This window comes from Streptomyces sp. NPDC002784 (genome assembly GCF_053592135.1).
The window spans coordinates 1-57,457 of the sequence record NZ_JBSFVD010000012.1; the positions used below are offsets into that span (position 1 = coordinate 1).

At 71.0% G+C, this 57,457-nt stretch carries 50 protein-coding genes and 1 tRNA gene; 16 read left to right on the forward strand and 35 right to left on the reverse strand.

The features are described from left to right. Positions 1–148: 148 nt before the first annotated feature. The 12 genes from ACWD1Z_RS21140 to ACWD1Z_RS21195 form a co-directional block, all read right to left on the reverse strand. Positions 149–3,001: a DEAD/DEAH box helicase gene (locus ACWD1Z_RS21140; RefSeq protein ID WP_451120689.1), complete on the reverse strand. Its 2,853-nt coding sequence runs from the start codon at positions 2,999–3,001 to the stop codon at positions 149–151. A 40-nt stretch (positions 3,002–3,041) separates the two neighbouring features. Beyond that, positions 3,042–3,932, reverse strand: a complete 891-nt coding sequence (locus ACWD1Z_RS21145) for a diacylglycerol kinase (protein ID WP_451120691.1) — start codon at positions 3,930–3,932, stop codon at positions 3,042–3,044. 31 nt (positions 3,933–3,963) lie between these two features. Next, positions 3,964–4,911, reverse strand: a complete 948-nt coding sequence (gene tatC / locus ACWD1Z_RS21150; protein WP_451120693.1) for a twin-arginine translocase subunit TatC — start codon at positions 4,909–4,911, stop codon at positions 3,964–3,966. 47 nt (positions 4,912–4,958) lie between these two features. Beyond that, positions 4,959–5,243, reverse strand: a complete 285-nt coding sequence (tatA, locus tag ACWD1Z_RS21155; protein WP_250077621.1) for a Sec-independent protein translocase subunit TatA — start codon at positions 5,241–5,243, stop codon at positions 4,959–4,961. Between the two features lie 262 nt (positions 5,244–5,505). Beyond that, on the reverse strand, positions 5,506–5,700 hold the full coding sequence (locus ACWD1Z_RS21160; protein ID WP_451120695.1) for a hypothetical protein: 195 nt from the start codon (positions 5,698–5,700) through the stop codon (positions 5,506–5,508). A 10-nt stretch (positions 5,701–5,710) separates the two neighbouring features. Then, positions 5,711–5,944, reverse strand: a complete 234-nt coding sequence (locus ACWD1Z_RS21165) for a hypothetical protein (protein WP_451120991.1) — start codon at positions 5,942–5,944, stop codon at positions 5,711–5,713. A 124-nt stretch (positions 5,945–6,068) separates the two neighbouring features. Next, positions 6,069–7,076: a helix-turn-helix transcriptional regulator gene (locus tag ACWD1Z_RS21170; protein WP_451120697.1), complete on the reverse strand. Its 1,008-nt coding sequence runs from the start codon at positions 7,074–7,076 to the stop codon at positions 6,069–6,071. A 19-nt stretch (positions 7,077–7,095) separates the two neighbouring features. Then, positions 7,096–8,049, reverse strand: coding sequence for a helix-turn-helix transcriptional regulator (locus ACWD1Z_RS21175; protein ID WP_451120699.1), 954 nt, complete (start codon positions 8,047–8,049; stop codon positions 7,096–7,098). Positions 8,050–8,209: 160 nt separating this feature from the next. After that, positions 8,210–8,581 carry an FKBP-type peptidyl-prolyl cis-trans isomerase gene (locus ACWD1Z_RS21180; protein WP_030835713.1) on the reverse strand — a complete coding sequence of 124 codons (372 nt, stop codon included), beginning with the start codon at positions 8,579–8,581 and terminating at the stop codon, positions 8,210–8,212. Between the two features lie 61 nt (positions 8,582–8,642). Next, the gene (locus ACWD1Z_RS21185; RefSeq protein ID WP_451120701.1) at positions 8,643–9,644 is read right to left on the reverse strand and encodes an FKBP-type peptidyl-prolyl cis-trans isomerase; all 1,002 of its coding nucleotides are present in this window, start codon (positions 9,642–9,644) and stop codon (positions 8,643–8,645) included. 128 nt (positions 9,645–9,772) lie between these two features. Continuing rightward, positions 9,773–11,134: a Pup--protein ligase gene (pafA, locus tag ACWD1Z_RS21190; protein WP_389419359.1), complete on the reverse strand. Its 1,362-nt coding sequence runs from the start codon at positions 11,132–11,134 to the stop codon at positions 9,773–9,775. Between the two features lie 9 nt (positions 11,135–11,143). Next, on the reverse strand, positions 11,144–12,403 hold the full coding sequence (locus ACWD1Z_RS21195) for an MFS transporter (protein ID WP_451120703.1): 1,260 nt from the start codon (positions 12,401–12,403) through the stop codon (positions 11,144–11,146). A gap of 63 nt (positions 12,404–12,466) precedes the next feature. Between ACWD1Z_RS21195 and ACWD1Z_RS21200 the strand changes: the two genes are divergently transcribed. Then, positions 12,467–13,525: a LacI family DNA-binding transcriptional regulator gene (locus ACWD1Z_RS21200; RefSeq protein WP_451120705.1), complete on the forward strand. Its 1,059-nt coding sequence runs from the start codon at positions 12,467–12,469 to the stop codon at positions 13,523–13,525. Between the two features lie 76 nt (positions 13,526–13,601). On the opposite strand, the gene prcA is transcribed toward ACWD1Z_RS21200, so the two are convergent. From prcA to arc, 5 genes are all read right to left on the reverse strand, one after another. Further along, positions 13,602–14,357, reverse strand: a complete 756-nt coding sequence (gene prcA, locus ACWD1Z_RS21205) for a proteasome subunit alpha (protein WP_451120707.1) — start codon at positions 14,355–14,357, stop codon at positions 13,602–13,604. A 60-nt stretch (positions 14,358–14,417) separates the two neighbouring features. Then, the gene (gene prcB, locus ACWD1Z_RS21210) at positions 14,418–15,263 is read right to left on the reverse strand and encodes a proteasome subunit beta (protein WP_451120709.1); all 846 of its coding nucleotides are present in this window, start codon (positions 15,261–15,263) and stop codon (positions 14,418–14,420) included. A gap of 226 nt (positions 15,264–15,489) precedes the next feature. Beyond that, the gene (locus tag ACWD1Z_RS21215; protein ID WP_062722796.1) at positions 15,490–15,708 is read right to left on the reverse strand and encodes a ubiquitin-like protein Pup; all 219 of its coding nucleotides are present in this window, start codon (positions 15,706–15,708) and stop codon (positions 15,490–15,492) included. A gap of 189 nt (positions 15,709–15,897) precedes the next feature. Continuing rightward, entirely contained in the window at positions 15,898–17,409 is a 1,512-nt protein-coding gene (gene dop / locus ACWD1Z_RS21220) for a depupylase/deamidase Dop (RefSeq protein WP_451120711.1), read from the reverse strand. A 233-nt stretch (positions 17,410–17,642) separates the two neighbouring features. Continuing rightward, positions 17,643–19,409 (reverse strand): proteasome ATPase, encoded by a 1,767-nt coding sequence (gene arc, locus ACWD1Z_RS21225; RefSeq protein ID WP_389419366.1) that lies wholly within the window; start codon positions 19,407–19,409, stop codon positions 17,643–17,645. 446 nt (positions 19,410–19,855) lie between these two features. On the opposite strand from arc, the gene ACWD1Z_RS21230 reads away from it, so the two are divergent. Next, positions 19,856–20,158, forward strand: coding sequence for a ferredoxin (locus ACWD1Z_RS21230; RefSeq protein ID WP_389419367.1), 303 nt, complete (start codon positions 19,856–19,858; stop codon positions 20,156–20,158). A 21-nt stretch (positions 20,159–20,179) separates the two neighbouring features. Here ACWD1Z_RS21230 and ACWD1Z_RS21235 read toward each other — a convergent pair whose 3' ends face one another. The 3 genes from ACWD1Z_RS21235 to ACWD1Z_RS21245 all read right to left on the reverse strand — a co-directional run bounded on the left by ACWD1Z_RS21235 (position 20,180) and on the right by ACWD1Z_RS21245 (position 23,335). After that, complete coding sequence (locus tag ACWD1Z_RS21235) at positions 20,180–20,758, reverse strand: hypothetical protein (RefSeq protein ID WP_451120714.1); 579 nt, start codon at positions 20,756–20,758, stop codon at positions 20,180–20,182. 217 nt (positions 20,759–20,975) lie between these two features. After that, positions 20,976–21,878: a tRNA (adenine-N1)-methyltransferase gene (locus tag ACWD1Z_RS21240; protein ID WP_451120716.1), complete on the reverse strand. Its 903-nt coding sequence runs from the start codon at positions 21,876–21,878 to the stop codon at positions 20,976–20,978. A 38-nt stretch (positions 21,879–21,916) separates the two neighbouring features. After that, the gene (locus ACWD1Z_RS21245) at positions 21,917–23,335 is read right to left on the reverse strand and encodes a site-2 protease family protein (protein WP_451120718.1); all 1,419 of its coding nucleotides are present in this window, start codon (positions 23,333–23,335) and stop codon (positions 21,917–21,919) included. A gap of 157 nt (positions 23,336–23,492) precedes the next feature. On the opposite strand from ACWD1Z_RS21245, the gene ACWD1Z_RS21250 reads away from it, so the two are divergent. Continuing rightward, the gene (locus tag ACWD1Z_RS21250; protein WP_451120720.1) at positions 23,493–24,476 is read left to right on the forward strand and encodes a RecB family exonuclease; all 984 of its coding nucleotides are present in this window, start codon (positions 23,493–23,495) and stop codon (positions 24,474–24,476) included. Positions 24,477–24,734: 258 nt separating this feature from the next. Next, complete coding sequence (locus ACWD1Z_RS21255) at positions 24,735–25,406, forward strand: response regulator (protein ID WP_250077638.1); 672 nt, start codon at positions 24,735–24,737, stop codon at positions 25,404–25,406. A gap of 62 nt (positions 25,407–25,468) precedes the next feature. On the opposite strand, the gene ACWD1Z_RS21260 is transcribed toward ACWD1Z_RS21255, so the two are convergent. The 4 genes from ACWD1Z_RS21260 to metH form a co-directional block, all read right to left on the reverse strand. After that, positions 25,469–27,055, reverse strand: coding sequence for an ABC transporter substrate-binding protein (locus ACWD1Z_RS21260; protein WP_451120993.1), 1,587 nt, complete (start codon positions 27,053–27,055; stop codon positions 25,469–25,471). A 67-nt stretch (positions 27,056–27,122) separates the two neighbouring features. Beyond that, on the reverse strand, positions 27,123–28,727 hold the full coding sequence (locus ACWD1Z_RS21265; protein WP_451120722.1) for an ABC transporter substrate-binding protein: 1,605 nt from the start codon (positions 28,725–28,727) through the stop codon (positions 27,123–27,125). Between the two features lie 444 nt (positions 28,728–29,171). Beyond that, entirely contained in the window at positions 29,172–29,873 is a 702-nt protein-coding gene (locus tag ACWD1Z_RS21270; protein WP_451120724.1) for an HAD family hydrolase, read from the reverse strand. A gap of 173 nt (positions 29,874–30,046) precedes the next feature. Next, positions 30,047–33,562, reverse strand: a complete 3,516-nt coding sequence (gene metH / locus ACWD1Z_RS21275) for a methionine synthase (RefSeq protein WP_451120726.1) — start codon at positions 33,560–33,562, stop codon at positions 30,047–30,049. A 277-nt stretch (positions 33,563–33,839) separates the two neighbouring features. On the opposite strand from metH, the gene ACWD1Z_RS21280 reads away from it, so the two are divergent. The 6 genes from ACWD1Z_RS21280 (at position 33,840) to ACWD1Z_RS21305 (ending at position 40,927) form a co-directional block, all read left to right on the forward strand. Then, positions 33,840–34,604 carry an IclR family transcriptional regulator gene (locus ACWD1Z_RS21280; RefSeq protein ID WP_451120728.1) on the forward strand — a complete coding sequence of 255 codons (765 nt, stop codon included), beginning with the start codon at positions 33,840–33,842 and terminating at the stop codon, positions 34,602–34,604. A gap of 355 nt (positions 34,605–34,959) precedes the next feature. Beyond that, complete coding sequence (locus tag ACWD1Z_RS21285; RefSeq protein WP_451120730.1) at positions 34,960–35,760, forward strand: MIP/aquaporin family protein; 801 nt, start codon at positions 34,960–34,962, stop codon at positions 35,758–35,760. Positions 35,761–35,830: 70 nt separating this feature from the next. Next, positions 35,831–37,372, forward strand: a complete 1,542-nt coding sequence (glpK, locus tag ACWD1Z_RS21290) for a glycerol kinase GlpK (protein WP_451120732.1) — start codon at positions 35,831–35,833, stop codon at positions 37,370–37,372. A gap of 77 nt (positions 37,373–37,449) precedes the next feature. After that, the gene (locus ACWD1Z_RS21295; RefSeq protein WP_451120734.1) at positions 37,450–39,066 is read left to right on the forward strand and encodes an FAD-dependent oxidoreductase; all 1,617 of its coding nucleotides are present in this window, start codon (positions 37,450–37,452) and stop codon (positions 39,064–39,066) included. Between the two features lie 75 nt (positions 39,067–39,141). Beyond that, complete coding sequence (locus tag ACWD1Z_RS21300) at positions 39,142–39,813, forward strand: FadR/GntR family transcriptional regulator (protein ID WP_451120736.1); 672 nt, start codon at positions 39,142–39,144, stop codon at positions 39,811–39,813. A gap of 142 nt (positions 39,814–39,955) precedes the next feature. Continuing rightward, positions 39,956–40,927, forward strand: a complete 972-nt coding sequence (locus tag ACWD1Z_RS21305) for a PAC2 family protein (RefSeq protein WP_451120738.1) — start codon at positions 39,956–39,958, stop codon at positions 40,925–40,927. Positions 40,928–40,982: 55 nt separating this feature from the next. On the opposite strand, the gene ACWD1Z_RS21310 is transcribed toward ACWD1Z_RS21305, so the two are convergent. The 5 genes from ACWD1Z_RS21310 to ACWD1Z_RS21330 all read right to left on the reverse strand — a co-directional run bounded on the left by ACWD1Z_RS21310 (position 40,983) and on the right by ACWD1Z_RS21330 (position 45,601). Continuing rightward, the gene (locus ACWD1Z_RS21310; protein WP_451120740.1) at positions 40,983–41,942 is read right to left on the reverse strand and encodes an SMP-30/gluconolactonase/LRE family protein; all 960 of its coding nucleotides are present in this window, start codon (positions 41,940–41,942) and stop codon (positions 40,983–40,985) included. 191 nt (positions 41,943–42,133) lie between these two features. After that, the gene (gene mshC / locus ACWD1Z_RS21315; RefSeq protein WP_451120742.1) at positions 42,134–43,363 is read right to left on the reverse strand and encodes a cysteine--1-D-myo-inosityl 2-amino-2-deoxy-alpha-D-glucopyranoside ligase; all 1,230 of its coding nucleotides are present in this window, start codon (positions 43,361–43,363) and stop codon (positions 42,134–42,136) included. 99 nt (positions 43,364–43,462) lie between these two features. Then, positions 43,463–44,281, reverse strand: a complete 819-nt coding sequence (locus ACWD1Z_RS21320) for an SCO1664 family protein (protein WP_451120744.1) — start codon at positions 44,279–44,281, stop codon at positions 43,463–43,465. Beyond that, entirely contained in the window at positions 44,245–44,835 is a 591-nt protein-coding gene (locus ACWD1Z_RS21325) for a DUF3090 domain-containing protein (RefSeq protein WP_389419386.1), read from the reverse strand. The genes ACWD1Z_RS21320 and ACWD1Z_RS21325 overlap by 37 nt, the downstream gene beginning before the upstream one ends. Before the next feature lie 79 nt (positions 44,836–44,914). Continuing rightward, positions 44,915–45,601, reverse strand: a complete 687-nt coding sequence (locus tag ACWD1Z_RS21330) for a histidine phosphatase family protein (RefSeq protein ID WP_389419387.1) — start codon at positions 45,599–45,601, stop codon at positions 44,915–44,917. Positions 45,602–45,663: 62 nt separating this feature from the next. On the opposite strand from ACWD1Z_RS21330, the gene ACWD1Z_RS21335 reads away from it, so the two are divergent. After that, complete coding sequence (locus ACWD1Z_RS21335; protein ID WP_451120746.1) at positions 45,664–46,662, forward strand: magnesium and cobalt transport protein CorA; 999 nt, start codon at positions 45,664–45,666, stop codon at positions 46,660–46,662. 6 nt (positions 46,663–46,668) lie between these two features. Here ACWD1Z_RS21335 and ACWD1Z_RS21340 read toward each other — a convergent pair whose 3' ends face one another. Together ACWD1Z_RS21340 and ACWD1Z_RS21345 are read right to left on the reverse strand one after the other, a co-directional pair. Next, the gene (locus ACWD1Z_RS21340; RefSeq protein WP_451120748.1) at positions 46,669–47,457 is read right to left on the reverse strand and encodes a ferritin-like domain-containing protein; all 789 of its coding nucleotides are present in this window, start codon (positions 47,455–47,457) and stop codon (positions 46,669–46,671) included. Positions 47,458–47,684: 227 nt separating this feature from the next. After that, entirely contained in the window at positions 47,685–48,740 is a 1,056-nt protein-coding gene (locus ACWD1Z_RS21345) for an LLM class F420-dependent oxidoreductase (protein ID WP_451120750.1), read from the reverse strand. A gap of 170 nt (positions 48,741–48,910) precedes the next feature. Here ACWD1Z_RS21345 and ACWD1Z_RS21350 point away from each other — a divergent pair, with 170 nt between their 5' ends. Together ACWD1Z_RS21350 and ACWD1Z_RS21355 are read left to right on the forward strand one after the other, a co-directional pair. Next, positions 48,911–49,894 (forward strand): aldo/keto reductase, encoded by a 984-nt coding sequence (locus tag ACWD1Z_RS21350; RefSeq protein ID WP_451120752.1) that lies wholly within the window; start codon positions 48,911–48,913, stop codon positions 49,892–49,894. Further along, on the forward strand, positions 49,891–52,023 hold the full coding sequence (locus tag ACWD1Z_RS21355; protein WP_451120754.1) for a helix-hairpin-helix domain-containing protein: 2,133 nt from the start codon (positions 49,891–49,893) through the stop codon (positions 52,021–52,023). The genes ACWD1Z_RS21350 and ACWD1Z_RS21355 overlap by 4 nt, the downstream gene beginning before the upstream one ends. Before the next feature lie 532 nt (positions 52,024–52,555). On the opposite strand, the gene ACWD1Z_RS21360 is transcribed toward ACWD1Z_RS21355, so the two are convergent. Then, positions 52,556–53,260 carry a hypothetical protein gene (locus tag ACWD1Z_RS21360; RefSeq protein ID WP_451120756.1) on the reverse strand — a complete coding sequence of 235 codons (705 nt, stop codon included), beginning with the start codon at positions 53,258–53,260 and terminating at the stop codon, positions 52,556–52,558. A gap of 47 nt (positions 53,261–53,307) precedes the next feature. Here ACWD1Z_RS21360 and ACWD1Z_RS21365 point away from each other — a divergent pair, with 47 nt between their 5' ends. Further along, complete coding sequence (locus ACWD1Z_RS21365) at positions 53,308–53,496, forward strand: DUF5703 family protein (RefSeq protein WP_005485166.1); 189 nt, start codon at positions 53,308–53,310, stop codon at positions 53,494–53,496. A 64-nt stretch (positions 53,497–53,560) separates the two neighbouring features. Here the strand turns inward: ACWD1Z_RS21365 and ACWD1Z_RS21370 are convergent, their stop codons facing one another. From ACWD1Z_RS21370 to ACWD1Z_RS21380, 3 genes are all read right to left on the reverse strand, one after another. Next, positions 53,561–54,388: a chaplin family protein gene (locus ACWD1Z_RS21370; protein ID WP_451120758.1), complete on the reverse strand. Its 828-nt coding sequence runs from the start codon at positions 54,386–54,388 to the stop codon at positions 53,561–53,563. A gap of 186 nt (positions 54,389–54,574) precedes the next feature. Then, the gene (gene chpH / locus ACWD1Z_RS21375; RefSeq protein WP_389419395.1) at positions 54,575–54,808 is read right to left on the reverse strand and encodes a chaplin ChpH; all 234 of its coding nucleotides are present in this window, start codon (positions 54,806–54,808) and stop codon (positions 54,575–54,577) included. 130 nt (positions 54,809–54,938) lie between these two features. Next, a complete protein-coding gene (locus ACWD1Z_RS21380; protein WP_451120760.1) occupies positions 54,939–56,264 on the reverse strand; it encodes a M20/M25/M40 family metallo-hydrolase in 1,326 nt (441 codons plus the stop codon). A gap of 187 nt (positions 56,265–56,451) precedes the next feature. Here ACWD1Z_RS21380 and ACWD1Z_RS21385 point away from each other — a divergent pair. Next, positions 56,452–56,539: transfer RNA gene (locus ACWD1Z_RS21385), tRNA-Leu, on the forward strand. A gap of 98 nt (positions 56,540–56,637) precedes the next feature. Continuing rightward, entirely contained in the window at positions 56,638–57,387 is a 750-nt protein-coding gene (locus tag ACWD1Z_RS21390; RefSeq protein ID WP_451120762.1) for an alpha/beta fold hydrolase, read from the forward strand. The last annotated feature ends 70 nt before the right edge of the window (positions 57,388–57,457 follow it).

The window sequence follows — 57,457 nt, forward strand, 5'->3', positions numbered from 1 at the left end:
ACCCCCACCCGCCGTTACAGGCCTTCCCCCGGTCCAAAAACCAACCCGGGTCGTGTTCACCCCGCTCCCGTGCACCGCCCGGGGGGGGGGGGGACACGGGATCCCGTGTCCCGCCCCGCCCTTCGCTCAGCCCGGTACGGCCGGGCCGTCACCCCACCGAGGAGTAGGCCACGACTCCCCGCAGCAACTGGTCGACCGCCTTGCGCGCGGCCTTCGCCACGGTCGACCCCTCCCCCGGCGCCGCCGCCGAGATCTGGCCCAGCACGTCGATCACCTGCTTGCACCAGCGCACGAAGTCACCCGCGGGCATCTCCGCCTCGCGCAGCACCTCGTCCAGGCCCTTGCCGCCGGCCCACATGTACGCGGCCCAGGCGAACCCGAGATCCGGCTCCCGCTGTCCGACACCCTCGGTCTGGCTGATCCGGAAGTCCTCCTCCAGGGCGTCCAGACGGCCCCAGATCCGGACCATCTCGCCCAGCGCGGCCTTCGCCTTCCCGGACGGCACCTTCGGCGCCATCGCGTCGTCGCCGACCCGGGACTCGTAGACCAGGGCGGAGACACACGCGGCGAGTTCGGCGGGCCCCAGCCCCTCCCAGACGCCCGCCCGCAGGCACTCGCTGGCCAGCAGATCGAGCTCGCCGTACAGCCGCGCGAGCCGCTTGCCGTGCTCGGTGACCTCGTCGCCGCGCAGATAGTCCAGCTCGGTCAGCAGCGCGACGATCCGGTCGAAGGTCCGCGCGATGGTGTTGGTGCGTCCCTCGATCCGCCGCTCCAGCTGCGAGGTGTCCCGCAGCAGCCGCTGGTAGCGCTCGGCCCAGCGGGCGTGGTCCTCCCGGTCGTCGCACCCATGGCAGGGATGGGCGCGCAGCGCGGTGCGCAGCCGGGCGATCTCCCGGTCGTCGGCGGCCTGCGAGCGCTTCTTGCGGGCCCGCTCGGGCGGGATGTGCCCGGCCTTGGTGCGCAGCGCGGACGCCAGGTCCCGGCGGGACTGCGGGGAGCGCGGGTTGAAGGACTTCGGGATCCGCATCCGCTCCAGCGCCTCGACCGGCACCGGGAAGTCCATCGACGCCAGCCGCTTGACCTGCCGCTCGGCGGTGAGCACCAGCGGGCGCGGCCCGTCGTGGTGCTCGAAGCCCCGGTGGCCGTTGGACCGCCCGGCGGGCAGCCCGGGGTCCAGCACCAGCGCGAGGCCGGCGTACTTGCCGGTCGGGACATGGATGACATCGCCCGGCTTGAGCTTCTCCAGCGCCACCGCGGCCTCGGCGCGTCGCTCGGCCACGCCCTGGCGGGCCAGCTCGGTCTCCCGGTCCTTCAGGTCGCGGCGCAGCCGCGCGTACTCCTCGAAGTCGCCGAGGTGGCAGGTCATGGAGGCCTTGTAGCCCTCGAGCCCTTCCTCGTTGCGCTGCACCTGCCGGGAGATCCCGACGACCGACTTGTCGGCCTGGAACTGCGCGAACGACGTCTCCAGCAGCTCGCGGGAGCGATGCCGCCCGAACTGCTCGACGAGGTTGACCGCCATGTTGTACGACGGCTTGAAGCTGGAGCGCAGCGGATACGTGCGCGTGCCGGCGAGCCCCGCGAGGTGCTCCGGGCTCATCCCCCGCTGCCACAGCACGACCGCGTGGCCCTCGATGTCGATGCCACGGCGTCCCGCACGCCCGGTGAGCTGGGTGTACTCACCCGGGGTGATGTCGGCGTGCTGCTCGCCGTTCCACTTGACGAGCTTCTCCAACACCACCGAGCGGGCGGGCATGTTGATGCCGAGCGCGAGGGTCTCGGTGGCGAAGACGGCCTTCACCAGACCGCGGACGAACAGCTCCTCCACGACCTCCTTGAAGGTCGGCAGCATGCCCGCGTGGTGGGCGGCGATCCCGCGCTCCAGGCCCTCCAGCCATTCGTAGTAGCCGAGGACATGCAGGTCCTCGGTGGGAATGGACGCGGTGCGCTCCTCGACCAGGGCGCGCACCTTCTCCCGCGCCTCGTCGTCGTTGAGCCGGAGTCCGGCGTACAGGCACTGCTGCACGGCGGCCTCGCAGGCGGCGCGGCTGAAGATGAAGGTGATGGCGGGCAGCAGCCCCTCGGCGTCGAGGCGTTCGATGACCTCGGGCCGGCCGGGTGTCCACACCCGTGAGCGCTGTCTGCGCTCCCGCTCCCGGTCGGCCTCGCGCATCGCGCGCCCGCGCCTGCGGTCCTGGTACGACGGCCGGGTCGCCTCCATGCGGGCCAGCCGCGCCAGATCGGGGTTGACGGCCTTCTTGTGCCCCTCGCCCTCCTCGAACAGGTCGTACATCCGGCGGCCGGCCAGCACATGCTGGAACAGCGGCACGGGCCGGTGCTCGGAGACGATCACCTCGGTGTCACCGCGGACGGTGTCCAGCCAGTCGCCGAACTCCTCGGCGTTGGACACGGTCGCCGAGAGGGACACCAGGGTCACCGACTCGGGCAGGTGGATGATCACCTCTTCCCATACGGCGCCGCGGAAGCGGTCGGAGAGGTAGTGCACCTCGTCCATGACCACATACCCGAGGCCGATGAGGGTCTGCGAGCCCGCGTACAGCATGTTCCGCAGCACCTCGGTGGTCATCACGACCACGGGGGCACCGGAGTTGACGCTGTTGTCGCCGGTGAGCAGGCCGACCTTGTCGGCGCCGTAACGGCGGGACAGGTCGGCGTACTTCTGGTTCGACAGCGCCTTGATGGGTGTCGTGTAGAAGCACTTCTTGCCCTGCTGCAGGGCGAGGTGGACGGCGAACTCGCCCACGATCGTCTTGCCGGAGCCGGTGGGGGCGGCCACCAGCACGCCCTTCCCCGCTTCGAGCGCCTGGCAGGCCTCGATCTGGAAGGGGTCGAGGCCGAAGTCGTACATCTCGCGGAAGGAGGCGAGCGCGGTGGCCTGCTCGGCGGCCCGCAGACGGGCAGCCGCGTACCGCTCGGCCGGTGAGAGGTCCTCTGTCATCGTGCTTTCGAGCGTACCGGGCCCCACTGACAACAGGACGATCATTATCCGGATCCGGGTTCCGTAAACTCCGGATCCGCGCAGCTCACGGCCCTACGACCCGCACCGCCCCGGGTATGCAGCGCGCGATCAGCGGCAGCGGACCGAGCGGCTCCCCGTCCGCGTACCCGGTGATGTCGTGGGCGGCGATCTCGACCTGAGCGGCCCGCACCACGGTGACCTTGGGATGGCCGACGTGCCCGCCCCGGTAGACGCTCGGGAAGACCCTCAGCAGGGTGGCGCGGGAGCAGTCCCCGACGATGGTGATGTCGAACAGCCCGTCGGTGAGGTCGGCGCCGGGACAGATCCGCATGCCGCCGCCGTACGACGGGCCGTTCCCGACGGCGACCAGCGTGGCCTCGAACTCGCGGACCTCGCCGCCGTCGAGGGTGACCCGGTAGGGGAAGGGCCGGAAGGCGGCCAGCTCGGCGAGCATCGCGAGGTCGTACTTCAGGCGGCCGGAAGGGCGGCGCATCCGGTTGCCGCGGTCGTTGACCCGGGAGTCGAAGCCGGAGGCGAGGACGGTGCCGAACCAGCGGTCGCCGACCCGTCCGAGGTCGATGTCGCGCAGCCGGGCGCCCTTGAGCCCCTGGGCGATCACCCGGCCCGCGGCGGCCGGGTCCCGTACGGGCAGGCCGAGCGCGCGGGCGAGATCGTTGCCGGTGCCTACGGCGACCAGGCCGAGCGGGGTGCGGGTGCCGGCGACGGCTTGCAGCGCGAGGTTGGCCATTCCGTCGCCGCCGACCGCGACCAGCGCCCCGGTGCCGTCCGCGACGGCCGCACGCGCGCGTGCCAGGGCGTCCTCGGCGTCCGTCCCGAGGACCGTCCGTACGGTGAATCCCGCGTCCCGGAAAGCGGTGGCGGCCGGCTGCGCCGCACGGGCGCCCCGGCCGCGGCCCGCGGTGGGATTGACGAAGAGAGTGATCTCGCTGCTCACGGATCAGACCCTATGAGCTGCCCCACGGTCCTCAGGTCACGTCGTCATAACCGTTGACGCGCTCCGTGGTCGCCTGCTCGGGCAGCGCCCGGCTGGCGGAGACGGTCTCGACCTCGCCGATCTCCTCGGGCGTGAGATCGAGCTCGGACGCCTCGTCGTCGGCGGGGCCCAGTGCGTCACGGCGGCGCCTGCGGCGGTCGTTGAGCAGGGAGACGGCGACGGCGGCGAAGTACAGGATCCAGATGGGCCCGGCGAGCGCCAGCATGGTCAGCGGGTCGGTGCTCGGGGTCGCGATGGCGGCGAACACGGTGATGCCCATGATCATGCCGCGCCACCAGCCGAGCATGCGCTTGCCGGTGATCGCGCCGCTGAAGTTGAGCATGACCAGCAGCAGCGGCAGCTCGAAGGAGAGGCCGAAGACGACCACCATGCGCGTGACGAGGTCGAGCAGATCGTCGAGCGGCAGCAGGTTGTCGACGCCGAACGGGGTGAACTCGATCAGCACCTTCGCGGTGGTGGGCAGCACCTTGTACGCGAAGAGGGCGCCCAGCAGGAAGAGCGGGAAGCCGGTGGCGACGAAGGCGTACGCGTACTTCTTCTCGTGCCGGTGCAGGCCCGGGGCGACGAAGGCCCAGAGCTGGTAGAGCCAGATCGGCGAGGCCAGGACCACGCCGGCCATCAGCGACACCTTCAGCGCCAGCGTGAAGGGGGTGAGCAGACCGTTGATGGTGATCTGCGCGCACTGCTCGTCGGAGCTGGTCTTGGCCAGTTCCTCGAAGCTCTTCGCACAGCCGACCGACTCGAGGATCGGCTTGGTGAAGAAGCTGATGATGTCCATGTAGAAGAAGGCGGCGACGATCGTCACGGCGACGATGGCCAGCAGTGCCTTCGCGAGCCGGTTGCGGAGCTCACGAAGGTGCTCCGCGAGGGGCATCCGCCCCTCGGGATCCCTCTCCTTGTTGCGGGCAGGCTTCAGCAACCCACGTTCCCATCTCGTGCGGCGGGCCGGAGGTCACCGGCCCTGCGTCAGCGCTTGGTCGTGTCCGTCGGCTCGGTGACCGGGCGCGAGCTGGTCACGTCGCCGGGCGAGGCCTGGATGACGCGCTGGGCCGGGGGCTGCTCGTCGTTGTTCGGCGGGTCGGCCGGGGCGGGGGTCTTGCCCTCGTCCTTCATCGCCTTGGCCTCGCTCTTGAGGATGCGGGCGGACTTGCCGAGCGACCGAGCCATGTCCGGAAGCTTCTTCGCGCCGAACAGCAGGATGATGACGACGAGGATGAGAATGATCTCGGGAGCGCCGAGCCTTCCGAACATAAGTCTTTACCTTCTCACCGAGGCGGCTTTGGGTGGGATGCTGTCCGATCGGTCGGACACACGTCCGAAGGATCGTGCTGACAGCGATCGTAACGCTCAGGGGTGAACGTGAGGCAATCCCCGTGCGTACTCCCGGTCCGCGGTCCGGGCCTCGTTCTCCGGGCCGCGACCAGCAGCGTACCTGGCGCTGGTGGCAAGTTGACAGGGCGAAGCGGCCCAAAACGCATGCGGCGCAGGACTCACACCCGGTTCTCAGCCGGACTCACAGGGAGTCCACAGCCCGCGCGGTGCTGACCGCGGCCCGTTCCAGATCCTCCGCCGCCCTGTTGATGCGCCGCGTGGAGTCGGCGACCTGCCTGCCGAGGCGCTGGGCCTCCAGGAAGACCCGCACCGCGAGCACACCGAGAACGGCGAGACCCAGGAAACCCACAGCGATCGCGAACATCGGCCAGAACATGACGCCGAGCCTAGAGGGTCGAGTGCAGCCGCAGGGTACGGACCCCGCCGCCGGTGAGCAGCTCGACGATCCGCTCCCCGGCCGGCTTGCGCACGGACGCGCCGCACTCCGGGCAGGTGAAGGAGTAGAAGGTGGTACGGCTGGAGGCACCGATGGCCAGCCGCAGCGCGCTCGCGGCCAGCTCGAACCGCCCGCGGCAGTCCGGGCAGCCGGCCCTGAACCGCACCGGGGCCACGCTGCGCATCCCCGCGAACGCGGACGCCACCGACGCACCGGGCACCACGGAATCACTCACGCCCATCCACCCCTTCTGACTGCTCGTACGCCTCCGTGGCGCGCCCGGCCGCTGCCCGGGCGCCCCTCCGGACTCACTCCCGGACGCCGTTGTCCTGCGTGCTCTGCGCCTCGACCCCGTCGTACGCGGCCAGCGCCTCCTGGGCCGCCCGGCGGGCGCTCTCGGCCAGCTCGGGCGGCGCGACGATGCGGCCCTCGCGGCCGAGCCGGAGCGCGAGGCGCTTCAGCGACGCCGGGTCGGGCGTCCGCAGACAGATACGCAGCCCGCCGTCCGGCAGCTCATCCGCACTGTCGTGCGGGTAGTACTCCGCGACCCAGCGCCCGCCCGGGCCGACCTCGACGATGACCTCCGGATCCTCGGCGGCGGGCTGCACCAGCCCCTCCGAGAGGTCCCGCAGCTCGACCTCGGGCGGCGCGGACGGCTCGTCGAGGATCTTGATCTCGGCGACCCGGTCGAGCCGGAAGGTGCGGCGCGCCTCGGAGCGGCGGCACCAGGCCTCCACATAGGTGTGGCCCACGCTGACCAGGCGGATCGGGTCGATCTCGCGCTCGGTGACCTCGTCACGGGCCGGCGAGTAGTAGCGGATCCACAGGCGCCGGCGCTCGGAGATCGCCCGGTCGACGTCGGCGAAGACACCGCCCTCGGACTCGAAGGTCACCGAAAGGCGGGCGCTGGCCCCGGCGGCCTCGCCGGCCGCGGCCTCCACCTTGGCGGTGGCCCGCAGCAGCGCCTGCCGGTCGCCCTCGCGCAGACCGGGCAGCGTGGACACCGCGCGGGCGGCGACCAGCAGCGCCGTGGCCTCGTCGGAGGCGAGCCGCAGGGGCTCGGCGACATCGTCGGGGTTGTGCCACCAGATGCGCTCGCCGTCGGTGTCGATGTCCAGCAGATCGCCGCCGCGGAAGCTGGTGCCGCACATGGGCAGCACATCGAGGTCCGAGACCAGCTCGTCCTCGGTGATGCCGAAGGCGCGCGCGACGTCCTCGACCCGGGCGCCGGGGCGCTCCTTGAGATAGGTCACCAGGGAGAGCATCCGCCGGGTCTGGTCGATGGCGCTCACTGGTCTGACCGGTTTGCCTGCCACAGTCCTCGTCCGCTCCCCCTCAGCCCTTGGCCACGGCACGCAGCCGGTCCATCACGTCGGCCCGCAGTTCGGCGGGCTCCAGTACGACGACATCGGGACCGAACTCCACCAGCCAGGCGTCCAGGCCGTGTCCGTACGGAATCTCCAACTCGTCCCAGCCGTCGCCGAGTTCCCGGACCCGGGTGGCTTTCGCCCGCAAGGGGTACCCGGCGCCGCTCCGCAGCCGGATCAGCGCGGAACGGTCCGCGGTCTCCCCCGCCCAGCCGGCGACGGTCTCCCGCACGGTGACGACATCAGGTACCGGGGCGGTGTACTTGCCGCCGCGCGAGCGGACCTTGCCGGTGATCCGGGAGAGCCGGAACACCCGCTCGGCGCCCCGGTCGCGGTCCCAGCCCGCCAGGTACCAGTGGCCGCGCCAGCACTCCAGCGCCCAGGGCTCGACATGCCGGGGCTCGGGGCGCGCGGCGGTGGCCTTGCGGTACTCGAAGACGACCGGGCGGCGGTCGCGGCAGGCCAGCATCAGCGGCTCGAAGGCGGCCTCGTGCACGGGGATCCGCGGCTCCAGCGCGCCATGGGCCTCGTAGGGGTCGACGCCCTCGGGCAGCCCCGCCGCGCGCAGCTTCTGCAGGGCGCCGCTGGCCGCTCCGGCGAGCCGGACCTGCTGCCACACCTTGGCGGCGAGACCGAGGGCGGCGGCCTCCTCGGCGTCCAGGGTGATGGGCGGCAGCCGGTTGCTGTCCCGGCGGGCCAGATAGCCGACCTCACCGTCCAGGCTCTCCACGGTCTCGATGACCAGGCCGAGCTCGCGCAGATCGTCCTTGTCCCGCTCGAACATGCGGTTGAAGGAGTCGTCCGAGCCGGCTTCCAGATAGGCCTCGATGGACTCGCGCAGCTCGCGCTTGCTCAAAGGCCGCCGCGTCCCGAGCAGACACAGCGCCAGATTCATGAGCCGCTCGGCCTTGGCAATGGCCATCGATGCCCTTCGCCTTCCCTATGGTGCTTACGACCGATGACCGTACCGCTCCCAGGTGGCGCGGCAAAAGCCGAGGGCCCATGCCCGGACAGGCATGGGCCCCAGGTGATCGGGTCCGGTCGTACGACGATCAGACCCCGAGTGATCGGACTGCGAGTGATCAGACTCCCAGGAGGTCGACCACGAAGATCAGGGTCTCGCCCGGCTTGATCGCCGGCGTCGGGCTCTGGTTGCCGTAGGCGAGGTGCGCCGGGATGGTCAGCTGGCGGCGGCCGCCGACCTTCATGCCCTGCACGCCCTGGTCCCAGCCCTTGATGACGCGGCCGCCGCCGAGCGGGAAGCGGAACGGGGTACCGCGGTTCCAGCTGGCGTCGAACTCCTCGCCCGTGCTGAAGGCGACACCGACGTAGTGCACGGTGACGGTCTGGCCGGCCTGGGCCACCTCGCCGTCGCCCTCCCAGATGTCCTTGATCTCGAGGTCCGCCGGCGGCTCGCCACCCGGGAAGTCGATCTCCGGCTTGTCGATGCTCACGTGTTCAGCTCCATGCTTGTGGTGTAGAGACAACGGTCACAGTCTTACATCCCCCGCGGGGTCACATCTTCGCCAGGATGTCGACCGAGAAGACCAGCGTGGAGTCCTTCTTGATGCCGCTGCCCTGCGGCGGGTTGTCGCCGTAACCGAGGTCCGGCGGGATGACGATGAGGACGCGGCTGCCGACCTTCTTGCCGGTCAGACCCTGCGCCCAGCCCTTGACGACCTGCTGGAGCGAGAAGGAGGCGAGCTGCTTGTTGGTGTACGTGGCGTCGAACTCCTTGCCGTCCTCCCACAGCACGCCCTTGTACTGCACCAGCACGCTGTCCTCGGCGCCGACCTCCTCGCCGTCGCCCTCCAGGACGTAGCTCGCCACCAGCTTCGTCGGCGCGTCGGTGTCCGGGACCTCGATGGAGGGCGCCTTGCCGTCGGTGCTGGTGCCGACCTTGGGCAGGTCCACGTTGTCCTGGGCGACCTCGGTGCCCTTGGCGGAGCTCTTGGCGTTGAAGGTGCCCTGCACATCCACCACGAAGACCAGCGTGTCGGTGCCCTTGATGCCCGCCTGGCTGTTGCCCTGCGTGCCGTAGCCCCAGGTCGGGGGGACGGCCATCTGGACGCGGCTGCCGACCTTCTTGCCGGCCAGCGCGTAGCGCCAGCCGTCGATGATGCTGCCCTTGGCGAGCTGGATGACCAGCGGGGTCTTGCGGTCGTAGGAGTTGTCGAAGACCTTCGCCGTGGCCCAGACCTGGCCGAGGTAGTGGGCCTGGACGTAGTCGTTCTCCGCGACGGTGCCGCCGTTGCCCGCGATCACCGTCTTCACGGCGAGATCCTTCGACGGGTCGCCGCTGCCCTCGGCGATGGTCGGCTTCTCGCCGAGCTTCGTGCCCTCGGTGATCGCCGGCAGCGGGCCGTCCACGATCTTCGGCGACGGCGCGGCCGAGGTCTCGGGGGCCGAGGGCGACGCGCTGTCGCTCGCCTCGCTCGATCCGGAATCCTCGTCCCCGCATGCGGCGAGCGTGGCGAGTCCGGCGGGTACGGCAATGAGAAGTGAGCGTCGGCGCACGGTGGGGGCCTCGTAATCGGTCGATCTTGTAGATGGCGTGCGCGCAACTCTACGACGTGAGAAGGGCGCCGTACGGGAAACGTACGGCGCCCGTGTTGCGTTCCGGCACATGGGCCGAAACGCGTGGCTCACATACCGGCGATCAGTTTCTCCACCCGGTCGTCCACGGAACGGAACGGGTCCTTGCACAACACGGTGCGCTGTGCCTGGTCGTTGAGCTTGAGGTGGACCCAGTCGACGGTGAAGTCCCGGCGCTGTTCCTGGGCTCGGCGGATGAAGTCGCCGCGCAGCCGGGCCCGAGTGGTCTGCGGCGGCACGGACTTGCCTTCGAAGATCTTCAAGTCGTTGCAGATCCGGGCTGCTTGACCCTTCTTCTCCAGCAGGTAGTACAGGCCCCGGCGGCGGTGGATGTCGTGGTAGGCGAGGTCTATCTGCGCGACCCGCGGATGCGACATGGTCATGTTGTTCTTGGCGCGGTAGCGCTCGATGAGCTTGTACTTCATGACCCAGTCGATCTCGGTGCCGATGCGGTCGAGGTCCTCGGACTCGATCGAGTCCAGGGTGCGGCCCCACAGCTCCAGCACCTGCTCGACGGTGCCGGTGCGGATCCCGCGGCGCTCGCAGAAGTCCACGGCCTTCTCGAAGTACTCCCGCTGCACCTCCAGCGCGGAGGCCTCCCGGCCGCTGGCCAGCCGCACCTTGCGCCGGCCCGTGATGTCATGGCTGACCTCGCGGATCGCCCGGATGGGGTTCTCCAGGGTCAGGTCCCGCATCACCGTGCCCGCCTCGATCATGCGCAGCACCAGGTCGGTGGCGCCGACCTTGAGCAGCATGGTCGTCTCGGACATGTTCGAGTCGCCCACGATGACGTGCAGCCGGCGGTAGCGCTCGGCGTCCGCGTGCGGTTCGTCACGGGTGTTGATGATGGGCCGGGAGCGGGTCGTCGCCGAGGAGACGCCCTCCCAGATGTGCTCGGCGCGCTGGCTCACGCAGTACACGGCCCCGCGCGGGGTCTGCAGCACCTTGCCGGCCCCGCACAGCAGCTGGCGCGTGACCAGGAACGGAATGAGGATGTCCGCGAGCCGGGAGAACTCCCCGTGCCGGGCGACGAGATAGTTCTCGTGGCACCCGTAGGAGTTGCCGGCCGAGTCGGTGTTGTTCTTGAAGAGGTAGACGTCGCCCGCGATTCCTTCCTCGTGCAGGCGTCGTTCTGCGTCTACCAGTAGCCCTTCCAGAATGCGTTCGCCGGCCTTGTCGTGGGTGACCAGCTCGGTCACGTTGTCACATTCGGGTGTCGCGTATTCCGGATGTGAGCCCACGTCGAGATAGAGGCGGGCGCCGTTCCGCAGAAAGACATTGCTGCTGCGGCCCCATGACACGACACGGCGGAAGAGGTACCGCGCCACCTCGTCAGGCGACAGGCGGCGCTGTCCCCTGAACGTGCACGTGACGCCGTACTCGTTCTCCAGCCCGAAAATGCGGCGGTCCATGACTGAACATTACGCCCGATCCCCTGTGCTGAAACGGGGTTCGACGGCACGGTTTGGATCATTTTCCGATGAAGCCGCAATGACCGCTCCCGGCCCGGACGCTGCGAGGACCCGCCCGGTGGCCAGCAGGACCAGCAGCGACACCCCTCCCGCGGCCCCCGGAACGGCGAAGCCCCACAGGGCCCCGCCGGCCTCGACGACCGGGCCCGTCAGCCCTGTTCCGACCGACGCGCCGACGGTGAACGTGGTCACCAGCCAGGAGAACGCCTCGGTGACCGTCCCGCGGGGAGCGTGCCGGTCGACGAGCACAAACGCACAAGCGATGCAGGGCGCCAGGAACACACCCGACAGCAGCGTCAGCAACACCATGGGGACCGTGCCCGGCATCAGCGTCAGCGGCAGGTAACACACCGCCAGAAGGGCCGTCAGGACCGTCAGTCGCCGCGCGGGCTCACCCGCCCACTGCCGGGCCCCGTACACGGTGCCGCCGATCAGCGCGCCCAGCCCCAGCGCCGCCATCAGCCAGCCGTACACCGCGTCACCGCCGTGGTCGTCCGCGTAGGGCACGGACGCGACCGTGATGGAGCCGAGCGCGATGCCCACGAACAGGAACGCGGCCAGCAGCGCCAGCAGTCCGGACGAGCGCAGCGCGCCCAGCCAGTGCGCCTCGCGCGGCGCCGAACGCCACGCGCGCGAGGGCGGCGAGACGACCACGGAGAGCGCGCCGAGCACACCGATGACGTTCAGCACGAGCAGCGCCGTCTGGGCGGACCACAGCGCCGTGCACAGCGTGACCAGCAACGGTCCGACGGTGAACATGACTTCCTGCGCCACGGCGTCCATGGCGTACGCCGTGTGCACCTGGCCCTCCTTGGGCAGGACCGAGGACCACAGCGCCCGCAGCCCGCCCTCCAGCGGCGGCGTGAACAGGCCGGCGGCCGCGACCGCCGCGTAGGCGAGCGGCAGCGGTCCGATGCCCGCGAAGGCGAACACGGCCATTGCGAGCGCGGCGACGACCGCGGACGGCAGCTGCACCCGTGGCTGCCCGTGCAGATCGACCAGCCTGCCGAGCAGCGGCTGCCCTACGGCGTTGGCGACGCCGTAGACCGCCGCCAGCGCCCCGGCGAGGCTGTAGCTGCCGCCCTCGGCGCGCACGAACAGCACGATCGCGATGGCGGCGGTGGCGTTCGGCAGCCGTCCCACCAGCGTGCCGACGAGCAGGCGCGTGGCATGCCTCGCCCTGAGGATCTCCAGGTATCCCGCGGCCATGTTCGCCCACTCCTCGCCGTGACCCATGAGGTTTTACGTATAACGTCCTTCGTCATACGTACCATGTGCGCTGTTCACACGTCCAGACGAAAGCGCAGGCCCACGGTGGTACGAGGCAGTACGCGCCCCACGAGCCGTGACGTCGCCCAGGCCGCCGGCGTCTCGCAGGCCGCGGTCTCCCTCGTGCTCGGCGACAAGTGGCGCGGCCGGGTCTCCGAGGCCACCGCGGAACGGGTCCGGGAGGCCGCCCGCGAGCTCGGTTACCGGCCCAACCTGGCCGCCCGCAATCTCCGCCTGGGCCGCACCCGCACGGTCCTGCTGGTCGTCCCGGCGCTGACCACCGAGTTCTTCGCCGGTGTCTACACCGGCGCCGCCCGGGTCGCCGCCGCGCACGGCTTCGGCGTCGTGCTGTACCCCTCCCCGGAGGGCATCGGCCCCGCCCGCGACCCCTTCGCCTCCGCCCAGGCCGCCCTCGACGGCGTCATCGCCTCCTCCATGGCCGCCGACGCGCTCACCGCCATCCGCGGCGACCAGCTGCCCCTGGTGATGCTCGACAGCGACCCGGCCGGCAGCCTCGGCGCGGCCACCGTCAACCTCGACATCGCCGACGCCGTACGCCAGGTCGCCGAGCACCTGCTGGCCCTCGGCCACCGCCGCTTCCTGCACCTGGCCGCGGACGTGGCCTCCTGGACCTTCGAGGTCCGCGCCCGCGAGCTGCACGCGCGCGTGGCCGCCGTCCCGGGCACCGAACTGACCACCGCCCGCGCGCCCATCTCGATCGAGGGCGCCCAGCGCGCCGCCGAGACCGCCCTCGCCGCGCCCGGCCCTCGCCCCACCGCCCTGGTCTGCGACGACGACAAACTCGCCGCCGGTGCCTACAAGGCCGCCCGGCGCCTGGGCCTGCGCGTCCCCGAGGACCTCTCGGTCACCGGCCTGGACGACCTCGCCCTCGCCACCGCCATCGACCCGGAGCTGACGACCGTACGCCTGGACGCCGAGCTGTTCGGGGAGCGCGGCATGCGGGCCCTGCTCGCCGTCCTGGAGGGCCGTGCGCCCGAGGCGGGCGACATCCCCGTGGAACTGGTCGTACGGGGCTCCACGGCCCCGCCGCGCGCCTCCTGAGACGCCTGCGCCCCGGCCGAGGGATCGGCCGGGGCACATACCGCGGGGTCAGGCGGGTGGGATCAGCCGGGCGGGGTCACTCCTCGTCGGAGTCGTCCGGGCCGTCCGCGCTCTCGGCCTCGGTGGACGCGCCACCGACCTCCAGCAGCCGGCCGAGCTGACGGCCGACGATGCGCTTGAACTTGCGCTGCTGCGGACGGGTCCGGTCCAGCACCGCGACCTCGAGCCGCTCCGCGGGGATCTCCCGCTGCGAGCCGTTGGACTCCCGGGACAGCGCCTGTACGGCCAGCTTCAGCGCCTCCGCCAGCGTCATGCCGTCCTGGTGACGCTGGTCCAGGTAGGTGCTGATCAGCTCGGCGTTGCCGCCGACCGCCACCGAGCCGTGCTCGTCGACGATCGAGCCGTCGTGCGGCAGCCGGTAGATCTGGTCGCCCTCGGGCGTCTCCCCGACCTCCGCGACGACGAGCTCCACCTCGTACGGCTTCTCCGCCGCGGACGAGAAGATCGTGCCCAGCGTCTGGGCGTAGACGTTGGCCAGACCGCGCGCGGTCACGTCGTCCCGGTCGTAGGTGTAGCCACGGAGGTCGGCGTAGCGGACGCCGCCGATCCGCAGGTTCTCGTACTCGTTGTACTTGCCGGCGGCCGCGAAACCGATCCGGTCGTAGATCTCGCTGAACTTGTGCAGCGCGCGGGACGGGTTCTCGCCGACGAACACGATGCCGTCGGCGTACTGCAGCACGACCAGGCTGCGACCGCGTGCGATGCCCTTGCGGGCGTACTCCGCCCGGTCGGCCATGGCCTGCTGGGGGGAGACATAGAACGGCGTCGACACCGGTTATCCGTCCCTTTCTGTCGGAGTCACAGGATCACCTTGATAAGACCGGACCGCCGCCTACAGCAGCGCGGCCCGCGGGCCGTCGGGCTGCTCCAGGCGCCGCTCCAGGATCGAGCGGGCGATCTCGGAGGACTCCTGATCGGTCAGCCGGCGGAAGCCGTCCTCGGTGATCACGGTGACGATCGGGTAGATCCGGCGGGCGACATCGGGACCACCGGTCGCCGAGTCGTCGTCTGCCGCGTCGTACAGGGCCTGCACCACCAGGGTGGTGGCCTCGTCCTCGGTCAGGTCGCTGCGGAAGAGCTTCTTCATGGCGCCGCGGGCGAAGATCGAACCGGAGCCGGTGGCCGCGTAACCCTGCTCCTCGGAACGGCCGCCGGTCACGTCGTAGGAGAAGATGCGGCCCTTGCCGCGGTCCACGTCGAAGCCCGCGAAGAGCGGCACGACGGCCAGACCCTGCATGGCCATGCCCAAGTTGGAGCGGATCATGGTCGACAGCCGGTTCGCCTTGCCCTCCAGCGACAGCTGGGCGCCCTCGACCTTCTCGAAGTGCTCCAGCTCCAGCTGGAACAGCTTCACCATCTCGACGGCGAGACCGGCGGTGCCGGCGATGCCGACGGCCGAGTACTCGTCGGCGGGGAAGACCTTCTCGATGTCGCGCTGGGCGATGACATTCCCCATCGTCGCCCGCCGGTCACCGGCGAGCACGACACCCCCGGGGAACGTCGCGGCCACGATGGTCGTCCCGTGCGGCGCCTCGATCACGCCCTGCACGGGCGGCAGTTGACGCTTGCCGGGCAGCATTTCGGGCTGATGCTCGGAGAGAAAGTCCATGAAGGACGAGGACCCAGGCGTCAGGAAGGCAGCTGGTAGACGCCCGGCGCCCCGAGTGTTGGCTTCCACGAGTTTCCTTCCACGTAAGAGCAGTTGAAGCACGGTGTGCCACCGACCCTACCCACCTGGTGGGAGTGATCCACATCGGAACCCGTGCCGTTCACAGGCCGCTTCGCCGCCGACGAAGGCTGCCCGCGGCCCGACCCACCGGAACCGCGAGCAGCTCTGCGCCGTCTGCTCCCCGGCCACACACCACCCCGAACCCTGAGACCTTGGATTCAAAGGCGAAGGTGACCTACTGTCCACCCTTTTGAACGAAGGAGCGCACGAAGTCCTCCGCGTTCTCCTCGAGCACGTCGTCGATCTCGTCCAGGACGGAGTCGACGTCGTCGCTCAGCTTCTCCTGCCGCTCCTTGAGGTCCTCGGAAGCCTGGGCCTCTGTGGCCTGCTCCTCGACCTCCTCGGTGGAGCGTGTGGCCTTCTGCTGTCCGCCGCCGGTGTCCTTGGTTGCCATAACCCTCACCCCGCTCAGTTCGCCCGACATGGTCGCCAGGTCGACATTCCTGCCGATCGGTGATGATCAGACCCTACAAGCCCGGTCTGACATCGGCCCCGCACTTTCCACAACGTGCGGGGGCCACCTCGATGATTCCCGGACGGCGGGTTTTCCACCCTGTCCGGCCGCCTCGCCCCGGGTACCCGCTCAGCCGCCTGACAGCACTTTGACCAGGTCTTCCGCGGTGCGGCAGCGGTCCAGCAGCTCCTTGACGTGATTACGCGTTCCGCGAAGCGGTTCGAGGGTTGGGACCCGCTGGAGGGAGTCCCGGCCCGGCAGATCGAAGATCACCGAGTCCCAGGAGGCCGCGGCGACGTCGTCGGCGTACTGCTCCAGGCAGCGGCCGCGGAAGTACGCGCGGGTGTCCTCCGGCGGCTTGGTGCGGGCCCGCTCGACGTCGGCCTCGTCCAGCAGCCGCTTCATCCGCCCGCGGGCCACGAGACGGTTGTAGAGGCCCTTCTCGGCACGTACGTCGGCGTACTGGAGGTCGACCAGGTGGAGCCGGGCGGCGTCCCAGTCGAGGGTGTCCCGGCGCCGGTAGCCCTCCATGAGCTCCCGCTTGGCGACCCAGTCCAGCTCGCCGGCCAGGCTCATGGGATCGTTCTCCAGGCGGTTGAGGGTGTCCTCCCACCTGGCCAGGACGTCCTTGGTCTGGTCGTCGGCGTCGGCCCCGAAGCGTTCCTCGACGTACTTGCGGGCCAGCTCGTAGTACTCCATCTGGAGCTGGACCGCGGTGAGCGTCCGGCCGCTGCGGAGCTTGACCAGGCGCTTGAGGCCGGCGTCGTGGGAGACCTGGTGGAGGGTGCGCACGGGCTGGTCCACGGCCAGGTCGACAGCGATGAAGCCGTCCTCGATCATGGACAGCACCAGCGCCGTCGTACCGAGCTTCAGGTACGTGGAGATCTCCGAGAGGTTCGCGTCCCCGATGATCACGTGCAGCCGGCGGTACTTCTCGGCGTCCGCGTGCGGCTCGTCGCGGGTGTTGATGATCGGCCGCTTCAGCGTCGTCTCCAGGCCCACCTCGACCTCGAAGTAGTCCGCCCGCTGGCTGAGCTGGAAGCCGTGCTCGTGGCCGTCCTGGCCGATGCCGACGCGGCCCGCCCCGGCGAAGACCTGGCGGGAGACGAAGAAGGGCGTGAGGTGGCGCACGATGTCCGAGAAGGGGGTCTCCCGCTTCATCAGGTAGTTCTCGTGCGTGCCGTAGGAGGCGCCCTTGTTGTCGGTGTTGTTCTTGTAGAGGTGGATCGGCTGGGCGCCCGGCAGCTGGGCGGCGCGTTCCGCGGCCTCGGCCATGATCCGCTCGCCCGCCTTGTCCCAGAGGACGGCGTCGCGCGGGTTGGTGACCTCCGGGGAGCTGTACTCGGGGTGGGCGTGGTCGACGTAGAGCCGCGCGCCGTTGGTGAGGATCACATTGGCCAGGCCGATGTCCTCGTCGGTGAGCTGGCTGGAGTCGGCGGCCTCGCGGGCGAGGTCGAAGCCTCGCGCGTCGCGCAGCGGATTCTCCTCCTCGAAGTCCCAGCGGGCCCGGCGGGCCCGGTGCATCGCCGCCGCGTAGGCGTTGACGATCTGGGATGAGGTGAGCATGGCATTGGCGTTGGGGTGACCGGGGACGGAGATCCCGTACTCCGTCTCGATGCCCATTACTCGCCGTACGGTCATGCGGCCCTCCTTGCCCGGCGGCGCCCTCGGTCGGGGGCGCTGCTCAAGTACCGCTGGCGCTCCGGTGCGTGTGCGGTGCCCGTCCCCGCACTGCGCGACTCGGCGGTACGGAAGAGCCTAGAACGCCTTTGCGCTGGTGGGGAGATCATTTGCGTCATTCCCTGCTCCGGTCGTGGCCGCAAAAACAGTCGGCTGCGGGTACCCGCTGAGGGCACCCGCAGCCGCCCTGTCTTTTACAGGTACTGACCGGTGTTCGCCACCGTGTCGATGGAGCGTCCGGTGTCCGCGCCCTGCTTTCCGGTGATCAGGGTGCGGATGTAGACGATCCGCTCGCCCTTCTTGCCGGAGATCCGGGCCCAGTCGTCCGGGTTGGTGGTGTTCGGCAGGTCCTCGTTCTCCTTGAACTCGTCCACGCAAGCCTGGAGGAGATGGGAGACGCGCAGGCCCTTCTGGTTGTGCTCCAGGAAGTCCTTGATCGCCATTTTCTTGGCGCGCCCGACGATGTTCTCGATCATGGCGCCGGAGTTGAAGTCCTTGAAATAGAGGACTTCCTTGTCTCCGTTGGCGTAGGTGACTTCCAGGAAGCGGTTCTCCTCGGATTCCGCGTACATCTGTTCCACCGCGGTCTGGATCATGCCCTGGACCGTGGCGCCCCGGTCGCCGCCGTGCTCCCCGACGTCCTCGGGGTGCAGCGGAAGGCGCTCGGTGAGGTACTTCTGGAAGATGTCCTTGGCCGCTTCGGCGTCCGGACGCTCGATCTTGATCTTCACATCGAGCCGGCCGGGGCGCAGGATGGCGGGGTCGATCATGTCCTCGCGGTTGGAGGCACCGATCACGACCACGTTCTGCAGGCCCTCCACACCGTCGATCTCGGCGAGGAGCTGCGGGACGATGGTGTTCTCCACGTCCGAGCTGACACCGGAGCCACGGGTGCGGAAGAGGGACTCCATCTCGTCGAAGAAGACGATGACGGGGGTGCCCTCGCTGGCCTTCTCACGGGCACGCTGGAAGACCAGGCGGATCTGCCGCTCGGTCTCGCCGACGTACTTGTTGAGCAGCTCGGGGCCCTTGATGTTGAGGAAGAAGCTCTTGCCGGTGGCCTGGCCGGTGACCTCGGCGACCTTCTTGGCCAGCGAGTTGGCGACCGCCTTGGCGATGAGCGTCTTGCCGCATCCGGGGGGCCCGTAGAGCAGCACGCCCTTGGGCGGGCGCAGTTCGTGCTCCTTGAACAGGTCCGGGTAGAGGTACGGGAGCTCGACCGCGTCGCGGATCATCTCGATCTGGTTGCCCAGACCGCCGATCTGCTCGTAGCCGATGTCCGGGACCTCTTCGAGGACCAGTTCCTCGACCTCGCTCTTGGGCACGACCTCGTAGACGTAGCCGGAGCGGGGTTCGAGCAGCAGGGCGTCGCCGGGTCGGATGGTGACGTCCAGCAGCGGCTCCGCGAGCCGCACCACCCGTTCCTCGTCGGTGTGCCCCAGCACCAGGGCGCGCTCGCCGTCCTCCAGGATCTCCTTGAGGGTGACGATGTCCCCGACGCGCTCGTACTCCATGGCCTCGACCACGTTGAGCGCTTCGTTGAGCATGACTTCCTGGCCGCGGCGCAGGTCGTCGAGTTCGACGCTTGGACTGACGTTCACCCGGAGTTTGCGTCCTCCGGTGAAGATGTCGGCGGTGCCGTCCTCGTTCGCCGTGAGGAAGACACCGAAGCCGGCCGGCGGCTGTGCGAGCCGGTCGACTTCTTCCTTGAGGGCCACGATCTGGTCGCGGGCCTCACGGAGCGTGTTGGCGAGTCGCTCGTTCTGGGCGGACACGCCGGCCAGGTTGGTCTGCAGCTCGACGATCCGCTCTTCGAGAATCCTCGTGTGTCGCGGAGAGTCGGCGAGCTTACGTCGCAGGACGGCGATCTCCTGCTCAAGGTAGGCGATCTGCCCGGCAGGGTCTTCGGACCCTCGTCCCGGGCGGATGCCGCGGTTCATGTCGTCGTCGTGGGCTGCCACGGTCCTCACCTCCTCCAAGGGGAGCTGGACGCTTCCAGACCCTACCTGGGTGGGTGTCGATTGAAACCCCTAGATCACAAAGACTGTCAAGGTGTGTCGTCGGCCACACCCTGAGCTGTTCTCACGCCGTGTGGATACCCACTCAACGTCTTTCGGAAGCGGCCTGTTCCGGGCCGGAGTGGTCAAACACCGTCAAGTTTGGCTGGAGTTGCGGGCCGGAGGCACGGTGGGGGCCGCCGCGGGGCCGGTCGGGGCCGCATATGCCGGGGCCGAATCCGGTGACCCGGGGCCGTGACCCTGGGTGCTCGCGCGGGCGGGTTGGGTGACGATCGGGCGGCGGTCGACGGGCGGTGGAGCGGAGGTAGGGTCGAAGTCGGTCAACGGCCGTCGGTGCGGGCCCGTCCCGCCAGGGGGCCGGTCGGACGGCGTGGGAAACGGCAGGAGAGATGGACGTGGAGCTGGAGGCCGGGGTCGGCGAGGCGCTCGAGGTCTGGATCGATCAGGACCTCTGTACCGGCGACGGCATCTGTGCCCAGTACGCGCCCGAGGTGTTTGAACTGGACATCGACGGGCTCGCCTATGTGAAGAGCGCGGACGACGAGCTCCTCCAGGACAAGGGCGCCACGACCCGGGTGCCGCTGCCGCTGCTCACCGATGTCGTGGACTCGGCCAAGGAGTGTCCCGGCGAGTGCATCCACGTCCGCCGGGTCGCGGACCGGGTCGAGGTGTACGGGCCCGACGCGCCGTGACGCGCCGGGCGCGGAGGGTCGTCAGACGCTCTGGGCACCGGCCGGGGTGGAGCGGACGAACGCGCCGTCGTCCCACTGCCATTTCGCGCGGTCGGTGACGTCGGGACAGCAACTGGGCACGTCGGCCGTCGAGTAGCCGAGCAGGGTGGCGGTGACGGCCCCCTCGCGTACGGCGAACTCGCTGACGGTCTGGCGGTCCTTCGGGTCGACGAGGGTCGCCACCACGCGGGGCCGCTCGCTGCCGGTCCCGCGCGTGAGGACGTAGAAGCCGTCCGGCGGGGTGCCCATGGGGGCGTCGCAGTGCACGACGACCACGGTCTCGGGGCGGCCGTCGCCGTCGAGGTCCCCCGACGCCTTCTTGACGACGATCGCCTTCACCGGGCCGCATTCGAGCGGGAAGTCGACGCCTTCGGGGTCGGGTGCCGCGACGGCGGCGGGGGCGGTCCGGGACTGCGGGCCCGACGCCTGGACGGCGTTGGCCGCGTCCGGCTGCAGGACCGAGGAGAGCGCCACGACAGCGGCCAGGGCGGTGGCGGTCGCGAGCCAGTGGATCGGACGGGTGTGGGTGTGGGCCAGTTCCGGGACGGCGGAGTGCTGCACTAGGGGTGTCTCCCGCGAGGGCTGTGCCGGTGGAGGGGTGCCAGGAATGGTGCCACACGTCACATCACGGGGGAACGGCGGGGGTGTGCCGTTCCGGTGACGAAATGGGGGCCACGGATGGCGGGCCGTCAGCACAACGGCGCCGCGGTGGAGTTCCCGGTGCTCCAGGGGAACTCGACCACGGCGCCGATACGTTGTACGCGGCAGGGGGCCACCCTCAGCGGCCGGAGCCTCCGTCGGCGTTGGGTCCCGCGTAGTCCTCGCCGTAGGCGCCCTTGGCGGGGCGGCGGCGGCGCATGGGCAGCTCGACACCGTCGGCGAGGCGGCGGGCGGTGAGCAGGAAGCCGGTGTGGCCGATCATCCGGTGGTCCGGGCGGACGGCCAGGCCCTCGATGTGCCAGTTGCGGATCATCGACTCCCAGGCGGTCGGCTCGTTGAAGCAGCCGATCTCGCGGATGGACTCGACGGTCCGGGCGAGCTGGGTGGTGGTGGCGACGTAGCAGCACAGGATGCCGCCGGGCACGAGCGCCTTCTTGACGACGTCCAGGCACTCCCAGGGCGCGAGCATGTCGAGGATGACCCGGTCGACGTCGGTGTCGGACAGGTTGTCCTGGAGGTCGCCGACGGTGAGCTGCCAGGCGGGGTGGGGGCCGCCGAAGTAGCGCTCCACGTTCTGCCGGGCGATGTCGGCGAAGTCCTCGCGGCGCTCGTAGGAGTGCAGCATGCCCTGGTCGCCGATGGCGCGCAGCAGGAAGCTGCTGAGCGAGCCGGAGCCGACGCCGGCCTCGACGACGCGGGCGCCGGGGAAGATGTCGGCGAAGGCGAGGATCTGCCCCGCGTCCTTCGGGTAGACGACGGCTGCCCCACGGGGCATGGACAGGACGTAGTCGGGGAGCAGGGGGCGCAGCGCGAGGTAGGCGACGTTCCCGGTGGTGCGGACAACGCTGCCCTCGGGAGCGCCGATCAGTTCGTCGTGCGGGAAGGAACCCTTGTGGGTGTGGAAATTCTTCCCGGCCTCGAGCGTGAACGTGTAGTGGCGGCCCTTGGGGTCGGTCAGCTGAACCTGGTCCCCGACCTTGAAGGGCCCGCGCCTGCGGGCGGCACCGGTCGGTTCGGACATGTGACCAGCCTACCGGGGTTTACCGGGCCCGCGGACCATCAGGAGGGCCGGGCCATCGCCTTCACGAAGGCCCGCTCCACGTCCGCCGCCGACAGCACGCCGTAGATCTCCCCCGTCTCCTCGACCACCAGGTACTCGGTGGCCGGAGTCGCCCGGAGGGCCTCGAGCAGCTCCTCCCCCGCCAGTTCCGCGGAGACCCGCATGCCCTCGGTGAGGTCCTGGGCGAGGCCGCTGACGGCGACCCAGGGGCGGCGGTGTTCGGGGACGCCGACGATGGCGGCCTCGCGGACCAGGGAGAGCGGGGTGCCGTCGGCGTCGACCACGACGAGGGCGCGGGCCCCGGCGGTGTTGGCGCGGCGCAGGGCCTCCGAGAGGGGGGTCTCCGCCTCCACGGGGACCGCGCGGCGGGTCAGGGAGCGGGCGCGCAGCTCGGGCAGGTGCTCGCGCAGCCGGGCCATCCGGAGGCTGTTCCCGGCGCCGGTCCAGATGATCGCGGCGAGGATCGCGGCCAGCAGGGCGTCCATGACGGTGTCCATGCCGACGTTGTCCTCGGCGTTGGAGCCGAGCGCTCCGGACTGGGTGAGCAGCGGGAGCCCGATCAGCACGGAGACGGCGAGCGCGCGGCCGACCCAGGCGGCGGCGACGGTGCCGCTCATCGGCTTGCCGGTGATCTTCCAGACGATGGCGCGGAGCATCCGGCCGCCGTCGAGGGGGAGGCCGGGCAGGAGGTTGAAGGCGGCCACGATGAGGTTGGAGATCATCAGGCCGGCCAGCAGCACGCCGGGCACGGTGCCGGGCTCGACGGCCTGCATGGCGCCGTAGAAGAGGCCCGCCAGGATCAGGGAGAGCAGGGGGCCGACGAAGGCGAGGACGAACTCGCGGCCCGGGGTGTCGGACTCCTTCTCGATCTCGGAGACGCCGCCGAAGAACTGCAGTTGGATACGGCGGACCGGGAGCTTGAAGCGGAGGGCGGCGACGGTGTGCGCGAGTTCGTGCACGAGCACGGAGGCGTAGAAGGCGACCGCGAAGAAGAGGGAGACGAGATAGCGGGCGGCGCCGAGTTCGGGCAGTACCCGGTCGAGCTGGCCGCCGAACACCCAGGTGATCAGGGCGGCCACCAGGAACCAGCTGGGCGCGACGTACACCGGTACGCCGAAGGGGCGGCCCATCAGGAGGCCGCCGCGGGGCGCGGGGGGCTTGGGGGGCTTGCCGGCGCCGGAGTGGGCGAGGGTGCGGTCGGCCGCGGCGGGGCCCTGCTCGCCGGAGGGCGGGGTGTCGGTGGCGGTCCGCCGGGGCGGGTCCGCGTCCTTGCGCGGCGTCTCGTCCCCGGGGTCCTGGGGCGGGTCCGAGGGCTCCTGGGGGGCCGGGTTCGCGGGCGGGGTCGTCGGTGTTGCGTGGTGGCTGGCCGGCTCCTCGGTGCCGGGCCGCGGCTGCCCGCTCCCGCCGCTCTCGTCCACGGTGTCCCCTCGTTCGAAGCGTCTTCCGCGCCTGCCGGGCGGAAGGGTCTCGGGTCGATGGTATGCGTCCGTCGCGATGCGATCCGCCCCGGCACCCCCTGTGTTCGCCCGACGCCGCTCGGGTGACTGTCAGTGCCGGGCCGTAAGGTCTGTGGGCATGGAGACGAGCACGGAGGACGGGGAGCCGTCGGTGGCGGCCGAGGCCCCTACGGCATCGCAGGCGCAGGGCGTGACGGACGGCGGGCGGGCCGTGCCGCTCGCCATAGTGCCCGCCTCGCTGTCGCCCTCGCGTGCGGGTGACTTCATGCAGTGCCCGTTGCTGTACCGGTTCCGGGTGATCGACCGGCTGCCCGAGAAGCCCAGCGAGGCGGCGACCCGGGGCACCCTGGTGCACGCGGTGCTGGAGCGGCTCTTCGACGCCCCGGCCGCCGAGCGGACCGCGCCCCGCGCCAAGTCGCTGATCCCGGGGCAGTGGGACCGGCTGCGCGAGTCCCGGCCGGAGGTCCAGGAGCTGTTCGCCGAGGATCCGGAGGGCGAGCGGCTCGCGCGGTGGCTCAGCCAGGCCGAGCAGTTGGTCGAGCGGTGGTTCACGCTGGAGGATCCGACCCGGCTCGAACCGGCCGAGCGCGAAATGTTCGTCGAGGCCGAGCTGGATTCCGGGCTGCGGCTGCGCGGCATCATCGACCGGGTCGACGTGGCGCCGACCGGCGAGGTGCGGATCGTCGACTACAAGACGGGCAAGGCGCCCCGGCCCGAGTACGCCGAGGGCGCGCTGTTCCAGATGAAGTTCTACGCCCTGGTGGTGTGGCGGCTGAAGAACGTCGTGCCGCGCCGGCTCCAGCTGGTGTATCTCGGCAGCGGTGACGTCCTGACGTACGACCCGGTGCTCGCCGACCTGGAGCGGGTGGAGCGCAAGCTGCTGGCGCTGTGGGAGGCGATCCGCACCGCGACCGAGACCGGCGACTGGCGGCCGAGGCCCACGAAGCTGTGCGGCTGGTGCGACCACCAGGAGCACTGCCCGGAATTCGGCGGCACTCCCCCGCCCTACCCGCTGCCCATCAGGGCGGCCGACGACGGTTCGACGGGGGGTCCGGCCGTCGTCCCCCAGGAAGCACAGGCGGCTGCCGGCCAGGGCGGGTGACGGGGGGGCGGCCGAAGATGCGGGTGTCGTCTCCCGGCAAGCACAACCGACTGCCGGTCAGGGGCCCACGGCGGTTCGGGGCCGTCCCCGGGAAGCACAGCCCGCCGCCCATGAGCGGTTGACGCGGGTCCTGGGGGCCTCTCCCGGGAAGCACAAGCCGCTGCCGGTCAGGGCGGCTGAAAGGGAACCGGTCAGGGCGGCTGAGTCGGGTGAGGGCGCGCAGGGCAGAATGGGGCCGGACTAGCGAAGGAGACTTACGTGGCCATCCGCGTCCTACTGGTCGACGACCAGCCGCTGCTGCGTACCGGCTTCCGGATGATTTTGGAGGCGGAGCAGGATCTCGCGGTCGTGGGCGAGGCCGGAGACGGCCTTCAGGCACTCGACCAGGTGCGGGCACTGCAGCCCGATGTGGTTCTGATGGACATCCGCATGCCGCGGATGGACGGGGTGGAGGCGACCCGGCAGATCACCGGTCCCGGGCGGGACGGCCCGGCCAAGGTGCTGGTGCTGACCACCTTCGACCTCGACGAGTACGTGGTGGAGGCGCTGAAGGCGGGCGCCAGCGGCTTCCTGCTGAAGGACGCCCCCGCCAATGAGCTGGTGCAGGCCATCCGGGTGGTGGCGGCGGGCGAGGCGATGCTGGCACCGAGCATCACGCGCCGGCTGCTCGACAAGTACGCCACGCATCTGCCGTCCGGCGAGGAGCCCGTGCCGGACACCCTGCACACCCTCACCGACCGCGAGGTGGAGGTGCTGAAGCTGGTGGCGCGCGGGCTGTCCAACGCCGAGATCGCCGCCGATCTGTTCGTCAGCGAGACCACGGTCAAGACGCATGTCGGGCACGTGCTCACCAAGCTGGGCCTGCGCGACCGGGTGCAGGCCGCGGTGTACGCGTACGAGAGCGGGCTGGTGCGCCCCGGCGCGCAGTAGGGACCGACGCGAGGGCGCCCGCTTCCCCGGAAGGAAGCGGGCGCCCTCGCGCGTGTGCGGGCTCAGCCCTTGCTGAGCTCCCAGAAGCGGAACACCGTGGAGGCGTCGAGGCAGTACTCCAGGCCGTACACGCCGTCGTGGACGACCGCGTACTGCTTGGCCTGCCAGATGGGCAGGACGGGGAGCTCCGCGGCCACGATGTCCTGGAGCCGGCCGTAGTCGTCCTCGGTCGCGGTGCGGTCGCTCTGGGCGCCGGTGCGCGGGATCAGCGTGCCGGTGATGGTGTCGTTGCTGTAGTTGTTGGCCAGCACGTTGCCCTCGCCGAAGAAGGGCGACGTGAAGTTGTCGGCGTCCGGGTAGTCCGGCACCCAGCCCTTGACGTAGACGCCGTACTTGCCGGCGGCGATGTCCTTCTCGTACTGCTCGTACTCGACGGACTTCACCTCGGCGTCGAACAGGCCGCTGGCGTTGAGCTGCCCGGCGATCGCCTTCAGCTCCTCGTCGGTGGCCGGGCCGTAGCGCGACGGGGTCGACCACAGCGTCAGCTTCACCTTGCCGGTGATGCCGTCGGCCTGCAGGGCCGACGCGGCCTTGGCCTTGGAGGGGCGGGCGCCGTAGGTGTCGAAGAAGGCGGTGTTGTGGCCGCCGATGCCCGCCGGGATGATCGAGTACAGCGGGGTCGCCGTGCCCTGGTAGACGTCCTCGACGAGGGCCTCGCGGTCGAGCAGGTAGGCCATGGCCCTGCGGACGCCGAGCCGGCCGGCGACCGGGTCGTCCATGTTGAAGACCAGGTGCTGGACCTCGGCGCCGGTGCCGTCGACGATCTCGACGCCGGAGCTGGAGCTGTCGTCGGCCTTCTCGATCTCGGCGATGTCGGCGGCGCTGAGACCTCGGTAGGCGATGTCGATCTGCTTCTCGCGCAGCGCGGTCCGCAGGGCGGTCCGGTCGCCGTGGAAGAACTTCATGGTGACGCCGGAGTTCTTGGTCTCGGCGTTGCCGGTGTAGTGCTCGTTGACGGAGAAGACGGCCTCGTCGTCGCTGAAGGAGTCCAGCTTGTAGGGGCCGGAGCCGACGGCCTCGCCGTCCTCGCGCAGTCCGTCCGCGTCGTACTGGCGGTGGTCGACGATGGAGCCGGCGCCCGAGGCGATCTTGCTCGGGAAGGTGGCGTCCGGGGTGTTCAGCCGGAAGACGACCGTCTTGTCGTCCGGGGTCTCGACCTTCTCCAGCATCGGGAACATGATCGCCGGACCGGCGTCGTCGTTGATCTTCAGCATGCGGTCGAAGGAGAACTTGACATCCTTCGAGGTGAGCGAGTCACCGTTGCTGAACTTCAGCCCGTCCTTCAGCGTGCACTCGTAGACCTTGGTCCCGGTGTCGGTGAAGGCGCAGGACTCGGCGGCGTCCGGCTCGGGGTCGGTGCCGCCCTTGGGGAAGCTGAGCAGGGACTGGAAGACGTTGTTGAACAACAGCCAGGAGCCCGGGTCGTAGCCGGACGCCGGGTCGGTGGCCAGGACGTCGTCGGACATCCCTATCACCACGGAGGAGCTGTCGCTCGCGGAGCCGCCGGTCTCCGTGCCGCAGCCGGTCAGCAGGCCGGAGGCCAGCCCCGCCATCACAGGCAGGACCGGCCACTGGTTGCGCATGTTCACGTGCAGGTGCCTTGTCGTCGTGTCGGACATCGCGGGCCGCCGTCCCGGCGCCCCGGCACGGGATACGTCAGCCGCTCACGCCGCGGCCGAGCTCCCACAGCTGAAGGGTGGAGGAGGAGTTGAGCGCGTAGGCGGTGCCCGTGACGTCGTCGCGTGCGGCGACGTACTGCTTGCCCTGCCACAGCGGGATCACCGGGACGTCCTCGGCGACGATGTCCTGAATGCTCGTCAGGCTGTCGACCGCGGACTGCCGGTCGGCCTCACGACGGGACTCCGGGATGAGGGAGTTGCGGATCTCGCTGTTCGCGTACGGCGAGCCGAGGAAGTTGTCCTTGTCGAGGAACGGCGCGATGTAGTTGTCGGCGTCCGGGAAGTCGGGGAACCAGCCCATGCCGTAGACCTCGTACTCGCCCTTCTGCTCGGCGGGACGGAAGGTCTCCCAGGGGGTGCCCTCGATCTTCACGTCGAACAGACCACTGGAGTTCAGCTGCTCCTTCAGCAGCTCGAACTCCTTCTTGGTGGCCGAGCCGTAGTGGTCGGTGGTGTAGTGCAGCGTCATCGACACCGGGGTGCTGACGTTCGCCTTGGCCAGCAGCGCCTTGGCCCTGGCGATGCTGGGCTCGCCGTACTTGTTGAAGAAGGCGTTGGAGTGGCCGGTCAGGCTGGCCGGGACCAGCGAGTACAGCGGCTCGGCCTGGGTGCCGTAGACCTTGCTGACCAGTTCGCCGCGGTTGATGACCTGGGCCATCGCCTGGCGGACCGCCTTGCTCTCGACGGCCGGGGCGTCGGTGTTGAAGGCGAGGTAGCGGATCTCCAGGCCGGACATCTCGACCAGGTCGACCGTGCTGTCGGAGGCCGTGGACAGCCGCTGGATCTGCTCCGGCGACATCGTGCGGGACATCAGGTGGATGTCACCCTGCTCGATGGCGCTGCTCATGGTGTCGGCGTCGGCGAAGGAGCGCAGCTCGACCTCGTCGTTGTTCACCGTCAGGGCGCCCTTGTAGGAGGGGTTCTTGGTGAACACGGCCTTGACCAGCTTGCCGTCCTTCTCCTCGGCCGCGAAGGTGTACGGCCCCGAGCCGTCGGCCTGGAAGCCGTCGCGGAGCTTGCCGGCCTCGTAGTCGTCCGGGTCCACGATGCCCGCGACGGGCGTGGACAGCTTGTACGGGAAGGTGGCGTCGGCGGTGTTCAGATGGAAGATGACCTCGCGCTCGCCCTGGGTCTCCACCGTGTCGACGGTCGACAGCAGCGCGGAGACCCCGCTGTCCGCCTTGAGCTTGAGGGCGCGCTCGATGGAGTACTTCACATCGGCCGCGGTGACCGTGTCGCCGTTGGCGAACTTCAGCCCCTCGCGCAGGGTGCAGGCGTAGCGCTCGTTGCCGGTGTCGGTGAAGCCGCAGCGCTCGGCCGCCTCGGGCACCGGCTCGCCCTCGCCACGCGGCTGGATCATCAGGGTCTGCACGGTCTGGCGCAGGATGTTCCAGGTGCCGACGTCGTAGGCGTACGCCGGGTCCAGCGGCGCGGGTGCCTCGCTCGTGGCGGTGAACTCGTCCGTGGTACCGACGACGATCGCGTCCCCACCGCCGCTGCCGCTGTCCGATCCGCCGCAGGCGGCGAGGACCGGGGCGAGCAGACCGATGACGGCCGGCACCACCAAAGTCTTGCGGTTCATGCTCGAGTTTCTCCAGAGCTGTCTCGTCCGTGTATCCGGCATGCAGGGGTGTCGCGGCGGATCACGGCGATAGGGGGTGATGTTCTCGCGATGAGATTAGTCGGCGTCCCGAGGACGCCTCGCGCCCACCGGAGTTGAGCCCCCATCACGCAGCGGAACCGGGTGCGGACGCACCGAAAAGCCGACAGCGGAAGGATTAGTGCAGCGTCATCCCAATCGGGACACAAGGGCACGCCGATGACGCCCCAAAGGGGGTGAACAGCACACGGCTCGCGGCCTGTCGAGGCCACCCGGGGTGGCGAACCTCACACCTGCGGGCAGCCTGGACGCTCGGCGGAATTCGGCCATCCGGCGGGCTCGAATTCCTTGATCCGCGGGGCAGTTCGCGGGGCCCGCCGCCCCGCCGGATTTTCTTTGTATCGCGGCTGCACGCTCGGTGAACGGCTAGCGCATTTCCGTCATCAGGCCGCGCAGAAAAGCCAGGTCCACCTCTTCCAGCGAGCCGACGACGGTCCGCCGGGGGGCCGGGGTGATGGTGGCGACCGAGGGCACCACCACGACCTGGCAGCCGGCCGCCTCCGCCGCCGCGACACCGGTCGCGGTGTCCTCGACGACCGCGCATCTGGCCGGATCCACGCCGAGTCTGGCCGCGGCGGTCAGATAGGGGTCGGGGTGCGGCTTGGTGCGCGGCACCTCGTCGCCGGCCACCGTCAGCGCGAAGTACTGCGGGCCGAGCGAGGTCAGGACGCGGTCGATGATGCGCCGGTGCGAGGCGGAGACCAGGGCGGTGGGGATCTCGTGCGCTGCCAGTTCGGCCAGCAGCCGGGTGGCGCCCGGCATCAGCGGCAGGGAGCGTCCGATGCGCTCCTCGAAGCCCTGGTTGAGGAGCACCGTGAGTTCGGCGAGGGTGATGTCGGCACCGGTGGCCTCGATCAGGAATCCCGCGCTGCGGCTCATGGGACCGCCGACCACGACATGGCGCCAGGAGTCGTCGAGGGTGTGCCCGAGACCGGCGAAGACCTCGGCCTCGACGTCCCACCAGAACCCCTCGGTGTCCACGAGGGTGCCGTCCATGTCGAGGAGTACGGCCTGGAGGGCGGAGCCTTCCGCCGTACGGGTTACTGGCGCGGGGACCGTGCTGGTCATCCGGGCGCACCTCCTTGAGGGACGATCAGGCCGGTTCCCGCACGGGGAACCGGCCTGCAGTGGACCGACCAGTGTACGTCGTGTGTCGCTGCGACGCCCTGTTTAACCGAGGTGGCCCAAGGCACACCGGAGCCGCGGTCGAGGGCGCCTCACGTGCCGGGGGGCGGCGGGCGTCAGCGCGCGTTGAAGTACTTCGCCTCCGGGTGGTGGATGACGATGGCGTCCGTGGACTGCTCGGGGTGCAGCTGGAACTCCTCGGAGAGGTGCACGCCGATGCGCTCGGGCCGGAGCAGGTCGGCGATCTTCGCGCGGTCCTCCAGGTCGGGGCAGGCGCCGTAGCCGAGCGAGAAGCGGGCGCCCCGGTACTTCAGGGCGAACATGTCCTCGATGTCGCTGGGGTCCTCGCCGGAGAAGCCCAGCTCGGAGCGGACGCGCGCGTGCCAGTACTCGGCCAGGGCCTCGGCCAACTGCACGGACAGGCCGTGCAGTTCGAGGTAGTCGCGGTAGGAGTCGGACTCGAAGAGCCGGGCCGTCTCCTCCCCGATGCGGGAGCCGACGGTGACGACCTGGAGGCCGACGACATCGGTCTGTCCCGACTCCTCCGGGCGGAAGAAGTCGGCCAGGCACAGCCGGCGGCCCCGGCGCTGGCGGGGGAAGGTGAAGCGGGTCCGCTCGTTGCCCTGGTAGTCCAGGATGATCAGGTCGTCGTCCTTGGACACACAGGGGAAGTAGCCGTAGACGACGGCCGCTTCGAGGAGGTTCTCGGTCTGGAGCCGGTCCAGCAGACCGCGCAGCCGGGGGCGGCCCTCGGTCTCGACGAGCTCCTCGTAGGTCGGGCCGTCGCCGGTGCGGGCCTGCTTCAGGCCCCACTGCCCCTTGAACAGCGCGCCCTCGTCCAGCCAGGAGGCGTACTCCTTGAGCTGGATGCCCTTGATGACGCGGGTGTCCCAGAAGGGCGGCGTGGGCACGGGGTTGTCGGTGGCGACGTCGGAGCGGACGTGCCCCTCCTCCGGGCGCTCCTCGACCACCGGCTGGGCGGTGGCCCTGACCCGGCGCTGCTTGAGCTCGGGCAGCTTCGCGCCGGGCACGCCGCGCTTGACGCCGATCAGGGCGTCCATCAGGCGCAGCCCCTCGAACGCGTCGCGGGCGTAGCGGACTTCGCCCTCGTAGATCTCGTGCAGGTCCTGCTCGACGTAGGCCCGGGTGAGGGCGGCGCCGCCGAGGATGACGGGGTAGTCCGCCGCCATGCCGCGCTGGTTGAGCTCCTCCAGGTTCTCCTTCATGATCACCGTGGACTTGACCAGCAGGCCGGACATGCCGATGACGTCGGCCTTGTGCTCCTCGGCGGCGTCCAGGATCGCGGAGACGGGCTGCTTGATGCCGAGGTTGACGACGTTGTAGCCGTTGTTGGACAGGATGATGTCGACGAGGTTCTTGCCGATGTCGTGCACGTCGCCGCGGACGGTGGCCAGCACGATGGTGCCCTTGCCCTCGGCGTCGGACTTCTCCATGTGCGGTTCGAGATGGGCGACGGCGGCCTTCATGACCTCGGCGGACTGGAGCACGAAGGGCAGCTGCATCTGGCCGGAGCCGAAGAGCTCGCCGACCACCTTCATGCCGTCCAGCAGGATCTCGTTGACGATGTCGAGGGCCTTGCGGGTCTGCAGCGCCTCGTCGAGGTCGGCCTCCAGGCCGTTGCGCTCGCCGTCGATGATGCGGCGCTTGAGGCGCTCCTCCAGCGGCAGCGCGGCCAGCTCCTCGGCCCGGCCGGCCTTGAGGGACTTGGTGGTGGCGCCCTCGAACAGGGCCATCAGCTTCTGGAGCGGGTCGTAGCCCTCGGCGCGGCGGTCGTGGATCAGGTCGAGGGCCGTCTGCACCTCCTCCTCGGTGAACCGGGCGATCGGGAGGATCTTCGAGGCGTGCACGATCGCCGAGTCCAGGCCCGCCTTGACGCACTCGTCGAGGAAGACGGAGTTGAGCAGGACGCGGGCGGCCGGGTTCAGGCCGAAGGAGATGTTCGACAGGCCCAGCGTGGTCTGCACGTCGGGGTGGCGGCGCTTGAGCTCGCGGATCGCCTCGATGGTGGCGATGCCGTCCTTGCGGGACTCCTCCTGGCCGGTGCAGATGGTGAAGGTCAGGGTGTCGATGAGGATGTCCGACTCGTGGATGCCCCAGTTCCCGGTCAGGTCGCCGATGAGCCGCTCGGCGATCTCGACCTTCTTCTCCGGGGTGCGGGCCTGGCCCTCCTCGTCGATGGTCAGCGCGATCAGCGCGGCGCCGTGCTCGCGGGCGAGCTGGGTGACCTTCGCGAACCGGGACTCGGGGCCGTCGCCGTCCTCGTAGTTGACGGAGTTGATGACGGCGCGCCCGCCGAGCTTCTCCAGGCCGGCCCGGATGACGTCGACCTCGGTGGAGTCCAGCACGATCGGCAGCGTGGAGGCGGTGGCGAAACGGCCCGCCAGCTCCTTCATGTCGGCGACGCCGTCCCGGCCGACGTAGTCCACGCACAGGTCGAGCATGTGCGCGCCCTCGCGGATCTGCTCGCGGGCGATCTCCACGCAGTCGTCCCAGCGGGCGTCGAGCATGGCCTCGCGGAACTTCTTGGAGCCGTTGGCGTTCGTCCGCTCGCCGATCGCGAGGTAGGAGGTGTCCTGCCGGAACGGGACGGTCTGGTAGAGGGAGGCGGCGCCCGGCTCGGGGCGCGGGTCGCGCTCGCCGGGGGTGAGGGTGCGGGCCCGCTCGACGACCTGGCGCAGATGCTCGGGGGTGGTGCCGCAGCAGCCGCCGATGAGGCTGAGGCCGTAGTCGCGGACGAAGTTCTCCTGGGCGTCCGCCAGGCCCTCGGGGCCGAGCGGGAAGTGCGCGCCGTCCTTGGTGAGGATCGGCAGGCCCGCGTTCGGCATGCACAGCAGCGGGATGCGGGAGTGCCGGGTGAGGTAGCGCAGGTGCTCGCTCATCTCGGCGGGGCCGGTGGAGCAGTTCAGGCCGATCATGTCGATGCCGAGCGGCTCCAGCGCGGTGAGCGCGGCGCCGATCTCGGAGCCGAGCAGCATGGTGCCGGTGGTCTCGAAGGCCATGGAGGCCAGCAGGGGCACCTCGACGCCGGTCGCCTCCATGGCGCGGCGGGCGCCCAGCACGGACGCCTTGGTCTGCAGGAGATCCTGGGTGGTCTCCACGATCAGGGCGTCGGCGCCGCCGGCCAGCAGGCCCTCGGCGTTCGCCTGGTAGCCGTCGCGGATCGTGGTGTAGCCGACGTGGCCGAGGGTGGGCAGCTTGGTGCCGGGGCCGATGGAACCGAGCACCCAGCGGGTACGGCCGTCGCGGGCGGCGTACTCGTCGGCCACCTCGCGGGCGATGCGGGCACCGGCCTCGGACAGCTCGTGGACGCGGTCGGCGATCTCGTACTCCGCCGCCGCCGTGTGGTTGGCCCCGAAGGTGTTCGTCTCGACGCAGTCGACGCCCACCGCGAAGTACGCGTCGTGGACGGAGCGGACGATGTCGGGCCGGGTCAGGTTCAGGATCTCGTTGCAGCCCTCGAGGTTCTCGAAGTCCTCGAGCGTGGGGTCCTGATCCTGGAGCATGGTGCCCATGGCTCCGTCGGCGACCACCACCCGGGTGGCGAGGGCCTCGCGGAGGGCGGACACACGGGTCCGGCTGTCGGCGGAAGGGGTCTGTGGCGACGAGGCCATGAAAGGGCTCCCTGAGGTGCGACGGCTGTCGGCTTTGCGCCCTTGCGGTCTGCTCCGCGGTGGACGCACGCCGCCAGGGTAGCCGGGACCGGGACCTGATGGTCAGGGCGTCCACGGGACGGACGAGGATGACGGACGGGCCGCCCGCGGGATACGAGTGACACGACAGATCGCTGCGGACCATTGGCGGTTGGTCGGCATGGACCGGTAGTGTTCGGCATTGCCGAACAACGGCGTCGTCGAGGTCGGCGATCGAGGGGACGGAGGCAGGACGGCGATGGCACGGAACATCCAGTCGCTCGAACGGGCGGCGGCGATGCTGCGGCTCCTCGCGGGCGGCGAGCGCCGGCTCGGCCTGTCGGACATCGCCTCCTCCCTGGGGCTCGCCAAGGGCACCGCGCACGGCATCCTGCGCACCCTCCAGCAGGAGGGGTTCGTCGAGCAGGACGACGCCTCCGGGCGCTACCAGCTGGGCGCGGAGCTGCTGCGCCTGGGCACCACCTACCTGGACGTGCACGAGCTGCGGGCGCGGGCCCTGGTGTGGACCGACGACCTGGCCCGCTCCAGCGGGGAGAGCGTCTACCTGGGCGTCCTGCACCAGCAGGGCGTGCTGATCGTGCACCACGTCTTCCGGCCCGACGACAGCCGGCAGGTGCTGGAGATCGGGGCCATGCAGCCCCTGCACTCCACGGCGCTGGGCAAGGTGCTGTCGGCGTACGACCCGGTCGCGCACAGCGAGGCGCTGGAGGCCGACCGCAAGGCGTTCACCGACCGGACCGTGTGCGACCTGGAGAGCTTCGAGCGCCTCCTCGACACCACACGCGCGCGCGGGTACGCGGCCGACGTCGAGGAGACCTGGGAGGGCGTGGCCTCGCTGGCCGCCCCCATCCACGACCGGCGGCGGATGCCGGTCGGCGCGGTCGGCATCACGGGCGCCGTGGAGCGGCTGTGCCAGGACGGCGAGGTACGCCCCGAGGTGATCGCCGCGGTACGGGACTGTGCCCGCGCGGTGTCGCGGGATCTGGGCGCCGGGCGCTTCTGACATCCCCTGACATCCCCTGACATCCTCCGCAGGATCACCGGAGCGCCGTCGGCGTTCCGGTCTTCGGCCTACCCTGAGACGGACAAATGGGGATGTTCGCGTCAACCTCCCCTCCGTGCATCGATAGCCCAGGGCGATCAATAACGATCGTGCTTTCGATAACAGAACCCTTGACTCACGCGTGAAGCCGGAGCAAGACTCCCGTCCATCGGTCGGCATTGTCGAACACCTACCGGCAATACGCGCTAGAGTGTGGCAACGCCAAGGGCCGGTACAGCTCTCATCCCCGAGGGCGCGAACCACCGGTGGGACCCGGGGTTCGGCTTCCCCTGGACGAAGGACAAAGGAGTCGCGGGTGTCCAGCTCCGACATCTTCATCGGCGAGACCATCGGTACCGCCATACTCATCCTGCTCGGCGGCGGTGTCTGTGCCGCTGTCACGCTGAAGGCCTCCAAGGCCCGTAACGCCGGCTGGCTCGCCATCGCCTTCGGGTGGGGCTTCGCGGTCCTCACGGCGGTCTACATCTCGGCGCCCCTGTCCGGCGCCCACCTGAACCCGGCCGTGACCCTCGGGCTCGCGATCAAGGACGACGGCATCGAGTGGAGCGACGTCCCGACCTACTTCGGCGGACAGCTGCTCGGCGCCATGATCGGTGCGGCCCTGGTCTGGGTCGCCTACTACGGCCAGTTCCTCGCCCACCTGACCGACAAGGAGATCGTCGGCGGTCCCGGCGCCGAGACGAGCACCGCCAAGGCGGTCGAGGCCCGGGAGAAGGGCGCGGGTCCGGTGCTCGGCGTCTTCTCCACCGGTCCGGAGATCCGGGTCGCCTGGCAGAACGTGGCCACCGAGATCATCGGCACCGCGGTGCTGCTCCTCGCGGTCCTCACGCAGGGCCTGAACGCCGCCGGCGACGGTCTCGGCGCCCTGGGCGGTCTGATCACCGCGCTCGTGGTGGTCTCGATAGGTCTGTCCCTGGGCGGTCCGACGGGTTACGCGATCAACCCGGCCCGTGACCTCGGCCCGCGCATCGTGCACGCCCTGCTGCCGCTGCCCAACAAGGGGGGCTCCGACTGGGGCTACGCCTGGGTCCCGGTGGTCGGCCCGCTGATCGGCGCGGCCGTCGCCGCGGGCATCTACAACGTCGCTTTCGTCTGAAGCTCACACGGACGCCCGAAGCACAGGTAGACACGTCCCCTTGAAACCACGGACCCTCCAGGAGCACACAGTGACCGACGCCCACACCGCCGGCCCCTTCATCGCCGCCATCGACCAGGGCACCACCTCCTCCCGCTGCATCGTCTTCGACCGCGACGGCCGTATCGTCTCCGTCGACCAGAAGGAGCACGAGCAGATCTTCCCGAAGCCGGGCTGGGTCGAGCACAACGCCACCGAGATCTGGACCAACGTCCAGGAGGTCGTCGCCGGAGCCATCGCCAAGGCCGGCATCACCCGCGACGACATCAAGGCCATCGGCATCACCAACCAGCGCGAGACCACCGTGCTGTGGGACCGGAAGACCGGCGAGCCCGTCCACAACGCCCTCGTCTGGCAGGACACCCGCACCGACTCGCTCTGCAAGGAACTCGGCCGCAACGTCGGCCAGGACCGCTTCCGCCGGGAGACCGGCCTGCCGCTCGCGTCCTACTTCTCCGGCCCGAAGGCCCGCTGGCTGCTCGACAACGTCGAGGGCCTGCGGGAGCGCGCCGAGGCCGGGGACATCCTCTTCGGCACCATGGACAGCTGGGTCATCTGGAACCTGACCGGCGGGGTCGACGGCGGCAAGCACGTCACCGACGTCACCAACGCCTCCCGCACCATGCTGATGAACCTGCACACCATGAAGTGGGACGAGAAGATCGCCGAGTCCATCGGCGTCCCGCTGACGATCCTGCCGGAGATCCGCTCCTCCGCCGAGGTCTACGGCGAGGTCACCGGCGGCAAGCTGGGCGACCTGCTCGGCGGCATCCCGGTCGCCTCGGCGCTCGGCGACCAGCAGGCGGCCCTGTTCGGCCAGACCTGCTTCTCCGAGGGCGAGACCAAGTCCACCTACGGCACCGGCACCTTCATGGTGATGAACACCGGTGACAAGATCATCAACTCCTACGCGGGCCTGCTGACCACGGTCGGCTACAAGATCGGCGACCAGCCGACGGTCTACGCGCTGGAGGGCTCGATCGCCGTCACCGGCTCGCTGGTGCAGTGGATGCGCGACCAGATGGGCCTGATCTCCACCGCGGCCGAGATCGAGACGCTCGCGCTCTCCGTCGAGGACAACGGCGGCGCCTACTTCGTGCCGGCCTTCTCCGGCCTGTTCGCCCCGCACTGGCGCTCCGACGCCCGCGGTGTGATCGCCGGCCTGACCCGGTACGTCACCAAGGCGCACCTCGCGCGCGCCGTCCTGGAGGCGACCGCCTGGCAGACCCGGGAGATCGCCGACGCCATGGTCAAGGACTCCGGCGACGAGCTGGTGACCCTGAAGGTCGACGGCGGCATGACCTCCAACAACCTCCTGATGCAGACGCTCTCGGACGTCCTGGACGCGCCGGTGGTGCGCCCGATGGTCGCCGAGACCACCTGCCTCGGCGCCGCCTACGCCGCCGGCCTCGCCGTCGGCTTCTGGTCCAGCACCGACGAACTGCGCGCCAACTGGCGCCGGGCCGCCGAGTGGACCCCCCACATGGACGCGGAGACCCGCGACCGCGAGTACAAGAACTGGCTCAAGGCCGTCGAACGGACCATGGGCTGGATCGACGACGACGACAGCTGACCGGAGCGCGCGGGGAGCTCGGCAGCGAGCTCCCCGGGAGCTTCGCCGCACGCTCTGACGAGGAGTAAGAACCCGAAATGACCAGTCAGTCCACCCTCCAGTCCGTGCCTGCCCTCGGCACGCGCCCGGCCTCCGGCTCGAACCCGAGCCGGGCCGAGACCCGGGAGCAGCTCTCCAAGGCGTCGTACGACCTTCTCGTGATCGGCGGCGGCATCCTGGGCATCTCCACCGCCTGGCACGCCGCGCAGTCCGGTCTGAGGGTGGCCCTGGTCGACGCCGGCGACTTCGCCGGCGCCACCTCCTCCGCCTCCTCCAAGCTCCTGCACGGCGGTCTGCGCTATCTGCAGACCGGCGCGGTGAAGCTGGTGGCGGAGAACCACTTCGAGCGCCGTGCGGTCTCCCGCCAGGTGGCCCCCCATCTGGCGAACCCGCTCACCTTCTACCTCCCCGTGTACAAGGGCGGGCCGCACGGCGCGGCGAAGCTCGGCGCGGGCGTCTTCGCCTACTCCGCCCTCTCCGCGTTCGGTGACGGCGTCGGCCACCTGCTCTCCCCGGCCAAGGCCGCGCAGGACGTGCCCGAGCTGCGCACCGACAACCTCAAGGCCGTGGCCGTGTACGGCGACGACCAGATGAACGACGCCCGGATGGCGTTGATGACGGTCCGCGCGGCCGTCGAGGCGGGCGCCGCCGTCCTGAACCACGCCGAGGTCACCGGCCTGCGCTTCACCCGCGGCCGGGTCACCGGCGCCGAGCTGCGCGACCGGGTGTCGGGCGACGAGTTCGGCGTCAACGCCCGCCTGGTACTGAACGCCACCGGTCCCTGGGTGGACCACCTGCGCACGATGGAGGACCCCAATGCCGCGCCGTCGATCCGTCTGTCGAAGGGCGCGCACCTGGTCCTGAAGCGGACCTCGCCCTGGAAGGCGGCGCTGGCCACCCCGATCGACAAGTACCGCATCACCTTCGCCCTGCCGTGGGAGGACATGCTCCTGCTCGGCACCACGGACGAGGAGTTCGAGGGCGACCCGGCGGACGTCTCGGTCACCGAGAAGGACATAGCCCAGATCCTGGACGAGGCCGCCTTCTCCATCCGCGACCAGCAGCTGTCCCGGGATCTGATCACCTACTCCTTCGCCGGTCTGCGGGTGCTGCCGGGCGGACCCGGCGACACCGCGAAGGCCAAGCGCGAGACGGTCGTCACCGAGGGCCGCGGCGGCATGCTGTCGGTCGCCGGCGGCAAGTGGACGACCTTCCGCCACATCGGCCGCACGATCATGAAGAAGCTGGAGGCGCTGCCGGGCCACCCGCTGGGTGACGACTTCGAGCCGATCAGCACGCTGCCGAAGAAGATCCCGCTGCCCGGTGTCGCCAACCCGCGCGCGGTCGCGCACCGCCTCCTGGTGGACGGTCCCGCGCCGGGCCCGCGCATGGGCGCCGACACCGCCCGGCACCTGGCCACCCACTACGGTTCGCTGGCCTTCGACATCGCCCGGCTGGCCAACGACGACCCCGAGCTCGCCGAGCGCGTCCACCCCGACGCCCCGGAGATCTGGGCCCAGGTCGTCTACGCCCGCGACCACGAGTGGGCGGAGACCGCGGACGACGTCCTGCGCCGCCGCACCACGCTGACGATCCGCGGACTGGCCTCGGACGACGTGCGGGCGAAGGTCCAGGACCTGCTCGACAAGAAGTAGCACGCGGCGGGCGCCGGTGGCGTTCCTCCATAATGTGCTCAGACATCGGATGTCTGAGCACATTTGGAGGCCGTCATGGCAGTCACCGACGAGGCGATCGAGAAGATCAAGGGCATGATCGTCTCCGGTGCGCTGCGCCCCGGCGACCGGCTCCCCAAGGAGAGCGAACTCGCCGCCGGACTGGGCCTGTCCCGCAACTCCCTGCGCGAGGCGGTGCGCGCCCTGTCGCTGATCCGGATCCTGGACGTGCGGCAGGGCGACGGCACGTATGTGACCAGCCTCGATCCGCAACTGCTGCTGGAGGCCATGAGTTTCGTCGTCGACTTCCACCGCGACGACACCGTGCTGGAGTTCCTGGCCGTCCGGCGCATCCTGGAGCCGGCCGCGACGGCCATGGCGGCGGCCCGCATCAGCGAGCGGCAACTGGACGACCTGGCCGAGCAGTTGGACGGGCTCGGCACCTCTCCCTCGGTGGAGGAACTCGTCGCCTGCGATCTGGAGTTCCACCGGGCGATCGTGCGGACCTCCGGCAACTCGGTGCTGTGCTCCCTGCTCGACGGGCTGTCGGGGCCCACCACACGCGCCCGGATCTGGCGGGGTCTGACCCAGCAGGACGCGGTCGGCCGCACCCTGTACGAGCACCGGGCGATCCTCACCGCCCTGCGCGACCGGGACGCGGAGGCCGCCCGCTCGTGGGCGACGGTGCACATCGCGAGCGTGGAACAGTGGCTGCGCTCCGCCCTGTGAGGACCACCGGACGAGGGGTGTTCCGGGGTGGCGATCGGGGCAGTGATCCGTTCACTCCCCCGTGCAAGGGGGCTGCGGGCGCCCCCGCCGCACGCCGTAAGGTTGGGTCGTCAGGCGAGGGCACGTCGGAAGGAGGCACTGGGTGATCGAGCTCGAGGGGGTTCCCGAGCTGATCGACCCGGTCATGGTGGCCGCGTTCGAGGGCTGGAACGACGCCGGCGACGCCGCCTCCACCGCGGTCGCGCATCTGGACAGGGAGTGGAAGGGCGAGGTGTTCGCGGCGCTGGACGCCGAGGACTACTACGACTTCCAGGTCAACCGCCCCACGGTGTGGATGGACGCGGGCGTACGGAAGATCACCTGGCCCACGACACGGCTGTCAGTGGTCCGGGTCGGCGGCGAGAAGCCGCGGGATCTGGTGCTCGTCCGGGGCATCGAGCCGTCCATGCGGTGGCGGTCGTTCTGCAACGAACTGCTGGCCTTCGCGCACGAACTGGGCGTGGAGCTGGTGGTCATCCTGGGCGCCCTGCTCGGCGACACCCCGCACACACGTCCGGTCCCGATCAGCGGGACCACCTCGGACCCGGACCTGGCCCGCCGGATGGACCTGGAGGAGACCAAGTACGAGGGCCCCACGGGCATCGTCGGCGTCCTTCAGGAGGCGTGCACGCACGCGGGCGTGCCGGCCGTCAGCCTCTGGGCGGCCGTACCGCACTACGTGTCGCAGCCGCCCAACCCGAAGGCGACCCTGGCGCTGCTGAACCGGCTCGAGGACCTGATCGACGTGCGCATCCCGCTGGGCGAACTGCCGGAGGACGCGCGTGCCTGGCAGGTGGGCGTGGACCAGCTGGCCGCCGAGGACACCGAGGTCGCCGAGTACGTGCAGACGCTGGAGGAGGCCCGGGACACCGCGGAGCTGCCGGAGGCGTCGGGCGAGGCCATCGCCCGCGAGTTCGAGCGGTATCTGCGGCGCCGGGACGGCGGCCCGGCGGCCGGCGGACACGCCACGGACGGCGGGGACGGCACCTACCTGCGGGACAACCCCAGCGGTCGCACCCGCCCGCCGAAGCCGCCCAAGCCGGGGCCCGAGGACGACGAGTCGTCGGAGGACTGAGGCCGTGCCAGTAAGGGGATGAGGGCGGTGCGCACCGGCGCACCGCCCTCATCCGTCACCTCGGCACGGAGACCACGGAGTACGCCGTGGTGGGCGTCGGCGTGGTGGTGAACCGCGCGTTGGGCAGGTAGAGCCGCCCCCGGTACGCGGCCACCGTCGTCGGCACGTCGAAGGCGGGGTCGGTGATCCGGCGCCGGAAGACACCGCTGCGGCCGTCGGCGGCCAGCGTGAAGACGTCGATGGCGTTCTGCCGGTTCTGCACGACGTACAGCGTCCGCCCGGTCAGCAGCAGTCCGTCGCCGTTGGTGAGCGGTGCCGCGTCGCCGAGGTCGACGCGTTCGGTGACGCCGGTGCGCGGATCGACCCGGTGCAGGGCGCCGACCCCGGACTGCACCACGAGCAGCGCCGAGCCGTCCGGGGTGCGGGTGATGCCGTTGGCGTTGACGACCTCGCCGGGCACCTGGCGCCAGGCGCCGCCGAGGGGGATCCGCACGACCTCGTCCGCGCCCGGCAGTTCGCCGTGCCGGCCGAGCGGGAGGGCGTACAGGGCCGGCTGGTAGGAGTCGGTGAACCAGGCCGCGCGCCGGGTCAGGAACACGTCGTTGGCGAAGGTCGGGGTGGTGGTGCCGAGGACGTACGAGGCGAGGATCTCGCCGCTGCGGGCGTCCACCACCCGGGCGCCCTGGCCGCGGCCGGCGACGAACAGCCGTCCCCGGTCGTCGAGTTTGAGCCCGACCGAGGGTGTGCCGGGGCCGGGCGAGACGATCGAGCCGGATCCGGTGCGCAGATCGGCGCGGTAGAGGGAGCCGTCGCCGAGGGAGCCGAGGTAGGCGTACGGCCCGCCGCCGATCGTGATGCCCTCCGGACGGAAGCCGTCGGGCAGCGGGATGACGGTGGGCCCGGCGGCGGCCCGGGCGGGGGCGCCGACGAGTGCGGCGCCGGTCGCCGCCGCGCCGGCGGTCAGCAGTCCGCGGCGGGTGAGGTGACGTGCGAAGGAACCGTGAGTGGGAGCCACGGGGAGCCCTTCCGCGAGGGGGACCGGCGGGTGGCCGGTCCAGCGGTCAACTGTCGCTCCACCCCACCACACGGGCCGCCCGCATCACAGGTCCCGACAGTCCTTCGACAGCGTCTCGACAGCATCCGGCCGCGGTGCCGGACCCGGCGGAGGGCGCTTCCCGGCCACGGCGAAGCGCCCTCGCGCGCGTGCTACAGCGCGACCCCGAGCAGCGCGTCCACGGCACGGGAGACGACACCGGGGGCGCCCTCGTCCGTGCCGCCCCGCTCCTCCTGGAGCGCCGCCCAGCGGTCGACCGCGGCGAGCGCGGCCGGGGCGTCCAGGTCGTTCGCGAGGGCCGCGCGGATCTCCTCGACGAGCGCCTCGGCGGGCGGGCCGTCGGGCCGGGACACCGCGGCGCGCCAGCGGCCGAGGCGGGCGACGGCGTCCTGGAGGACCTGGTCGGTCCACTCCCAGTCGGCCCGGTAGTGGTGGTCGAGGAGGGCGAGCCGGATGGCGACCGGGTCGACGCCCTCCCGGCGCAGCGTGGAGACGAAGACCAGGTTGCCCTTGGACTTGGACATCTTCTCGCCGTGCAGGGCGACCATGCCGGCGTGCACATACGCCGTGGCCATGGGGAACTCGCCGGTCAGCACCTGGGCGTGCGAGGCGCCCATCTCGTGGTGCGGGAAGGCGAGGTCGGAGCCGCCGCCCTGGACGTCGAAGCCCATGCCCAGGTGGTCCAGGGCGATGGCCACGCACTCGATGTGCCAGCCGGGGCGGCCCCGGCCGAGCGAGGCGCCGTCCCAGTTGGGCTCGCCCGGACGGGCGGCCATCCACAGCATCGGGTCGAGCGGGTTCTTCTTGCCCGGGCGGTCCGGGTCGCCGCCGCGCTCGGCGGACAGCAGCCGCATGGCGTCCGCGTCGAGGTGCGAGACCTTGCCGAAGTTCGGGTCGGCCTCGACGGAGAAGTAGACGTCGCCGTCCAGTTCGTAGGCGGCGCCCGCGTCGCGCAGCCGCTCGACGAGCGGGACGATGCCGGGTATCGCCTCGACGGCGCCGATGTACTGGCGCGGGGGCAGCATGCGCAGGGCGGTCATGTCCTCGCGGAAGAGGGCGGTCTCCTTCTCGGCGAGGGCCACCCAGTCGATGCCGTCCCGCTCGGCCCGCTCCAGCAGCGGATCGTCGACATCGGTGACGTTCTGGACGTAATGGACCTGCCGCTTGGTGTCGAGCCACACGCGCTGCACGAGGTCGAACGCGTTGTAGGTCGCCGCGTGCCCCAGGTGGGTCGCGTCGTACGGGGTGATGCCGCAGACGTAGAGACGGGCGACGGGACCGGGCTCGAGGGTGACGAGTCCACCGGTCGCGGTGTCGTGGATCCGGAGGTCGCGGCCCGTGCCGGGCAGGGCGGGGACCTCAGAAGCGGGCCAGGCATACATGTCATGAGCGTAACCGGACCGGCGTTCCATATACGAACCGGACCGGGCCGGATGGCCGGTAAGGCGCTCTTGCGCGTGACCGGCCCGTGTGCCGTACGGCTATACCGGCGACCAGGGGATCGCGGGCCACTCCCCGCTCGGCTCGGGGTGGGTGCCGGAGGTGAGCATCGCCTCGACCCGCGCTCGGGTGGCGTCGATCTCCGCCGATGTGATCAGGGAGGTGAGCGTGGCGGTCAGGGGACCGTCGGGGCCCAGCGCCGCCTGCAGGCCCTTGAGCACCTCCACCGCCTCCCCGGTCAGCGCCTCCCCCGCCCAGCCCCACAGCAGGGTCCGCAGCTTGTTCTCGGCGTGGAAGGTGACCCCGTGGTCGATGCCGTACAGCCGCTCCTCGGCGGCCGGCAGCAGATGGCCGCCCTTGCGGTCGGCGTTGTTGATCACGGCGTCCAGGACGGCGAGCCGCCGCAGCCGTTCGTCGTCGGCGTGCACGAGCAGCGCGGTCCGCCCCTCACCGACCTCGGCGAACCCGATGGCCTTCCAGCCCTCCTCCGGCTCCTCCCGGTCCACCAGCGCGAGCAGTTCGGGACCGGGCACGACGTCGATCCACAGCTGGCACATGCCCTCACCGTAGGGACCGTCGCGCAGCACGGTGGGCGGTACGAGCCCCCAGCCGGTCGCCTCGGAGACCGCGTACGCTGCGACCTCCCGCTCGGCGAGGGTGCCGTCGGGGAAGTCCCACAGCGGGCGCTCGCCGGAGACCGGCTTGTAGACGCAGGACGCCTCCCGGCCCTCGTGGGCGACCGTGCAGAACAGGGCGGCGTTGGATGCCTCGCGGATGCGGCCGCGGACGGTCAGCTCACCCTCGGTGAGCAGCTCCAGCGGGGTCACGCTCCGCGGCGGTATCCGTTCTGGCGCGGACATACGTGTCCCTCCGGGTCCAGGGGCAGGCTGCACAGCGGGCACGGCGGCCGCCCGGCGTTGACGACGTCCAGGGCGCGCTTGGCGAAGGCCCGGGCCTGCACGCCGGTGAGCCGGACCCGCAGCATCGGGGGGCCGTTCTCCTCGTCCTGGAGCAGCCGCTCCTCGGCCTCGGCGAGGTCCTCCTCGGACTCGGCCTCCAGCTCGACCAGCGCCTGCGCCTCGACGATCATGCGCTGTTCGTCGCCGTCCCAGGCCAGCGCCATGGTGCCGACCCGGAACTCCTCCTCGATCGGGGTCTGCAGAGGTTCGGTGTCGGCGACCTCGGTGGGGGCTACGGCCGGTACCGCGGCGCTGCCGCCACTGCGCCGTACGACCTCGTCGAGCAGTTCGTCCATGCGCTCGGCGAGCGCCGCCACCTGCGTCTTCTCCAGGGCCACGCTGGTCACCCGAGAGCCGGCGGTGGCCTGGAGGAAGAACGTACGGCGTCCGGGCAGTCCGACCGTGCCGGCCACGAAACGCTCCGGCGGGTCGTAGAGGAACACCTGACGGGACACGTCCTGTCTCCATGGGAATCGTGATCGGACTCGTGATCGGGCCGCTGCCGCGACCGCTTCACCCTACTGCGCCCGACGATCACGGTGCGCCCGCACCGCCCCCGACGGGAGCGTCGCCGGCCGGCGGTTCCTCGCGCGGCGCCAGGGACGCGAAGTCACCGGTGTCACCGAGGCGCAGGAGAAACGGCCTGAGCCGGGTGTAACGGATCGCCGTGATGGAACACGGTTCGACAGCAATCCGCTGGAAGAGGTCGAGATGAAGTCCGAGCGCGTCCGCGACAAGAGATTTGATGATGTCGCCGTGGGAGCACATCAGGTACACGGCGTCGGCGCCGTGCTCGCGCTCCACGCGCGCGTTCCACTCCCGTACGGCCTCGGCGGCCCGCGCCTGCATGGCCCGCATCGACTCACCGCCCGGGAAGGCGGCCGCCGACGGGTGCGCCTGGACGACGTCCATCAGCGGCTCGTCCTTGAGCTCGGCGAGCTTGCGGCCCGACCAGTCGCCGTAATGGCACTCCCCGATCCGTTCCTCGGTGTGCGCGCGCAGTCCCGGCCGGGCGTCGAGGAGCGGCCGGACCGTCTCCTCGCAGCGCTGCAGGGGGCTGGTGACCACCTCGGAGATCGGCAGCTCGGCGAGGCGCCCGGGCAGGGCGGCGGCCTGCGCGGCGCCGCGTTCGTCGAGGGCGACGCCGGGCGTCCAGCCGGCGAGCAGTCCCTCGGTGTTGGCGGTGGAACGTCCGTGCCGGACCAGGATCAGCGTGGGCATGCGGCCCAGGGTAGGCGCACCACGAGGTGTGCCGAGGAAGAGTGGACAGGAGAATACGCACTGTGATCGTCGACTGCGCCATCTACCGCGAAGGGCGGCGGGCGGACGGCCCCGAGGACCTCTCCGACGCGCTCGCCGAGGCACGCTCCGTCGGCGGCTTCGTCTGGATCGGCCTGCACGCTCCCTCCGAGGAGGAGTTCGACCTGGTCACCGAGGAGTTCGCGCTGCACCCGCTGGCCGTCGAGGACGCCCTCAAGGCCCACCAGCGCCCCAAGCTGGAGGTCTACGACGACTCACTGTTCCTGGTCCTCAAGCCGGTCGTCTACGAGCCGCAGAGCGACACCGTGTCCTCCGGCGAGATCATGGTCTTCCTCGGCGACGGCTTCGTGGTGACGGTCCGTCATGGCGACGGTGCCCCGCTGAAGACCGTACGGCGTCGGCTGGAGGAGGAGCCGACGCTGCTCGGCAAGGGGCCCACGGCGGTGCTCTACGCCGTCGCGGACGCGGTCGTGGACCACTACCTGGAGGTCGCGACCGAGCTCCAGACCGACCTGGAGGAGCTGGAGGCGGAGGTCTTCTCCCCGCTGGACGGCGGCTCCCGGCACACCGCGTCCCGGATCTACACCTTCAAGCGGCAGATCCTGGAGTTCCGCCGGGCGACCGGACCGCTGGCGCCGCCGCTCGGGCGGCTGTCCGGGACGAGCGGCGGGCCCGGCGGGTCGGTGCCGTTCGTGGACGACCGGGCGCGGCCGTTCTTCCGGGACGTCAATGACCACCTCACGCGGGTGAACGAGTCGGTGGAGGGCCTGGACCGGCTGGTGTCGGACATCCTCTCGGCGCATCTGGCGCAGATGAGCGTCCGGCAGAACGACGACATGCGGAAGATCTCCGCGTGGGCGGCCATGGCCGCGATCCCCACGATGATCGCGGGGGTCTACGGCATGAACTTCGAGCACATGCCCGAGTTGCGCTGGGCGTGGTCGTACCCGGCCGTGGTCGCGCTCATGGCCGCCCTGGAGGTCATGCTCTACCGGATGTTCAAGAGCAGGGGGTGGTTGTAGCCGCCGTCAGGCGAGCTCCGGTGCGGAGGCCGCGGGGCCGCCGAGCGCGTCCCGCCGCCGGGGCGTCTTCAGGGAGACCATGCGCCGCCAGCCCGCGGCCCGCTCCCAGGCGTACACGGCGTGGATGCCGGCGGTGAGGACCGCCGACTTCGCGCGCGACCAGCCGAGGATGCGTCCCATGTGGGCCATCACGGCGAGGCTGACGTCCCGGTAGATCCAGATCTCCGCCAGCGCGCACTCCCGGAGGGTCCGCTGGATGGCGCGGCCGTGACCGGCGTGCGCGAGACGCAGCAGTTCCTCGTGGCAGTAGGCGAGGTGGTTCTCCTCGTCGGCGGAGATCATCTTCACCGCGCGGCCGATGTCGGGGTGGTCCGCGAAGTGCTTGTGCAGCAGGTCCATCTGTTCCGAGGCGCGCTGTTCGGTGACCCTGCTGTGGGCGAGGTAGATGACGATGTCCCGCACCGTCAGGCGCTCCTCGCCCTTGAGCTTCTCGTGGGCCAGGCCGATGCCGTACTTCTCCAGGAGCAGCGTGTAGTCGGTCTCGTGCGGGACCGGAACGGGTTCGAGGCCGCGCTTCTTCATCAGGGCGTTGAAGATCCGCCCGTGCTTGTCCTCGTCGGCGCCATGGCGAGCGATCTTGGGGGCGAGTGCGCGCTCGCCGTCCGGGACGAGCGCGGCGATGCGGGCGTTCTCCCAGCCACCCTGGGACTCCCCGCTCGCGGCGATGGAGCAGAAAAGGGCGAAGGACTCGTCGTTGTCGATGATCTCCTGGAACAGGCTCTTGGCCGAAAGCATCGTGAGCACCTCTCTGCGTGCCTCCGCGGAACTCGCGAAGGACGAGTCAAGTGCGGCGGGACGGGCGCTGCAACGGTTGTGTCGGACAACTCCGCCGAAAGGAGGACGCCCGGAGTCACGACGGAGGCGTAACCGCACGGCTCCGGGCGCGTTGTTCCGCGTGACGGCCGTGGCGGGGAAGACCCCCGAGCCCCCACCACGGCCGCGGAACTTCCCCGGCCGCCGCCTCACGCGAGGCCGGCGCGCTCCAGGGCCTCGGTGCCGGCCCGCAGCGAGGCGAGACGCTCGTCCAGGGTGAAGCCGGCGGGAGCGAGCGTGAGGGTGGTGACACCGGCCGCCGCGTAGGCCGTCATCCGGTCCGCGATCCGGTCGACCGAGCCCAGCAGGGTCGTCTTGTCGATGAGGTCGTGCGGTACGGCGGCCGCGGCGCCCTGCTTGTCGCCGGACAGGTACTTGTCCTGGATCTCGGCGGCTTCCTTCTCGTAACCCATGCGCTGGGCGAGCTGGTTGTAGAAGTTCTGCTTGCGGCTGCCCATGCCGCCGACGTACAGGGCGGTGTAGGGGCGGAAGGTGTCGGCGAGGACCGTGACGTCCTTGTCGTCGCCCACGGCGAGCGGCAGGGTCGGGCAGACGTCGAAGCCGTCGAGCGTCAGGCCCGCCTTCTCGCGGCCCGCGCGCAGGTGCCGCATCGCGGTGTCCTCCAGGTGCTCGGCGGAGGGGAAGATCAGCAGCGCGCCGTCGGCGATCTCGCCGGTCTGCTCGAGGTTCTTCGGGCCGATGGCGGCGATGTACAGCGGGATGTGCTCCCGGGTGGGGTGCACGGTGAGCTTGATGGGCTTGCCGGGGCCGCCGGGCAGCGGCAGCGTCCAGTGCTCGCCCTCGTGGCTGAGGCGTTCGCGGCTCATCGCCTTGCGGACGATCTCGACGTACTCACGGGTGCGGGAGAGCGGCTTGTCGAACTTGACGCCGTACCAGCCCTCGGAGACCTGCGGTCCGGAGACGCCGAGGCCGAGGCGGAAGCGGCCGCCGGACAGGGAGTCGAGGGTGGCGGCGGTCATGGCGGTCATCGCCGGCTGGCGGGCCGGGATCTGGAAGATGGCCGAACCGACGTCGATGCGCTCGGTCTTGGCGGCGACCCAGCTGAGCACGGTGGCGGCGTCGGAGCCGTAGGCCTCGGCGGCCCAGCAGACGGCGTAGCCGAGCCGGTCGGCCTCCTGGGCGACGGCGAGGTTGTCCCCGTCCATTCCGGCACCCCAGTAACCGAGGTTGATCCCGAGCTGCATGGCCGATTCCCCTTACTGATCAGTAACGTCCTTGTTGCCGAGACCTTAGCGCGGTGGAGGGCAAGGCGGGGAGGGTGCGGGGCGCGCCGCGGACCCGCACGTCGTGGACGGGAGAACTGGTTATCCACAGGCACCCACGGGGCAGGTTCCGGCCAGTAATCTCGGCGTCCATGGAGCAGAGGCATCTCGGCCGCACCGGCCTTCGTGTGTCCCGTATCGGACTCGGCACCCTCACCTGGGGCAGGGACACCGACGACCATGACGCCGCGGACCTCTTGAAGACGTTCTGGGAGGCCGGCGGCACCCTCGTCGACACGGCGGACGTGTACGGCGACGGAGAGGCCGAGTATCTGCTCGGACAGCTCATAGAAGGGCTCGTGCCGCGCCGGGACCTGGTGATCTCGACCAAGGCGGGCAGCGTGCCCGACCCGGACCGCCGGTTCGACGGCTCCCGGGGGCATCTGCTCTCCGCCCTGGACGCCTCGCTCGCCCGGCTCGGCACGGACTACGTCGACCTGTGGCACGTCCACGCCTACGACCCGGGCACCCCGCTGGAGGAGACCCTCCAGGCCCTCGACATCGCGGTCAGCAGCGGGCGTGCCCGGTATGCCGGCGTCTCCAACTTCTGCGGCTGGCAGCTCGCCAAGGCCGCGACCTGGCAGCTGGCCGCGCCGGGCATCCGGACCCGGCTGGCCAGTACGCAGCTGGAGTACTCGCTGCTCCAGCGGGGCGTGGAGCGCGAGGTGCTGCCCGCGGCGCTCGACCTCGGCGTCGGGATGCTGCCCTCCTCCCCGCTCGGCCGCGGGGTGCTCACCGGCAAGTACCGGGACGCCACGCCGCCCGACTCCCGGGGCGCATCGGAGCACTTGGCGCCGTTCGTCGCGCCGTACCTCGACGACACGGCGAGCCGGATCGTGGACGCCGTGCGGACGGCGGCGGACGGGCTCGCGGTGACCCCGCTGCAGGTCGCCCTCGCCTGGGTGCGGGACCGGCCGGCGGTGGCCGCGCCCATCGTCGGCGCGCGCAACGCGCAGCAGCTCACGGCGGCATTGTCAGTGGAGGCCCTTAGTCTTCCTGACGAGATCTGCCGGGCGCTCGACGATGTGTCGGCGCCCGTGCACCGCTATCCCGATCACGACTGGAGCACGCTGTGAGCACGGAGCCCGAGACCACGGGGGACGCCGAACCGGGGACGCCGGCCGCGGAGCCCGCGCCGGAGGAGGCCGCCGCAGGCGACGCCGCCCCGGCCGCCGAGGGCGCCGACGGCGCCGAGGGTGCGGCTCAGTTGTCGGCGGCCGAGGCCGAGTTGGCCGCGCAGCGGCTGGAGCGGGAGCGGATCGCGCGGCGCAAGGCCGAGAAGGCGGCGCCCATCGAGGCCGGGGCCAAGCTCAGCGGGACGGCCGCGGATCTGCTGGCCGCCGTACGGGCCGTGGAGAGCGGGGCCAAGCCCGCGGCGACCGTGTTCGCCGAGCCCGAGCCGCCGCGGCGGCCCGCCCCGGAGCCGGTGCGGCGGGCCCAGCCCGTGCCCGCCGAGGCGCCCGTGGTGGCGCCGCCCGAGGCCGTGGAGGGCGTACGGCTGGTGCTGGCCGAGGGCGGTGCCCCGGCCGCGCTCGCGGCGCCGGTCGCCGCCGTCCTCGGTGAGGGCGCGCCCGACCGGTTGCGGGCGGATCCCTGGCAGTTGCTGCGAGTCGCCGGGGTGCGGCCGGAGCAGGCAGACGGGTTCGCGCGGGCGCTGCTGGGCGCCGGGTGCGGTCCGGACGACGAGCGGCGGGGGCGGGCGCTGACCGTCTGGCTGCTGGAGCAGGCGGCGCTGGCGGGGCATACGGCACTGGAGATGCCGACGCTGACCGCCGCGCTGGCCCGGCAGGGGGTGCCCGACCCGGACGCCGCGGTGCAGAGCAGCCTCGCGGAGGGCGAGGCACTGGCCTTCCAGGACGGCCTCGACGAGGAACCGGCGGCCGAGGAGGGCGAGGAGGGCGACCAGGACCAGGAGCGGCCCGTCCGGGTCCTGGTCGGTCTCGAGCGGTACGCCCTGGCCGAGGAGAGCCTCGCCGACGGTCTGGGCCGCCTGATCAACTCCGTGCCCAAGCAGGACGGTTCCGCGGGCGCCTGGGAGGATGCCGCCGCCGCTGCCGGTGGTTCCGCGGGCGAGCTGATCCGGGCGGTCGCCGGGCACGCGCTGGTCCTGCACACCGGTGGTGCGGCCTCGCTGGCCGAGCCCGCGGCGCTGGTGCGCGCGGCGCGCGGCATGGGGCTGCGCGCCTGGGCGGCGGCCCACGGTCCGCTGGGCCGGGACCGGTTCGCGGCGCTGCTGGAGGAGAGCGCGGGCGTCACCACCGTGGCGGGGCTGCTCTCCGGGGCCGAGGGGCCGGGCCGGGACCCGGAGGGGGCGCTGGATCTCGATCTGCTGGTCGTGCTCGACGCGCCTCAGCTGGACGTGGAGACGGGCGCGCTGGTCGCCGAGTCGCTGCCGGACGGGGCCCGGCTGGTGCTGGCCGGGGATCCCGGGGTGCTGTGGTCCGTGGGGCCCGGGCGGGTGTTCGCGGATCTGCTCGCCGCGCGGGTGTGCCCGCAGATCGCCTCGCGGCGGCCGGACCCCGGGCCGCTCGGCGAGCTGGTCTCGGGCATCGGCGTCGGTGAGCTGACCCAGGTCGAGGCGCCCGGCAAGGAGGTCGTGATCGTGCCGGTGCGGGACGCCGGGGAGGCCGTGCACCGGACCGTGCAGCTCGTCGCGGACTCGGTGCCGCGCGCGATCGGCGTCCCCGCCGAGGACACCCAGGTGATCACGCCGGGTCATGGCGGCGCGGTCGGCACCCGTGCGCTCAACGCCGCGCTCAAGGAGCGGCTCAACCCCGGCCCCGGCCGGTTCGGCGGCTTCGACCCCGGCGACCGGATCGCCTACTCCCCCGCGCCCGGACGGACCCTCACGGGCCGGGTGGTGACGGCCGACGCCGAGGGGCTGCACCTGTCCTGCACGGGCGAGGACGTCGTCGTGCCCAAGGAGCGGGTGGAGCAGTCCGTGCGGCACGGCTGGGCGCTCACCGCGCATCAGGCGGCGGGCGGACGGTGGCCGGCCGTCGTGGCGGTGCTGCCCGGAGACGCGGCCGGGGCGCTCAGCCGGCCCTGGGTGTACACGGCGTTCGGCCGGGCGGAGCGGCATCTGTCCGTGGTGCACGGCGTGGAGCAGGCCCTGGCCCGTGCCGTGGCGGAGGTCCCGGCCAAGCCCCGGACGACCCGGCTGACGGAGCTGCTGGCACCGCAGGTGCCGACCGAGGGCCGGTAGCGGCACCCGCGACCACCGCGCGGGCCCCAGGCCAGGGGAACAGGCCCCGACCGCGGGCCGCACCCCACCACCGCGCGAGCCCGCGGCGCAGCGCCACGGGCTGCCGACCGGGAGCAGCGCGAGGCCCACGCCCACCGCCAGGCCCGGCAGGCAGCCTGCGCGTCGAGACGGTGACCGGACCCGGCGACAGCACCACAGCACACGAAACACGAGGCCCACGCCCACCGCCAAGGCCCCGGCGGGCAGCCTGCGCGTCGAGACGGTGGCCGGACCCGGCGACAGCACCGCGGCACACGAAACACGAGGCCCACGCCCACCGCCAGGCCCCGGCAGGCAGCCTGCGCGTCGAGACGGTGGCCGAACCCGGCGACAGCACCGCAGCACACGAAACACGAGGCCCACGCCCACCGCCAAGGCCCCGGCAGGCAGCTTGCGCGTCGAGACGGTGGCCGGACCCGGCGGCAGCGGCGCGGCGCGCGAAGGGCGGCGGTCCGCTCCGGCCGCCGCCCTTCGTGCCGTACAGGACCCTCGCTCAGCGTTCCGCGTCGAGCGGCTCCAGGTCCTCGTCCTCGTCCACCAGCTCCGCGTCGAGGACGTCGTCCGGCTCGTCGTCCGGGTCCTCGACGTCGAGATCGTCGTCGAACACCGCGCTGACGTCGAAGCGGCAGACCGCCTTGTGCGGATCGACGTGCTCGAACGGGGCCTCCAGCCACTCGCCGGGGTCGGCCGGCTCGTCGGCGGCGGTCACCCACAGCGTGGAGTCGCCCTCCTCCAGGCCGAACTCCTTGTGCCGGGAGGCGATCTCGTCGGGTTCGAACTCGCCGAAGAGAAGGCCCAGCGCCCCGTGGACGGTGCCGGAGGCCCCGGAGCCCGTGCCCTCGTCGTAGTCCGCGGCCTCGATCCGCTGTGCCTGTGCCAGCAGCCGCTGCGGCTCCACCACGGCGTAGTCGCGGCGGATCAGCACGCTCAGCGCGTTCGGCTCCTCGGGGCCGGCGTAGGGCGGCAGTGCGTCCTCGGTGCCGGGGATCTCGAAGGGCGTGACCTCGTCGTATCGGTCGTAGAGCAGCTCGTCGTACGCCTCTGCGGCCGTGGCCAGGTGGTTGAACGCCTCGTAGACGGCCGGGTCGTCCTCGCCCGACCTGCGTTCGACCGCGGCGAGATGGCGGTCGAGCGCGGTCTTGACCGCCTCGGCGGCGGCGCGTACCTCGGCAGCGGTGGGCTGCGCAGCATCAGACATAGTGCAGACGCTATCCGTACCGGGGCCCAGCCCGCACAATAGATGCGATGCCGGAATACGAATTTGTCGACGTGTACGTACCGCGCGGGGTTTCCCGCAAGGACGCCACACGTCTGCTGACGGACCATGCAGAGTACGGACACTGGGAGTTGGACCGCCTGAGCCTGCTGCGCGACGGAAGCCGCAGGGTGCGGCTGCGCCGCAGGATCATCCGCCAGGTGCGCGCCACATGGTGAGAGCGGACGGAGACGGAGCGGGCCCCGCCGGGACGGTGGGGCCCGCTCCGTCGTGCGTAGCGTCTCAGGCCGAGGCCCGCGCCTTGCGGTAGAGCACCGCGCCCGCCAGCAGCGCGCCCGCGCCCACGGGCAGGGCGAGCCCCAGCGGCAGCTCGCTGCCGGTGGCGGCCAGCGAGGCGAGGCCCCCGGGCTCGGTGACGGACCCGGCTCCCGGCAGGTCGGCCCGCGGGGTCAGCCCACGCGAGGCGGACGGGGTGTCCGGGTTGTCCGGGGTTCCGCGGTTATCGGTACCGCCCGGGCTGTTCGGACTGCCGGGCTGGTTTCCGGAGTTGCCGGGGTGCTCGGGGCTCCCGGGGTTCCCCGGGTTCTCCGGCCCGCCCGGATGCCCCGGCCGCTCCGGCGTGCCCGGCGGGTTCCCGTGCCCGCCCCCCGGCGGGTTGTGCCCACCGCCGCCGTTCGCGCAGTGGTTGCCCGTGGTGCCGTTGCCGACCCCGATGACGTCGATGCTGTTGCCGCAGACGTTGACCGGCGCGTACACCGGCACCTCGACGTGGTTGCCCGATGCCACACCGGGCGAATCGGCGGTGTGACCGCCGGAGTGCGCGCCCCCGGAGCCGCCCCGGTCGCCGTAGCCCCCGCGTGTGCCGCCCCCCTTGTTGACGCAGGTGTTGCCGGCCGCCGGGTTGAGCACCCCGACGACGTCGACCGTGTTTCCGCAGGCGTTGACCGGTGCGTGCACCGGCGCCTGGACCGTGTTGCCGGACAGCACTCCGGGCGAGCGCGCGGCGGAGCCGCTCGCGCCCGAGTCGGCCTGCGCGGCCCCTCCCGCGGCGGCGATCACACCGGTCGCGGCGGCCACGGTCATCAGCCCTTTGCGGGTGACCTGTCGCATGCTGAATTCCCTGCCTTCCCCCTCGTGACCCATACGAACATGACCCACACGAACATGACCCACACGAACTCATGAACCGCACGAACTCTTAACCCGCACGAATTCAAGCAAAGACCGGTCGGTCCCGGAGCGCATGGCACGCGCTCCGGGACCGACGGTGTCGTACGGAACCTCAGTAAGGCAGCGTCACTTGTTCACGCAGGTGTTGCCGAAGGCGGGGTTCAGCAGCCCGATCACGTTGATCGTGTTGCCGCACACGTTCACCGGGATGTGCACGGGAACCTGGACCACGTTGCCGGACAGGACACCCGGGGAGTGCACCGCGGCGCCCTGGGCACCGGCGTCGGCGACGGCCATGCCCGCACCCGCGAGAACGAGACCACCGGTGGCAGCCGCAGCGGCGACGATCTTCTTGATCATTATTCCTCCTGGTTGGCAATGCGATCCCAAGCAGCGGATCGCATCACCTGTAACGAGGAAGAACTAATGGAGCTACGAGCTTATGGTCACATTCACTCTTCTCAGTCAATTCCGCACAGGCGCGCGAAATTCAGGACGCGTCGAGGAACCGGTCGAGCACCCGTACGCCGAACTTGAGCCCGTCCACCGGCACCCGCTCGTCGACCCCGTGGAACATGCCCGCGAAATCCAGCTCCGGCGGCAGCTTCAGCGGCGCGAAGCCGAAGCAGCGGATGCCGAGGTCGTCGAAGGACTTGGCGTCGGTGCCGCCCGAGAGCATGTACGGCACGGCCCGCGCGATGGGGTCCTCGGCGCTCAGGGCGCTCTGCATGGCGTCGACCAGCCGGCCGTCGAAGTCGGTCTCCAGGGCCTTGTCGGCGTGCACGTCCTCCCGCTTCACGCGCGGGCCGAGGATGCGGTCGAGGTCGGCGAGGAACTCCTCCTCGTACCCCGGCAGGAAGCGTCCGTCGACGTGCGCGGTGGCCTGGCCGGGGATGACGTTGACCTTGTAGCCGGCGCCGAGCATGGTCGGCGCCGCCGAGTTCCGGAGGGTCGCGCCGACCATCTTGGCGATGCCGCCGAGCTTGGCGAGCGTCTCGTCCATGTTCTCGGGGTCGAGTTCGGTGCCGAGCGCGTCGGAGAGCTCGTCGAGGAAGGACCGTACGGTCTTGGTGACCCTGACCGGCCAGGTGTGCCGGCCGAGCCGCCCGACGGCCTCGCACAGCTCGGTGATGGCGTTGTCGTCGTTGGTCATCGAGCCGTGGCCCGCGGTGCCGTCGACGGTGAGCCGCATCCAGTGCATGCCCTTCTGGGCGGTCTCCACCAGGTACAGCCGCAGCTTCTCGTTGACGGTGAAGGAGAACCCGCCGACCTCGCCGATCGCCTCGGTGACGCCCTCGAAGAGGTCCGGGTGCTTCTGGACCAGGTACTTGGCGCCGTAGGTGCCGCCCGCCTCCTCGTCGGCGAGGAACGCGAGCACGATGTCGCGCGGCGGCTTGCGGCCGCTGCGCAGCCGGTCGCGCACGACCGCCAGGGTCATGGCGTCCATGTCCTTCATGTCGACGGCGCCGCGCCCCCACACACAGCCGTCCGCGATCTCGCCGGAGAAGGGGTCGTGCGTCCAGTCGGCGGCGTTGGCCGGTACGACGTCGGTGTGGCCGTGGATGAGGAGCGCGGGCCGGGAGGGGTCCTCGCCCTCGATCCGGGCGATCGTGGAGGCGCGCCCCGGATGCGATTCGATGATCCGCGGTTCGAGGCCCACCTCGGCGAGCTTCTCGGCCACGTACTCGGCGGCCTCGCGCTCGCCCGGGCCCGAGTGGTCGCCGTAGTTGCTGGTGTCGATCCGGATCAGCTCGCGGCAGAGGTCCACGACCTCGTCCTCGCCGGTGACGCTGCTGGCCGTGTCCGTCCCGCTCACGCTGGTTCCTCCCACTGTCACTGCTGGTGGTCCCCCTCATCCTCCTCCTGCGACCGGCCGGGCCCAAGCCCGCCCCCGGCCCGTCGCACGCCGTTCACGGCGGGACGGGGGGGTGATCGGCCACTGTCGAAAGCCTGGTAATGTTTTCTCTGTCGCCGCGGGGGTAACCCCGCACGACAGACACCTTGTCCGGGTGGCGGAATGGCAGACGCGCTAGCTTGAGGTGCTAGTGCCCTTTATCGGGCGTGGGGGTTCAAGTCCCCCCTCGGACACCAGCTGTTGCAGCATCGAGTGCCGGCCGGGAGCGATCCCGACCGGCACTTCGCGTTGTGCGGTGCACTCCCGCGCGTCATGCGCTCTGGGGCAGGCGGGTGTGCACGGCGGGTCAACCCGGCCCCGGCGGCCGGATCTACGGTCCCCGGGAGCAGACCCTCCACGAGCAGGAGTACGACCATGTCATCGCCCGACTCCGCAGCCTCCTACGCCCGCGATCTCGCACAGATCGAGCGGGCCAACGCCACCGGCCGCACCCCTGCCGTGTTCGTGCACGGGCTGTGGCTGCTGCCCACCAGCTGGGACCGGTGGGCGGCCGTCTTCGAAGAGCGTCGGGCAGGTCGCCCAGCACTTCTGCGGCCTGATCGGCAAGCTGGAGCGCAAGCCCGTCGTCATCGGGCACTCCTTCGGCGGCCTGATCACCCAGATCATCGCCGGCCGTGAGCTGTCCCAGGCGTCGGTGGCCATCGACCCGGCGCCGTTCCGCGGGGTGCTGCCGCTGCCGCTGTCCTCGCTGCGCGCGGCGCGGCCGGTGCTCGGCAACCCGGCCAACCTCCACCGTGCGGTGCCGCTGACGTTCGAGCAGTTCCGCTACTCCTTCGCCAACGCGGTGAGCGAGGAGGAGGCGCGCGAGCTGTACGACACCTTCGCGGTGCCGGCGCCCGGCGAGCCGCTGTTCCAGGCGGCGGCGGCCAACATCAACCCGTGGACCGAGGTGAAGGTCGACACCACCGCGGCGGGCCGGGGGCCGCTGCTGATCATCTCGGGCGAGAAGGACAACACCGTGCCGTGGGCCATCGCCAACGCCGCGGACACGGCACTGACGTTCATCCAGCGTTTCGCCCGGTAGACACGCACCGCAGTCGGCCTGGCGCTCTGTGTGGGGCATCTCTCCCGCCCTCGCAAAACGCCAGGTCATC

Bases quoted from the DNA above. Each gene is read 5' to 3' on its own strand.
- dop (WP_451120711.1), bottom strand. From the start codon at position 17,409: ATGACCGTACGGCGAGTAATGGGCATCGAGACGGAGTACGGGATCTCC.
- ACWD1Z_RS21360 (WP_451120756.1), bottom strand. From the start codon at position 53,260: ATGTCTGATGCTGCGCAGCCCACCGCTGCCGAGGTACGCGCCGCCGCC.
- ACWD1Z_RS21140 (WP_451120689.1), bottom strand. From the start codon at position 3,001: ATGATCGTCCTGTTGTCAGTGGGGCCCGGTACGCTCGAAAGCACGATG.
- ACWD1Z_RS21250 (WP_451120720.1), top strand. From the start codon at position 23,493: ATGGAGACGAGCACGGAGGACGGGGAGCCGTCGGTGGCGGCCGAGGCC.
- ACWD1Z_RS21370 (WP_451120758.1), bottom strand. From the start codon at position 54,388: ATGCGACAGGTCACCCGCAAAGGGCTGATGACCGTGGCCGCCGCGACC.
- metH (WP_451120726.1), bottom strand. From the start codon at position 33,562: ATGGCCTCGTCGCCACAGACCCCTTCCGCCGACAGCCGGACCCGTGTG.
- ACWD1Z_RS21195 (WP_451120703.1), bottom strand. From the start codon at position 12,403: ATGGCCGCGGGATACCTGGAGATCCTCAGGGCGAGGCATGCCACGCGC.
- ACWD1Z_RS21265 (WP_451120722.1), bottom strand. From the start codon at position 28,727: ATGAACCGCAAGACTTTGGTGGTGCCGGCCGTCATCGGTCTGCTCGCC.
- chpH (WP_389419395.1), bottom strand. From the start codon at position 54,808: ATGATCAAGAAGATCGTCGCCGCTGCGGCTGCCACCGGTGGTCTCGTT.
- ACWD1Z_RS21215 (WP_062722796.1), bottom strand. From the start codon at position 15,708: ATGGCAACCAAGGACACCGGCGGCGGACAGCAGAAGGCCACACGCTCC.
- ACWD1Z_RS21345 (WP_451120750.1), bottom strand. From the start codon at position 48,740: ATGCAGCTCGGGATCAACCTCGGTTACTGGGGTGCCGGAATGGACGGG.
- tatA (WP_250077621.1), bottom strand. From the start codon at position 5,243: ATGTTCGGAAGGCTCGGCGCTCCCGAGATCATTCTCATCCTCGTCGTC.
- ACWD1Z_RS21240 (WP_451120716.1), bottom strand. From the start codon at position 21,878: ATGTCCGAACCGACCGGTGCCGCCCGCAGGCGCGGGCCCTTCAAGGTC.
- ACWD1Z_RS21300 (WP_451120736.1), top strand. From the start codon at position 39,142: ATGGCAGTCACCGACGAGGCGATCGAGAAGATCAAGGGCATGATCGTC.
- pafA (WP_389419359.1), bottom strand. From the start codon at position 11,134: ATGGACCGCCGCATTTTCGGGCTGGAGAACGAGTACGGCGTCACGTGC.
- ACWD1Z_RS21160 (WP_451120695.1), bottom strand. From the start codon at position 5,700: ATGTTCTGGCCGATGTTCGCGATCGCTGTGGGTTTCCTGGGTCTCGCC.
- ACWD1Z_RS21340 (WP_451120748.1), bottom strand. From the start codon at position 47,457: ATGCTTTCGGCCAAGAGCCTGTTCCAGGAGATCATCGACAACGACGAG.
- ACWD1Z_RS21200 (WP_451120705.1), top strand. From the start codon at position 12,467: ATGTGCGCTGTTCACACGTCCAGACGAAAGCGCAGGCCCACGGTGGTA.
- ACWD1Z_RS21330 (WP_389419387.1), bottom strand. From the start codon at position 45,601: ATGCCCACGCTGATCCTGGTCCGGCACGGACGTTCCACCGCCAACACC.
- ACWD1Z_RS21165 (WP_451120991.1), bottom strand. From the start codon at position 5,944: ATGCGCAGCGTGGCCCCGGTGCGGTTCAGGGCCGGCTGCCCGGACTGC.
- ACWD1Z_RS21230 (WP_389419367.1), top strand. From the start codon at position 19,856: ATGGACGTGGAGCTGGAGGCCGGGGTCGGCGAGGCGCTCGAGGTCTGG.
- ACWD1Z_RS21350 (WP_451120752.1), top strand. From the start codon at position 48,911: ATGGAGCAGAGGCATCTCGGCCGCACCGGCCTTCGTGTGTCCCGTATC.
- ACWD1Z_RS21320 (WP_451120744.1), bottom strand. From the start codon at position 44,281: ATGTCCGCGCCAGAACGGATACCGCCGCGGAGCGTGACCCCGCTGGAG.
- ACWD1Z_RS21365 (WP_005485166.1), top strand. From the start codon at position 53,308: ATGCCGGAATACGAATTTGTCGACGTGTACGTACCGCGCGGGGTTTCC.
- mshC (WP_451120742.1), bottom strand. From the start codon at position 43,363: ATGTATGCCTGGCCCGCTTCTGAGGTCCCCGCCCTGCCCGGCACGGGC.
- ACWD1Z_RS21280 (WP_451120728.1), top strand. From the start codon at position 33,840: ATGGCACGGAACATCCAGTCGCTCGAACGGGCGGCGGCGATGCTGCGG.
- ACWD1Z_RS21175 (WP_451120699.1), bottom strand. From the start codon at position 8,049: ATGGCCATTGCCAAGGCCGAGCGGCTCATGAATCTGGCGCTGTGTCTG.
- ACWD1Z_RS21270 (WP_451120724.1), bottom strand. From the start codon at position 29,873: ATGACCAGCACGGTCCCCGCGCCAGTAACCCGTACGGCGGAAGGCTCC.
- ACWD1Z_RS21295 (WP_451120734.1), top strand. From the start codon at position 37,450: ATGACCAGTCAGTCCACCCTCCAGTCCGTGCCTGCCCTCGGCACGCGC.